This is a genomic window from Pseudotabrizicola sp. (assembly GCF_030684215.1).
Lineage (GTDB): Bacteria > Pseudomonadota > Alphaproteobacteria > Rhodobacterales > Rhodobacteraceae > Pseudotabrizicola.
The window spans coordinates 55,854-109,927 of the sequence record NZ_JAUXOV010000055.1 but is presented as its reverse complement, the minus strand read 5'-3'; the positions used below and the strand labels follow the sequence as shown (position 1 = coordinate 109,927).

The window sequence follows — 54,074 nt, the reverse complement described above, 5'->3', positions numbered from 1 at the left end:
CACCCATGTGGCGCTGACCCGTCGCGGTGCCACCCACCTGCCCGCGCCCTTCCCTTTTGGCGAAGAGGGCACAACCCTCTGGCTCTGGGCCGTGGCACAGGAGTTTGGCATCTCGCGCGCGCATTTTGACACCGTTACCGCTGCTCCCCGTGCCCGTGCGGCAAAGGCCGTCGCGGCCCACGCTGACACGTTGAACGGCAAATCGGTGTTCTTCTTCCCCGACAGCCAGCTGGAAATCCCGCTCGCGCGCTTCCTCGCCCGCGAATGTGGCATGACGCCGCTAGAGGTCGGCACCCCTTTCCTGCACGCAAGCATCACCGGCCCCGACCTTGACCTCTTGCCCGAAGGCCCGGTCATCTCTGAGGGTCAGGATGTGGAACGCCAGCTTGACCGCCAGCACGCGGCCCGCCCCGACCTCACCGTCTGCGGCCTTGGCCTTGCCAACCCGCTGGAGGCTCGCGGCCACACCACCAAATGGGCCATCGAACTCGTGTTCACCCCGGTCCATTTCTACGAACAGGCGGGCGACCTCGCAGCCCTGTTCAGCCGACCCTTGCGCCGCAAAGCCCTCCTGACCGCCCCCATTTTCTGTTCTGAAATATCCCGGGGTCCGGGGCAGAGCCCCGGAGGCCAGCCATGAAGCTTACCCTGTGGACATATGAAGGTCCGCCGCATGTCGGCGCAATGCGCGTCGCCACCGGAATGACCGGGTTACACTACGTGCTGCACGCCCCTCAGGGCGACACCTACGCCGACCTTCTGTTCACCATGATCGAGCGTCGCAATCACCGCCCGCCGGTCACCTACACCACCTTTCAGGCCCGCGATCTGGGCGGCGACACCGCCAACCTGTTCAAGGATGCCGCGCGTGAGGCCTATGCCCGCTTCAAGCCGCAGGCGATGATTGTCGGCGCGTCTTGCACGGCAGAACTTATTCAGGACGACCCCGGCGGTCTGGCCGAGGCGATCGGCCTGCCCTGCCCGGTCATCCCGCTGGATCTGCCCAGCTATCAGCGCAAGGAAAACTTCGGCGCAGATGAGACGTTCCACCAGATCTGCCGCGCCTTGGTCAAACCGATGCCGCGCACCGAACACATCACCTGCAACATCCTGGGCGCCACCGCCCTTGGCTTCCGGCACCGCGATGATGTGGCCGAGGTCACCAAACTTCTGGGTCTGATGGGGATTTCGGTCAACGTGGCCGCACCGATGGGATCATCGCCCGCCGACATCTCCCGCATGGGACAGGCGCATTTCAACGTGCTCTTGTACCCCGAAACCGGCGAGTCCGCCGCGCGCTGGCTGGAGCGGACCTGCAACCAACCCTATACACGCGTGGTCCCGCTTGGTGTCGGTGCCACCCGCGACTTCCTGCATGAAGTGGCCGCCCTTACCGGCCTGTCGCCAAAGGTAGACGAAAGCGCCCTGCGCCTGCCCTGGTGGTCAGCAAGCGTTGATTCCACCTATCTGACCGGCAAGCGCGTATTCCTGTTCGGGGATGCCACCCACGTCATCGCTGCCGCCCGCATCGCCGCCACCGAAATTGGGTTCGAGGTGGTCGGCATGGGCTGCTACAACCGCGAATTCGCCCGGCCCATGCGCGCCGCGGCCAAGGCCTACGGGTTGGAGGCGCTGATCACCGACGACTATCTGGAGGTCGAGGACGCCATCGCCGCCGCCGCCCCCGAACTGATCCTTGGCACCCAGCAGGAACGCCATATTGGCAAACGGCTGGGCATCCCCTGCGCCGTGATCTCCAGCCCCGTGCATGTGCAGGACTTCCCCGCGCGATACTCGCCCCAGATGGGGTTCGAAGGGGCCAATGTGATCTTTGACACTTGGATTCATCCGCTGGTGATGGGGCTTGAAGAACATCTGCTGACGATGTTTCGCGAAGATTTTGAGTTTCACTCCGACGCAGGCCCCAGCCACCACGGCGGCAAGGCCGACCTGCGCGACCCATCGGCACCCGAAGCGCTGGTGGATGCCGCGGATGCCTCTGGCGGAAGTATTTTGGCCAAGATGAATGCGGATGCCCAGGCACCTGTTACCGGTGCGCCGGTCTGGCAGGCGGCAGCCGAGCGCGAATTGAAGAAGATCCCGTTCTTTGTGCGCGGCAAGGCCAAGCGCAACACCGAGTCCTATGCGCGCGATGCGGGCGTGGCCGAGATTTCTGTCGAAACCCTGTATGAGGCAAAGGCCCATTATGCGCGATGATGGCTATACATCGGCGGGCCAAGCTGTTTTGGCCAGATCTGCGCCGAAAGGCGACGGGGTTTACCGTTTTGTGATCGTGACGCTGGACGCCCATGCGGCAGGCCCGGCGGCGCGGATTGCGCCACGTCTGGCGGTGGACTTTCCGGGGATAGAGGTCTCGGTTCATGCGGCGGCGGAATGGGCCGAAAACCCGGCCGCTTTGGTCGCGGCCAAGGCTGCGGTGAACAGCGCCGATTTCGTGGTGGCGAACCTGTTGTTCATCGAGGAGCACATCACCGCCATTCTGCCCGAGTTGCAGGCCGCCAGTCTGCGTGCCGATGCGTTTGTCGGCGTGATTGCCGACCCGGCCGTGGTCAAGCTGACCCGGATGGGCGATCTGGACATGAGCCTTCCGGCATCGGGGCCGATGGCACTGCTGAAGAAGCTGCGCGGCACCAAGGCCCCTTCGGGAGGGTCGGGGGAGAAGCAGATGGCGATGCTGCGGCGCCTGCCCAAGATCTTGAAGTATTTTCCCGGCAAGGCACAGGATCTGCGGGCCTGGTTCTTGTCGATGCAATATTGGCTGGGCGGATCAGATGACAATCTGGAGGCGATGGTGCGCTTTCTGGTCAGCCGCTATTCAGGCAAGCGTGACTGGGCCAAGATCAAGGCGGCAGCACCGATTGATTATCCCGATGTCGGGCTTTATCACCCCTCGCTGTCGTCCCGCATCACCACTGAAACCGCCAGCATTCCACGGCCCGAGGGCGCGGTGGCCACGGTCGGCATGCTGATGCTGCGCAGCTATATCCTTGCCGGAGACACCGCCCATTATGATGCCGTGATCGCCGCGTTCGAGGCCAAGGGCATTGCCGTTCTGCCCGCCTTTGCCGGGGGTCTTGATGGCCGTCCTGCGATGGAGGCGTATTTCAAGGGGCCTGCCGGATCACGCGTCGATGCGCTGGTCAGTCTGACCGGTTTCAGCCTTGTTGGTGGCCCGGCCTATAATGACAGCCCGGCAGCAGTGGCGGCGCTTGCGGCGCTGGACGTGCCCTATATCGCCGCGCATCCTTTGGAATTTCAGACGCTTGGCCAATGGGGTGCTTCGGGTGGTGGGCTTGGTCCAGTGGAAACCACCATGCTGATCGCCCTGCCCGAGATTGACGGCGCGACCAACCCCACCGTTTTTGCTGGGCGGCATGATCTGAACGGCTGCAATGGCTGTGCAAAGAACTGCCAGCCGCAAAGTGCCGAGTCGCTGACCACCCGCGCGATGGCGCCTTGCTTTGAGCGCATTGACACTTTGGCCGACAAGGTGGCGCGTCTGGCCCGCCTGCGTCGGTCGGACGTGGCGCAGCGCCGCGTGGCAATTGTGCTGTATGGTTTTCCGCCAAATGCGGGGGCTGCGGGCACTGCGGCGTATCTGTCGGTGTTCGAATCGCTGCACAACATGCTGCACGCCATGCGCGACGCAGGCTACCGCGTGGACCCGCCCGCGAGCGTAGAGGATCTGCGCGAGGCGGTGCTGGGCGGATCAGCCAAGATGTATGGCCAGCCCGCCAATGTCGCGGCGATTGTTCCCGCCGCCGATGTGGTGGCAAAAACCCGCTGGCTGCGCGATGTCGAGGCTGCATGGGGCCCTGCCCCCGGCCGGATCCAGACCGACGGGCGCGGCGTGTTCGTACTGGGCCGCGAGATGGGCAATGTGTTTGTGGGCCTTCAGCCGGTGTTCGGCTACGAGGGCGACCCGATGCGGTTGCTGTTTGAGAAGGGCTTTGCCCCGACCCATGCGTTCACCACGTTCTACCGCTGGATGCGCGAAGATTTCCGCGCCGATGTGCTGCTCCATTTCGGGATGCATGGCGCGCTGGAATTCATGCCAGGCAAGCAGGCGGGCATGTCGGAAACCTGCTGGCCCGACCGGTTGATCGGCAATTTGCCCAATGTCTACCTTTATGCCGCCAACAACCCGTCCGAGGCCACGCTTGCCAAGCGCCGCTCGAACGCGGTGACGGTCACGCATCTGACACCGCCCTTGGCGCAGTCGGGGCTTTACAAGGGCTTGGCCGATGTAAAGGACTCGCTGTCGCGTTTGCGCAGCCTGCCGCAGGGTGCGCCAGAGGCGGCCGAACTGGCCGATCTGGTGCGCGAACAGGCCCGCGCGGTTGATCTGGACGGCAGCGATCTGGGCTCGCTTTGGGTCAAGCTGCTGGAGACCGAGGGCGCGCTGATCACCGATGGCTTTCACGTCGTGGGCCGCAAGATGTCGGATAGCGCACGGGCGGCGATGCTGGATCTGATGCCAGACAGTGCCGACAAGGTGCTGGCGGATCAGTTGCTGCGCGACGACCCTGAAATTCCGGCGCTGCTGAGGGCGCTCTCGGGGCGGTTCATCAGCCCGGTGCCGGGGGGTGACCTGATCCGTGCGCCCGAGATTTTGCCGACGGGGCGCAATATCCATGCGTTTGACCCGTTCCGCATGCCAACCGCGTTTGCCATGCAGGACGGGGCGGCGCAGGCCGACCGTCTGCTGGCGGCGGCGGAGCGTTTGCCGCGGTCGGTGGCGCTGGTGCTGTGGGGGTCTGACAACATCAAATCCGATGGCGGGCCGATTGCGCAGGCGCTTGCGCTGATGGGCGCGCGCCCCCGCTTTGACCATTATGGCCGACTGTGCGGGGCGGATCTGATCCCACTGGCAGAGCTTGGCCGGCCACGGATTGACGTGGTGATGACGCTGTCGGGCATCTTCCGTGATCTGCTGCCGTTGCAAACCCGGATGCTGGCCGAAGCCGCGTTCAAGGCGGCCACCGCCGAAGAACCGCTGGCGCAGAACTTCATCCGCGCCCATGCGCTGGCCTATGCCGAGGAGATGGGGGTGGATATGGACACCGCTTCCTTGCGGGTGTTTTCCAATGCTGAAGGCGCTTACGGGTCCAACGTGAATGTGCTGGTGGGATCATCGGCCTTTGGTGCCGAGGACGAATTGGCCGACGCCTACGAGTCGCGCAAATCCTTTGCCTACGGGCGGTCGGGCAAGCCGGTCCAGAACGGGGCCTTGCTGCAAAAGGCGCTGAAGGACGTGGATCTGGCCTATCAGAACCTGGAATCGGTCGAACTGGGCGTCACCTCGGTGGATCACTATTTCGACACGCTGGGCGGCATTGCGCGCGCTGTGAAACGCGCGCGCGGCGGGGCCGAGACCCCGGTGTTCATCGGCGACCAGACCCGCGGCGCGGGCACTGTGCGCACCTTGCGTGACCAGATTGCGCTGGAAACCCGGTCGCGCAGTCTGAACCCCAAGTTCTATGAGGGCCTGTTGCGCCACGGCGCCGAAGGCGTGCGCCAGATCGAGGCACATGTGACCAACACCCTTGGCTGGTCGGCCACCACCGCACAGGTGGACCCATGGGTCTATCAGCGCCTGTCAGAAACCTTTGTGCTGGACGAGGCGATGCGCAAGCGCCTGACCGGGCTGAACCCCGAGGCGAGCAACCGGATGGCACAACGCCTGCTGGAAGCGTCAGACCGCAACTACTGGCAACCCGACGCCGACACGCTGGCCGCACTCCAGCGCGCGGCAGATGAGATGGAAGACCGTTTGGAAGGGATCGCGGCAGAATGACAACGCGGTTTCAAGACCCCGCCTTCGGACCGGGGCTCTGCCCCGGACCCCGGGATATTTTTGAACAGAAAATGGAGGCGCGCCCGCCTCTGGAAAGGAGCGGACAATGAGCCCGCGTGATGAGATTCCAAACCTGAGAGGCCTTGATGGCGACGGGTCGGTGCAGGTGCATCAGGACGCAACGGTAAAGATCGAGGGGGCCAAGGTGTTCTCGGTTTACGGCAAGGGGGGGATCGGGAAATCGACCACCAGTTCCAACCTGTCAGCTGCGTTTTCGATGATGGGCAAGCGGGTGTTGCAGATCGGCTGTGACCCCAAGCATGACAGCACATTCACCCTGACCGGGCGACTGCAATCGACGGTGATCGACATTCTGAAAGAGGTCGATTTCCATGCAGAGGAATTGCGGCCCGAAGACTATGTGGCGATCGGTTTCAACGGCGTGAAATGCGTGGAGGCCGGTGGGCCGCCCGCAGGCACCGGCTGTGGTGGCTATGTGGTGGGGCAGACGGTGAAGCTTTTGAAGCAGCACCACCTGCTGGAAGACACTGATGTGGTGATCTTTGACGTGCTGGGCGATGTGGTGTGTGGCGGGTTCGCCGCCCCCTTGCAGCATGCCGACCGGGCTGTGATCGTGACTGCAAACGACTTTGACAGCATCTATGCGATGAACCGGATCATCGCGGCGGTGCAGGCGAAATCCAGCAATTACAAGGTGCAGCTTGCCGGCTGCGTCGCCAACCGGTCGCGCGAGACCGATGAGGTGGACCGCTATTGCGCGCGCGTGGGCTTTAACCGGCTGGCGCATATGCCCGACATCGACGCAATCCGCCGCAGCCGTCTGAAGAAAAAGACGCTGTTCGAGATGGACGATGCCGAAGACGTGGTGATGGCGCGGGCCGAATACATGCGGCTGGCCGATGTGCTTTGGCGGTCGGTTCAGGGCAAGGGATCAACCCCCGACCCGCTGCCCGACCGTGAGATTTTCGAGCTGTTGGGGTTTGACTGATCATGACTGACTATTCGACCACCCGTGCCAGGGTCGAAGACTATTTCGACCGCAGCGCCACCAAGGTGTGGGAGCGCTTGTGCTCTGATGCGCCGGTCAGCCGGATCCGGCAGACCGTGCGCATGGGGCGCGATGCGATGCGCGCGATGATGCTGGCGCAATTGCCAGCGGATCTTTCGGGCGCGCGCATTCTGGATGCGGGCTGCGGCACCGGGTTGATGACGGCGGAACTGGCGCAGCGCGGGGCCGAGGTGGTTGCGGTGGATATTGCGCCACAACTGATTGGCATTGCGCAAGAAAAGCTTGATCCGCGCTTTCGGGGGCAGGTCACTTTCGCCTCCGGGGATATGACGGACGCCAGCTTTGGCAGCTTTGACCATGTTATCGCGATGGACAGTCTGATCTATTACAACGGCGCCGACATCACAGGCATTCTGCACCGGCTGGGCGCGCGCACCCGTGGCAGTATCGTGTTCACTGTGGCCCCGCGCACGCCGTTTCTGATGGCGTTTTTCACCGCCGGAAAGCTGTTTCCACGCGCCGACCGCTCGCCCATCATGATTCCGCATGCCTTTGATACGCTGGCGCAAACGGCTGGGCCGGGGCTTGGCCGTGTGGGGCGTGTGGCCCAAGGTTTCTACATCAGCGAATGTCTGGAGTATCGGCCATGATCCTGCGCAAGAAGGACATCGCAAAGCTGGGAACCGCTTGGATGCCCTTTGCCGATGCGGCGTCCGAGGGGCTGCCGATGGGCCAGCTTTTGCGCCTGTCGCTGTTTCAGGTCTCGGTCGGCATGGCGACGGTGCTTTTGCTTGGCACGCTAAACCGGGTGATGATTGTCGAGTTGTCGATCCCGGCCATGCTGGTCGCGCTGATGATTGCCATTCCGGTTCTGGTCGCACCCTTCCGGGCGTTTCTGGGCCATCGGTCGGATACCCACCGCAGCGCGATTGGCTGGAAGCGGGTGCCCTACCTGTGGTTTGGCAGCCTGTGGCAGATGGGCGGCCTTGCCGTGATGCCGTTCGCGCTGATCGTGTTGTCGGGCGACCAGTACATTGGCCCGGCTTGGGCGGGTGAGGTGCTGGCGGCGCTGGCGTTTCTGATGACCGGCGTGGGCATGCACATGACCCAGACTGCGGGCCTTGCCTTGGCCGCTGACCGGGCGAGTGATGAGACCCGGCCGCGCGTGGTTGCGCTGTTGTACATCATGTTTCTGGTGGGCATGGGCGTGTCGGCGGTGATCGTCGGCTACCTTTTGCGCGACTACGACCCGATTACGCTGGTGCGCGTTGTGCAGGGCTGTGGCGCGGCAACGCTGGTGTTAAACCTCATTGCGTTGTGGAAGCAGGAAAAAGTGGCCCCCATGACAAAGGCGCAGCGCGAAGAGCCGCGCCCGCAGTTTCGCGACGCATGGCGCGATCTGATGGCGGGCGGCACGGCGGGACGGTTGCTGGCCGTGGTCGTGTTGGGCACGCTGGCGTTTCAGATGCAGGATGTGCTGCTGGAACCTTACGGCGGCGAGATTCTGGGCCTGTCGGTGGGGGCGACCACGCTGTTGACCGCCGCATGGGCTGGCGGGGCGCTGGTCGGATTTTTGCTGGCGGCGCAATGGCTGCTCAAAGGGTTGGACCCTTACCGGATGGCCGCACGGGGCATTCTGGCGGGGGTGGCTGCGTTTTCATGCGTGATCTTTGCCGCGCCGCTGGACAGCACTGTTGTGTTTTATGTCGGCGCCTTCGGGATCGGCTTTGGAGGCGGGCTGTTTGGCATCTCGACCCTGACGGCCGCGATGACCATGCCTGCCCGCGGGCTGGCAGGTGCGGGTCTGGCGCTTGGCGCATGGGGGGCTGCACAGGCCACCGCGGCGGGGCTGGCGATTTTGATCGGCGGCACGCTGCGTGATGTTGTGGGCCATCTGGCCACCAGTGGCAAGCTGGGCGCGCTGACCGCCCCCAGCATCGGCTATTCTGTTGTCTATCACCTTGAAATCGGGCTGCTTTTCGCAACCCTTGTTGTCCTTGGCCCTTTGGTCAAGGTTGGCATTCTAACCCCACCGAAACCGGACGCCGACGGGGGCAAACTGGCCCTTGCCGAATTCCCAACCTGAATAAACGGAGGACCAATCCATGGTTGGCGTAAACTTCTTTGGTAACTTTGATCTGGCAAGCCTGTCGATCTGGCTGTTCTGGGGCTTTTTCGCCCTGCTGATCTATTACCTACAAACCGAAAACATGCGCGAAGGCTATCCGCTGGAAACCGAAGACGGTCTTCCTGCGCCAAACCAAGGCCCCTTCCCGGTGCCAAAGCCAAAGACATTCCTGTTACCGGGCGGCAAGGGCAGCGTCACCGTGCCATCGGCAGCGAATGAGGCGGAACACCGCCGCACCGATCTGGCCCTTGCGCGCACCGCCGTATCCGAAGGCTTTCCGCACGCCCCCACTGGCAACCCGATGCTGGATGGCGTCGGCCCCGCCTCCTGGACCCCGCGCCGCGACGAGCCGGAACTGGATGGCCACGGCCATGCCAAGATCGTGCCAATGGCGCATGCAAAGGGCTTTTCCGTCAGCGCCGGGCGTGACCCGCGCGGTCTGCCGGTGCAGGCGGCTGATCTAGAAGTTGTGGGCCGCATCAGCGACATGTGGGTTGATGCCCCCGAACAGCTGGTCCGCTATCTGGAAGTCGAGCTGAACTCGGGCGAGCGTCGCCTGATCCCGATGACCATGGCGCGGATCTGGGCTGACCGGGTGCGCGTGCGCTCGATCACCTCGGACCATTTCGCAGACATCCCGGCAACCAAATCGATGACCACTGTGACCAAGCTCGAGGAAGACAAGATCTCGGCCTATGTCGCGTCGGGCTGGATGTATGCCACGAACCGTAAATACGGGCTCTGATCAAGAAGGGGGGCGGCGCGCGCCCGCGCCGCCCCGTCTTACCATCAAGATACGGAGGGTCTGAGATGTCAGACCGGAACACGACCACCAAGACCGTCGACAGAGCCGTCGACAGGGATTTCGATTTTGAACTGATGCCCGGCGTTCCCGCTGGTCTGCCAAAGGATGAAGATATCCTTTGGCAAGGCAAACCGCAGGCCCTCGCACTGGCGCGGGAGGCGTATAAAATCAACTGGATCGCCGGGTATATGCTGGCCATTGTGGTCTGGCGTGCTGGCGGGGCCTATGCCGACGGCGGCACCGCCCTGATGATGGCAACCGGCCTGCCTTATCTGGTGCTGGCCGTTGCGGGCTATGCGGTGATTTACTTGCTGGCATGGGCGCAGGCGCGGGCCTCGATCTATACGATCACCTCGGCCCGCGTGATCATGCGGGTGGGGGCGGCGCTGCCTGTCACCTACACGATCCCCTTTGTCCGCATCGCCACCGCCCGGCTTGACCTGAAACCCAGCGGCACCGGCACCATTGCCATGGAAATCACCGAAGGCATGCGCCTGTCATTCGCCGTGTTGTGGCCGCATCTGCGCCCCGGCTTTGCCAAGCACACCCAGCCGGCATTCCGCTGCATTCCCGATGCGCAGACCGTCGCGCGCCTGCTGGCCGATGCAGCACAGGCCAAGCTGAACGAACCCGTTGTCACCATGGCCCCATCGGGTGCCGTGCTGGCCGCAGAATAGGGGGCGGACAGATGGCACAGCTTCGCACTCTCGCAGACCGCCCCTCGCCCGAGCGTGAGATGATCCCACGGGTTCTTTTGTGGGCAATGTTTGCTTTGGCCATGGTAACCTTGGCCATGGTCAGTGTTTCGGTTCTGACCAACCGCCCGCTTGTGGGCGTTCCGCCAGCCGCAACCGCCGTATCAGAGCGGTGGCTGGTTCTTGAAGGCAAGTCAGCACAGGCGGTTGTGGTCCGCGATGCTGACGGCACCCTGCTGATGGACCTGCCCCACGGCGGGTTTATCACCGTGATACAGTCGGCCATGGCGCGCGCGCGTCTGGTGGCGAAGATCGAGGGCAATCCGCCGATGCGGGTTGTGCGCTATGACAACGGCCGCCTTGTGGCCGAAGACCCGACCACAGGCTGGAGCGCAGAGCTTTATGCCTTTGGCGGCGACAACAAAGCCGCGTTCGAACGGCTGCTCGACCAAACAAAATAAGGGAACCAAACAATGGGAATTTTCAGCAAAGTAAAGGAGCAGGTGCCCTGCACCGTCGAGGTCAGTCACCGCTTTGAAGCGCTTCATGCTCACGTCAAATTCAACAATGGCGCCGTGGTCCATCCGGGTGACGAGGTGCTGGTGCATGGCGCACCGGTGCTGGCCGCCTATGGCGAGTTGATCATTGAGGACCGCATCGCCACCATCACCCGCGCCACTTGGCTGGAACGCCAATGGGTCAAGCTGACGGGTGATCTCGACTTCATGGAACTGTGCGAGTTCTCGTTTTCTGAGGAGTTGACAGTATGAAAGACGCAACCCAGGAAAAGACACACGACACCACGCATGGCGAGTTGCATGCCGAACTGGCCAGCAAGTTCGACACCACTGCGATGGCGACCGATACCACCCTTCTGAACCCGCGATTCTACACCACCGATTTCGACGAGATGGATCGCATCGACGTGACCCCGGTGCGCGCCGAATGGGACGTGCTGATCGCACAGATGAAATCAGACCCGAACAAGGGCCATTTCAAGAAAAACGCCGACTGGGATCACGTTGACTGGGCCGGGATGGAACCCCATCTGCGCGCCGAGTTCATTGATTTTCTGGTGTCATCCTGCACCGCCGAGTTTTCGGGCTGTGTGCTGTACAAGGAAATGAAACGGCGCGGCAACAACCCAGACATTTGCGAGCTGTTCAACTACATGGCCCGCGACGAAGCACGGCACGCCGGCTTCATCAACGACGCCCTGCGTGAGGCGGGCGTGGCGGTGAACCTTGGCTTTCTGACCAAGGCCAAGAAATACACCTACTTCCGGCCAAAGTTTATCTACTATGCCACCTATCTGTCGGAGAAAATCGGTTACGCTCGTTACATCACAATCTACCGTCATCTGGAGGCGCACCCCGAACAGCGGTTCCACCCGATTTTCAAATGGTTCAAGGAATGGTGCAACGACGAGTTCAGCCATGGCGAGGCGTTCGCACTGCTGATGCGCACCGACCCCAAGCTGACCACCAGCTTTACCAATAAGCTGTGGATCCGGTTTTTCCTGACCGCCGTTTATTCGACGATGTGGGTGCGCGACCATGCCCGCAAGGATTTCCACGAAGCCCTTGGCGTCGATATCGACTGGTATGACCAAGAGGTCTATCGCAAAACCTCTGCCATTGCGCGGCAGGTGTTCCCGGTAGAGCTGGACATCGACCACCCGCGCTGGATTCCGGGCCTGCGCCGCATGAACGCGGCCATGCTGGATATGGAGCGCGGCGCTAAACAGGGCGGGCTCAAGGGCCGTGCCACAAAGGCCTGGGGCACCCTGCGGGCACTGACCGCATTCGTCTCACTTTACACGATCCCCGTCATTCACACCACACCGCCCGCGAATGTGCGGCTGGAGCCAGCGTATTGACCGTGATCAACCATATCGCCGCGACAGCGGTGATTGCGGCAGCAGGATGGGCGCGTCCTGCCGCCGCGCGTGGCCCCTCTGGACACAGGGGGGCCACGAATGTCTAACCTTTTGACCATGACTAACCCATGGATCGCCGCGCTGTCAGCAATTTTCCTGTGGTGGTTTTCCACCGGCATCATCCTTTGGCGTGTGCGCCGGGCCGATAATGAAGGCCATGACGCGCATCTGTGGTCAGTGTTGCTGGGCCTGCCGCTGCTGCTGGCCGGGATCGTTGGGCTGATGGAAACCCTGAACGACACATCTGCCGTGGGCGCCTATCTTGCGTTCTTGTCGGCACTTGCGGTCTGGGGATGGGTTGAACTTGCTTTCCTGTCGGGGGTGATCACCGGGCCAAACACCTCCGTTTGCCCGGCGGGTGCAACCCTGCCCGACCGCTTTTTGCGCGCCATCGGCACGATCCTGTGGCATGAAGTGCTGCTGATAGCCCTGTTGGCCGCGCTGGTGATCCTGTCGCAAGACGCTGCGAATATCTTTGGGCTGTGGACCTTTGCCATCCTGTTCTTTGCCCGGATCTCGGCCAAGCTGAACCTGTTTTTCGGCGTCCCGCGCATCCATACCGAATTTCTGCCCCGTCCCTTGGCACATCTGGCCAGCCACTTTCGCCGGGCGCCGATGAACTGGGTGTTTCCGCTGTCTGTCACGGCGCTCAGCTATGCGTCTTACTGTTGGCTGGAGCGTGCCTACAGCGCCACCACCGATGGCGCACTGATCGGCTTTACTCTGCTGTCCGCCCTGACCTTGCTCGCCCTGCTGGAGCACTGGTTCATGGTGATCCCGCTTCCCGACCAAAAGCTCTGGCGCTGGATGCTGCCCGAGCGCAAACCGCAATCGCATGGTCAGCCCCAGCCAGCCCTGCACACGACGTTGAAAGAGACCCCCCATGGACTTTGACGCCCTTTTCACCAGCCATCTGGACACCCTGAAAGCCGAAGGTAACTACCGCGTCTTTGCTGATCTGGAACGCAGTTGCGGCAACTTTCCCCGCGCAGCGAACCACAAAGACGGGCAGTTGCGTGATGTGACGGTCTGGTGTTCCAATGACTATCTGGGCATGGGTCAGAATCCAAAAGTGGTCAACGCCATGGTCGATGCCGTGCGCGCCTGTGGCACCGGGGCGGGCGGCACCCGCAACATCGGCGGCACCAATCACCACCACATTCTGCTGGAACAGGAACTGGCTGATCTGCATGGCAAGGATGCGGCGCTGCTGTTCACCTCGGGCTATGTATCGAACTGGGCCGCCCTTGGCACGCTTGGCGCGCGGATTCCCGGCGCGGTGATCCTGTCGGACGAAAAGAACCACGCCAGCATGATCGAAGGCATCCGCCATTCCCGCGCCGACAAGGTTCTGTGGCGCCACAACGACTGGCGCGATCTGGACCGCAAGCTGCACGCGGTTGGTGACCGTCCCAAGATCGTCGCGTTTGAGAGCGTGTATTCGATGGATGGCGATATTTCCCCCATCCGCGAGATCATCGAGGTCTGCGAAGCGCATGGCGCGATGTCCTATATTGACGAGGTTCACGCCGTTGGCATGTATGGACCACGCGGCGGGGGGGTATCCGAGCGTGAGGATCTGGCCGACCGCATCGACCTGATCGAAGGCACATTGGGCAAGGCTTATGGCTGCGTCGGCGGCTATATCACCGGATCAGCCCCTTTGGTCGATTTCATCCGCAGCTTTTCCAGCGGGTTCATCTTTACCACCGCGCTGCCTCCGGCCGTCGCCGCCGCCGCAACCGCGTCGATCAAGCACCTGAAAGCCTCGTCTGCCGAGCGGCAGGCACAGGCTGACCGTGTGGCCCTGTTGCGGGCGCGTCTGACCGCCGCCGGGATTCCGCATCTGGAAAATGACAGCCATATCATCCCGGTCATGATCGGTGATCCGGTCAAATGCCGGATGATCAGCGACATTCTGATGAACGACTGGGGCATCTATGTGCAGCCCATCAACTACCCCACGGTGCCCAAGGGCACCGAGCGGCTGCGCATCACCCCCGGCCCGCTTCACACGGTCAGCGATATTGACCATCTGGTCCGGGCGCTTACCTCACTTTGGCGGCAATGCGCACTGGCCCATGCTGTTGCCTAACCCAACCACCGCCCCTGTAATAATTTCTCAATCGACACAGGGGCGTGACTTGCCTTTTCCAACGGCAGGTCCATGTTGAAATCCGTAATACACTCGGGAGGATTCCTATGAGACTCGCTTTGACTGCCCTGACTTTTGCCTCGCTCGCCTTTGCGGCCCCCGCCATGGCCCAGGATGCGACAGGCGATGCTGCTGCCGGGGAACGTGTGTTTAACAAGTGCCAGACCTGCCATGTCATCGCAGATGCCGATGGCACGGTGCTGGGCGGACGCAATGCCAAAACCGGGCCGAACCTGTATGGCCTGCCCGGCCGTGCGGCTGGCACCTATGAAGGGTTCAACGGCTATGGCGACTCGCTTGTCGCACTGGGCGCAAGCGGATTTGTCTGGGATGAGGCGTCTTTCGTGGAATATGTGGCAGATCCGGCCAAATTCCTGAAGGCAAAGCTGGATAATTCTGCCCGCTCAAAGATGAGCTTCAAGCTTGGCAATGCCAAAGAACAGGCCGACGTCTGGGCCTACATTGCCTCATTGTCGCCCGCGGTTGAGGTGGACGCCGAAGCCGAAGGTGACGAAGCCCCGGCTGCCACATACTGATCTGACACATCGTCAGCCAAAAGCCCCGGAGCAATCCGGGGCTTTTTCATTTGATCGTCACAGTGGGTGTCAGACCGAAACGGTCGCCCGCAGCACCTCTTTTGACAGCGTAGCCTTATCCCCCTCCAGCGCCACCTCGCCGCGTTTGAGGACGTAGAAGCGGTCGGCAAGACCATAGGCAAAGTCGAAATACTGCTCGACCAGAATTATCGCCATATCGCCCTTGCCCTTCAGGTATTCGATCACCCGCCCGATCTGCTGGATGATGTTGGGCTGAATACCTTCGGTTGGCTCATCCAAAAGCAGCACGCGCGGCTTCATGATCATTGCCCGCGCAATCGCCAACTGTTGCTGCTGCCCCCCCGACAGATCGCCGCCGCGACGGTGGAGGAACTCTTTGAGGATCGGGAACAGCTCAAAAATCTCATCCGGGATGCGGTGTTCGCCCTTTGGCAGCAAGGCATAGGCGGTTTCCATATTCTCGCGCACACTCAGCAGCGGAAAGATCATCCGCCCCTGCGGCACCACCGCCAACCCCCGCTTGGCCATGGCTTGCGGCGGCACCACCGGAACGGCATCGCCACCCAGCCACAGCTTGCCACCCGATCGCGGATGCGTGCCTGCAAGCGCCTTGAGCAGCGAGGTCTTGCCGACCCCGTTGGTGCCCATCACGCAGGTCACCTCTCCCGCCCGCGCCTCCATCGAGATGCCGTGCAAGATCTGGCTGCCACCATAATGCAGCGTCAGGTTTTCGCATTTTATCATCGTTCGGACCGCCCCAGATAAACGTCGATCACGTGCGGGTTGCGGGTGACATGGTCCAGACTTCCCTCGGCCAGCACAGAGCCTTCGTGCAAGACCGTGACCTTGCAGTTCAGACGGCGCACGAATTCCATGTCATGCTCTACCACCACCACCGCGCGGGTTTTTGCCAGATCGACCAGCAACCGCGTGGTGTGTTCACGCTCGGCCAGCGTCATGCCCGCAGCGGGTTCATCGACCAGCAGCAACTGCGGTTCCTGTGCCAGCAGCATCCCGATTTCCAGCCATTGCTTTTGCCCGTGGCTCAGTTCCCCGGATTTGCGGGCCAGCGAGTCGCCAAGGCCTACCTCGGTCGCCAGTTCCGCCACGCGGGCGTGATCGGCGGGCTTGGGGGACCAGAACAGCACCGCAAGCGGCCCACGCGCGGCTTTCAGTGCCATCATCAGGTTGTCTGCAACCGTCTGATCCTCAAACACCGTCGGGCGCTGAAACTTGCGGCCCACCCCGGCGCGGGCGATCTGCGCCTCAGACATCGACAGCAGCGATTGCAACTTTGTGCCCCACAGCACCCGCCCCTCATCGGGCCGGGTTTTCCCGGTCACAATATCCATGAACGTGGTCTTGCCCGCCCCGTTCGGCCCGATGATCGCGCGCAATTCTGCCGGGCCGATGGAAAATGACAGGTTGTTGATGGCGCGAAAGCCGTCAAAGGTGACCGACACGCCAGAGACTTCCAGAAGCTGGCTCATTCCTTGGCCTCCTTTTCCATCAGCGATCCGTCATCGGGGCCCAGTGCTGCACCTTTACGGTCGGGGCTGCGCAGCCCTTGGAGCAGATCGAACAACCCACCAATGCCCTTGGGCGCGAACAGCGTGACGCCGACAAAGGACAGGCCCAGCAGGATCAGCCACCAGTCCACCCAGTTGATCGTGTAAAAGCCAAGGTTGATCGACGGCGCCCGTCCGCCGGTGAACCATGAGGACAACAGCGAGACGGCAGCAGCACCAATCACCGCGCCGTAAAGCCGCCCACGCCCGCCAATGGCCACCCAGACCGCAAGGTAAATGCTGGCAATGGGCGCAAGCTCTGCCGGGTTGATGATGCCTGCCTGCGGGTAATAGAGTGCGCCCGCAATGGCGGCGATAATCGCGGTCAGGGTGAAGACAAACAGTTTATACCCCTCAACCGAGTAGCCAAGAAACCGCACCCGAGCCTCGTCATCGCGGATCGCGCGGATAACGCTGCCAAACTTGCCAGACACCACCCAGGCTACCAGCAGATAGCCAAGGCCAAGGGCAAAGGCCGAGGCCCAGAGGAACCAGACCGAAATGCGGTCTTGCGACACATCCGCCAGACCGGGGATGTTTTGCAGACCCGACAACCCGTTGTTCCCGCGCAGGCCGGAATCGTTCTGAAAGAGATAAAGCGCCAGCGCCAGCGTCATGGCTTGGGTCAGGATCGACAGATACACCCCCGTTACCCGGCTGCGAAATGCCAGCCAGCCAAAGATCAGTGCCAGAATGCCCGGCACCAGCACGACCAGCATCAGTTGCAGCGGCAGCGAATGGGCAAAAAGCCAGACCGAGGGCAGTTCTGACGCGCCAACGACGCCAAAGATCTGGCCCGCGATGCCGTTCTGGATTTCCTGCGCGGTGGCAGGCAGCGCCTCATTCGACAGGGCAGTGATGACGATGCCTTCGGTCCGGGCATACATCAACCACATGCCGATCATATAGCCGCCAAGCGCGAAAAACGCCATGTGACCAAGGCTAAGGATGCCTGCATAGCCCCAGATCAGATCCATGGCGAGGGCGGCGAGGCAGAGGCACAGCGTCTTGCCCAGCGTCTTGATGAACGAGGTGGACAGGAACGCCACGCCATACGCTTCGGACAGGACGGTGACGCCGAGTGTGAACAGCGACAAGATCAGCAGGAACCATAGGACGGACGGGTTTCGTGCGAGATAGGTGCGGGTCATTGCAGGCTCCTGCCGTGGAACCGAGGGGCCAGCCCCCATTGGCACCGGTGACTGAGCCGGTGGCGAAGCGGGACTGGCCCACGGAAGTATTTTTGCCAAGATGAATGGGGCAGCATGCTCAATCTCCTGCTGCGCGGCCCTTGAGGGCGATGATGCCGCGGGGGCGGAACTGGATGAACAGGATGATAAAGAGGATCATGTAGGTTTGGGCAGCGAGGGTGTTGGACGGGTTGAACCATTCGATGCCCTTTTGCAGCGTGCCGATCATCAGCGCGCCCGCAAGCGTGCCCCAGATGTTGCCCACGCCACCGACCACCACGGTCATAAAGCTTTGCACGATGTAATCGTTGCCCAGTTCCGAGGTGACCTTGGCGAACAGGCCAATGGCAATGCCCGCAATACCTGCGATGCCAGAGCCAAGTCCAAATGTCAGCATATTGATACGGTCAGGGTTGATGCCCATCGACGCCGCCATCGAGGGGTTTTGCGTGACCGCCCGAACCTCGAGCCCCAAACGGGTGCGCTTCATCAGCCAGAGGAAGAACATCAGGAACACCAGCGCCAGCACGAAGATCGCGACGCGGATATAGCTGATTGACACGATGTCATTGAAGGTCAGTGCACCATCCAGCCATGCGGGTGAGGTCAGCGGGCGGGCTTGGGTGCCGAAGATGTTCTTGGCCAACTGTTGCAGCGCGATCGAGATGCCAAAGGTGGCCAGTAGCGTTTCCAGCGGGCGCTTGTACAGATGGCGGATCACCAGCCGCTCCATCGCGACCCCGGCGGCAAAGGTAACAAGAAAGGCCAAGGGCAGCGCCACGATCAGCGACAGCGTGTAATTGGGGATGAACAACTGGACCACATAGCCGGTGTAGGCGCCCATCATGATGAATTCACCATGCGCCATGTTGATCACCCGCATCACGCCAAACGTAATGGCAAGGCCAATAGCGGCCAGGAAGTAGATCGAGGCCAGCGACAGCGCATCCAGCGCAAGGTCGGCCATCTGCATGGCACCCAGTTTCACCTCTATGCCGGTCAGCACGGCTTGGGCGGCGGTGGTTACGGCGGTGTCCGGTTCGGAATAGGTGAGGACAAAGCGGTGACCGGCAACGATCTGGGTCACTTCTTCATCCGTGGCCGCAACGGGGACTGTGCCCGCCACTTCCAGCGCGGTATAGGCGCGGTTGCGGGCGGCCTGAGTGTTCAGATCTGCCAGCGGGATACCTGCAACCGCACCATCGGTAATGTTGGCGGCAAGGGCGGATTTCAGCTCTGCCGGGGTCAGGCGGGCCGGGGCGAGGTTGGCGGCGACCAGCAGATCATACGCCTCCACCTCGGTCAGATCGCTGCCCGGTTTCAGATCGCGGGCGATGTTGCCGTCAATTGCGGTGCCCAACGGAGCAGCCCGGCGGGTTGTGGCCAGCAGCGGGTTCAGCGCCCCGCGCAGATCTAGCCCAAGGTCGCCGGAAAAGCTTTCCACAGCGGCGATGCGGGTGGCGCTGTCGGGGTCAAAGCGCAAGGTGAGCAGGCGGTTCAGCCGGTCTTTGCGGGCGCGCAAAACAGGGTCAGTCTCGGCGTCAATCGAGGCGCGCAAAGGGTCCAGCAATTCAGGTGCAGGATCGCGGGCAATGGTGGTCAGCGCATCGGCGCGGCGCGCCGGGTCGGGGTCGGACAGATTAAACTGCACCAGCGCGGTGGCGATCACCCCGCGCACACCCGCGTTGGGGCGAAGTTCGGTGATATCGGCGCGCGCGGCGGTGCCGGCATCGCTCCCATCAAGCGCGCGCAAGACATAGCCATCGGCGGTCTCGGAAATCAGGACAAAGGCCCCATCAGACTTGCGCACCCCCAAGCCCCGGTTGGCCCAGGCAGACAGGATCACCAGCGCCTGCGGATCACCACTGCCAGCAAGCCCCGCAATGACAGGGCCAATGGTCTGGCGCGACGGCTTTTCGATCTGGGCACGGTTGTCTTCGACAATCTGGACAGCGGAAAGCGGCGGGCTGGTCTGCGCGAGGGCCGCAAGGGGCATCAGCGACAGCAGCGCAAGGACAATGGCGGCGAGTGCGGCGCGCATGGGTGGGCCTTGTCTTTTGGGAAAGGGGTTGGGCGAAAGGGGGGGTCCCCTTTCGCCCGTGGCGATCAATAGTTGGATTTGATCTGCACGCAGGTCTTGGTTTCGGTGTTGTACATCCCACAGCCCAATTCGGCCCAGTCTGCCTCAAGCACAGCCGATTCCGGCAAGAAGTCGGTCCAGGCATCGCCAGGAACCGGATCGGTGGCCGAGATGATGTCGAACTGACCATCGGCCCGGATCTCGCCGATCAGAACCGGCTTGGTCAGGTGATGGTTCGGCAGCATCTTTGCGATACCCCCGGTCAGATTCGGGGTTTCCAGACCATACATCGCGCTGCGCACGGCATCGACATCGGTGGTGCCAGCCGCCTCTACCGCCTGAACCCACATATTGAAGCCAATCACATGGGCTTCCATCGGGTCGTTGAACACGCGGTTTTCACCGGCAAAGGCTTTCCACTTGGCGATGAATTCATCGTTCAGCTCGGATTCTGCCGTCTGGAAATAGTTCCAGGCCGCAAGGTGGCCAACGAGGTTCGACGTATCAAGGCCCGACAGTTCTTCTTCGCCAACCGAGAAGGCGACAACCGGAATGTCATCAGCAGAAATGCCCGCTGCGGCCAGTTCCTTGTAGAAGCCGATGTTGGCATCGCCGTTGATGGTCGAGATCACGCCGACCTTTTTGCCGTCAGCCCCAAGAGCGACCACATCTGCTACAATCTTGGACCAGTCAGAATGGCCGAATGGGGTGTAGTTCACAAAGATATCGCTTTCCGCGATGCCCTTGGATTTCAGATAGCTGTCGAGGATGTTGTTCGTAGTGCGCGGGTATACATAATCGGTACCAAGCAGCGCAAATTTCTCGACGCCCAATTCTTCAAGGAAATAATCGGTGGCAGGGATCGCCTGCTGGTTTGGCGCAGCCCCGGTGTAGAACACGTTTTTCGACGATTCCTCGCCCTCATACTGCACCGGATAGAACAGCAACCCGTTCAGTTCTTCGATCACCGGCAGCACGGATTTGCGCGATACGGATGTCCAGCAGCCAAACATCACATCGACATTGGATACGGTCATCAGCTCGCGTGCTTTTTCCGCGAACAGCGGCCAGTCGGAAGCCGGGTCAACCACCACCGCCTCCAGTTGTTTGCCCAGTACGCCACCCTTGGCGTTCTGTTCTTCGATCAACATCAGCATCACGTCTTTCAACGTGGTTTCCGAAATCGCCATCGATCCCGACAGCGAATGCAAAACCCCGATCTTGATCGTGTCATCCTGTGCAAAAGCCTGCCCCGCCGTCATGGCGATAGCACTGGCCAGCAGCGCTCCCTTAAAATTCGACATGGTTTTCCCTCATTGGGCCGCATGCAGAGGACGGCTTTCCCTTCACTCGTGGAAAGCCTATCCTTGCGCGGCAACAGTGTTGCACCCCGTGCGGTGGTGGCGGATGTCCAATTCGCAGCCGCCACCGCACAACCCTTGTTCTTGTGCGGCCCGAACCGGTCCGCTGTGTCACAAAAGCGTCATTGCTGCGGCGCGGCAAGCTGCGGAACTGTTTGGCTGACACCACCCGATGACCCTCGAGAAGATTGCCTCAATAATAGGCTTACCAAGTGTGCTTCGACACATTATCAGGCAAGGTTGTGCCCCCGCAGGCGACTCAGGCGGCGAATGTGATCATAAAACGGTCAGTTAAATCAAAAGCCCCGGATGTACCGGGGCTTTGCAAAATGACCAGCCAATAAAGCTGCCGTTAGGTCACTGACTCGACTTGCGGGACCGGGCGCAACCGCAGCCCGCCCTCGCGCTCCAGAAAGGCCACGACCTCGGCCACACCTTTGCCGTCCCGCAATTGCGCCATGATATAGGGCCTGCGCCCACGCGCCCGCGCTGTATCGGACTCCAGCAAAACCGGGTCCACGCCGACATAGGGCGCAAGATCGGTCTTGTTCACGATCAAAAGGTCAGACCGCGTCACCCCCGGCCCGCGCTTGCGCGGAATGTCCTGCCCGGCGGCGGTGTCGATGACGTAGATGGTGATATCGGCCAACTCGGGGCTATAGGTCGCGGCCAAATTGTCCCCACCGGATTCGATCAGGATCAGGTCAAGATCGGGGTGCAGGGCGCGCAGATCGGCAATGGCGGCCAGATTGATGCTGGCATCTTCACGGATAGCGGTATGCGGGCAACCACCGGTTTCCACCCCCCGGATCCGGTCGGCGGGCAGCACTTGGGCGCGCAACAGATACTCGGCATCTTCGCGCGTGTAGATATCATTGGTGATCACCGCCATCGAACAGCGCGGTGCCAAAGCACGGGCAAGATGTTCGGTCAGTGTGGTTTTGCCTGCCCCCACCGGGCCGCCGATCCCCACACGCAACGGGCCATTCATGCTCATGTCCTGAAAATCCTTACATCCATTGTTTCATGCGCCATTGCTGACAAATCCGCCCCAATTGCGGATGATCCCAGATCATCCAAGGTCAAAGTGACGGCCTCGGTCGCCATAGTGTCAATGACAGGATGCAAAGAAGCCAGCACGCCCTGCCCTGCCTCTTGCCCCAAGGGCATGAAGCGCATCGCGACCGAAGTCAGATTGCTGGCAAATGCGTGCAGATAAAGCGCGACAACCTGCGCCACGGGCAATCCCAGCGCCGCCGCGGCCTCGCCCACCGCTATGGGCAGGCAGCGGGCAGGCAGCGCACGGCCTGTCATCTCGCCAACCGTGCGGGCAAAGGCGGAGCCCTGATCCAGTGTTTCGGTCAGCCGTTCTGCACTGGGTTGCAGCGCGCGGGCCAGACAGTCCAGTGCGGCGTGATCATCGTTGCGCAGCGCCTGCACCAGCAAAATCGCATCCTGACGCCCGGCGCCGAATTCCAGCACATCTGTCAGCCACTGCCGCAGCGCCGCCGCATCGGGCACAAGACCATCGGAAATCGCAGTTTCCAGCCCATGCGAATAGGCAAAGCCACCAGTCGGAAACGCAGGCGACAGCCATTGAATAAGTGACAGCAGACCCTGCATCAGCCGTGCCCATGCCCGTGATCATGGCCGTGATCATGGCCCATCGGGCGGCCAAAGCCATAAGCCCCCGATTCCGGGCCAAAGGGTTCCTGCCCGGCTTCGACCTGCGCGCCCAACTGGCGCAGCATCGCCTCCAGCACATGGTCAGCGCGGATCACAAGCCGCCCGGATTCGATCTGACACGGCGTATGGCGGTTGCCGATGTGCCAAGCATACCGCGCAAGGTCAGGCCCGGTCACCAACAGCACCGGTTCTTCGGCAGCCTTGATCCGGATGGCGCGGCCATCCTCCAGTTCGAACCCCCAGACCGCATCGAGATTGGTCACCTCTGGCAGATCGACCATGAAGGATGCGCCCTGCTGCGTGACCAGCCGCTTGCGGCGCAAGATGCGCTGATCATAGGTCAGCACCACCACATCATGGCAGACCTCGGGCGCATCGGTCAGCAGACGGCGCACAGGGGGCAAAGCGCCGGCATTGGCAAGCACATTCAGCATGTCAGGGCCTTTGGGGTCAGGGTCAGGGTCGGGACAACGGACACGCGGAACAAAAAGTGAAACCACGCCGCCAGCGGAAATAAGTTGTTAACCGTTTTGCCGCAGCCTGACTTCAGTTGAACCACAGACCGGAGGGTAGAATGCTCAAGCAAAGGTTGACCGACGAATTGTCCGAACTGCGCAGCCAGATCATGCACCTGCAAAGCCGCGAATTGCAGTTGCAAGACCAGCTTCTGGTGACCGAGGCCGAGATACAGGCAAACCCCAACCACCGCCCCGGCTGGCCTATCCGGCGGATCAGCGATCAGGGCGCGGTCCATTGACCCGGCAGCCGCGTCACGGGCTGCCTCGCGGGGATCAATACAGGAAATAGCGCTGCGCAAGGGGCAACTCCTCTGCCGGTTCGCAGGTCAGCAGCACACCATCGGCGCGCACCTCATAGGTTTCCGGGTCCACTTCTATATGCGGCGTGGCAGAGTTCAGGCGCATGTCGGACTTTGTCACCCCGCGCGTGCCTTTGACGGCCAGCGTGTCCTTGGCCAGCCCCAGCTTGTGGGCGATGCCATCATCCTGAGCGGCCTGACTGACAAACACCACCGCGTTGCGTTCCACGCTGCGACCGTAAGCACCGAACATGGGCCGCGTGTGGACTGGCTGCGGCGTTGGAATGCTGGCATTGGGGTCGCCCATCTGCGCCACCACGATCACACCACCCAGCAAAACCATCTCTGGCTTGGCCCCGAAAAAGGCAGGCGACCAAAGCACCAGATCGGCGCGCTTGCCGACCTCAACGCTGCCCAGTTCCTCGGCCATGCCATGCACAATGGCGGGGTTTATGGTGTATTTCGCGATGTAGCGGCGTACGCGCAGGTTATCATTCGCGCCCTGCTCGCCGTCCAGCCGCCCGCGTTGCAGCTTCATCTTATGCGCAGTCTGCCATGTGCGGGTCACCACCTCGCCCACCCGGCCCATCGCCTGACTGTCTGATGACAGTACCGAAAACGCGCCCAGATCGTGCAGGATGTCTTCGGCAGCAATGGTTTCGCGGCGGATGCGGGATTCCGCAAAGGCCACATCTTCGGGCACCCGGCGATCAAGGTGATGGCACACCATCAACATATCAAGGTGTTCCTCGATGGTGTTGACGGTATAGGGCATCGTCGGGTTGGTCGAACTTGGCAAAATGTTCTGGCTGGCCACAACCTTGATGATGTCGGGCGCATGACCGCCACCCGCGCCTTCGGTGTGGAAAGCGTGGATCGTGCGGCCCGCGATGGCTTTGAGCGTGTTTTCCACAAATCCGGATTCGTTCAGCGTGTCGGTGTGGATCATCACCTGCACGTCCATCGCATCGGCCACCGTCAGGCAGCAATCAATCGCGGCGGGGGTGGTGCCCCAATCCTCGTGCAGCTTGAGGCATGAAGCGCCCGCCCGCACCTGTTCCTCCAACGCGGCAGGCAGCGACGCATTGCCCTTTCCGGCAAAGGCAAGGTTCATCGGGAACGCATCGGCCGCCTGCATCATCCGCGCCAGATGCCACGGCCCCGGCGTGCAGGTGGTGGCAAGCGTGCCATGCGCGGGGCCAGTGCCACCGCCCAGCATCGTGGTGATGCCGGAATGCAGCGCATCATCAATCTGTTGCGGGGCGATGAAATGGATATGCGCATCCATGCCGCCCGCGGTCAGGATGCGGCCCTCTCCCGCGATGATCTCGGTTCCCGGCCCGATGATCACATCGACGCCGGGTTGCGTGTCGGGGTTGCCCGCCTTGCCGATCACGGCAATGCGCCCATCGCGCAGGCCCACGTCGGCCTTGTAGATGCCGGTATGGTCCACGATCAGAGCATTGGTGATGACAGTATCCATCGCACCCGCCGCGCGGGTGATCTGGCTTTGGCCCATCCCGTCGCGAATGACCTTGCCGCCGCCGAACTTCACCTCTTCGCCGAACATCAGCCCATTGGCCCCAAAGGTGGCCGCCCCGCTGCGTTCGGCGATCAGGTCACGCTCAACCTCGATGATCAGGTCAGTGTCGCCCAAACGCACCCTGTCGCCCACGGTTGGCCCATACATGTCGGCATAAGCGGCGCGAGAAAGAACGAAGGGCATGGGCAGAACCTTTCTGTCAGAACGGGTTTTTTGGCCCGCTGCGCGTCAGCCTGCGGGCATTGGCAGCGGTGGTACGCTTGACCGGGGCAAGGGCTGCCTCGGCGATATCGGTCATTGACCCGCCCGACAGGGCAGAGCGTTGGGCGGCAATGCCTGATTTCATGCCCGCCCGCATCTTTTCACCGACCATGCGGTTGTTTTCCTGTGGCGATACCGTCCAGACCCCGGCCATACCCATCACGCGCATGGCAATGACGGAATTGGCCTGCATCAGCATCATGGAGGTGTTCATCGACAGGCGCATCAGATCAAACGGGGAAAAAGGCGACATTGCTAAGCTCCTACAAAGCGCCCATCACTTGGGCGTTGAAGCCATAGACATGGCGGTTCCCGGCCAACGGCACAAGGCGAACCTCGCGCATTTGGCCCGGTTCAAACCGTACAGCAGTGCCTGCGGGAATATCCAGCCGTTGCCCGCGCGCGGCGTCGCGGTCAAACGACAGGCCGGGGTTGGTTTCGGCAAAGTGGTAATGGCTGCCCACCTGTACCGGGCGGTCGCCGGTATTGGCCACCATCAGCACGGTGACAGGCGCGCCCGCGTTCAGCGTTACATCGCCGTCTACTGGAAAAATTTCTCCAGGAATCATAGCCTTGCCCCTATGCAAAGGTGAGCGCGAGGCCCGCAACCGCAGTGCCCGCGCCAAAGGCCCGCGCGGCCCCACGCACAGACAGCGCGTTCAGACCAAGACCAAGCGCCACGCCTGCCCCATGCAGCGCCATGGTGGCAAAGGCAAACCCCGCACCATAGCTCAGCAGACCTGCAGCAGGCCCTTCGGTGCCCTGGGCATGGCCGTGAAACAGGCCAAAAGCCGCCACGATCCCCACGCCAACCGCCAAAGGCGCGCGCCATGCCAACGCGGCAGCTACCCCCAACAACACGATGGAGGCCAGAATCATCGGCTCCACCCCCGGCAGAACAAGACCCATCGCCCCCAGCGCACCCCCCGCCAGCATCGCACCGACAAAGCCCAACGGCAGCGCCCAAAGTGCACGCCCCGCCGTTACCGCCGCCCAAAGACCCACCGCCACCATGGCCAACACGTGATCGGTGCCACCCAGCGGATGCATCACGCCGGACACAAAGAGCGATGCGCCATGATCCCCCACGTGGGCCAGAGCCGCCTGTGGCAACAGCGCGACAGAACCAAGGGTCAATGCCAGTTTTTTCATCGAGGTGCCTTTCTCAGCGGATCGGGTGGTGAACGGTGACAAGCTTTGTGCCATCGGGGAACGTGGCCTCTACCTGCACGGAATGGATCATCTCGGGGACGCCGGGCATGCATTGCCCAGCGGTGATCACGCTGGCCCCTGCCTCCATCAGATCGGCAACGCGGCGACCGTCACGCGCGCCCTCGACCACGAAGTCTGTAATCAGGGCTATCGCCTCGGGGTGGTTCAGCTTGACGCCGCGCGCCAGCCGTCCACGGGCGACCATGGCGGCAAGGCTGACCAGCAGTTTGTCTTTTTCGCGAGGGGTCAGGTTCATGAGTTCTCCTTCACATCTGCCAGACGCGCGGCAGGGCTGCACCCCGGCGCAACACGGCCAAAGCGCGGGCGATCTGGCGGCGCAAGGGCCAGCCATCTGCCGCCATCATCCGCAGCATCAGGCGGCCATCCGGGGCTGATGCGGCTGCGGTCACGCCGGGTTCATCCAGCACGCGCCGCACAGGGGCCAACAGGTCAGCAACCCCCTGCCCCACCATCGCCAATGAGGCAAATGCCCGGCAGCCCCGCAGCCCCGCCACGCCGGTTTGCAAGGCGCGGTCGGTCAGGGTCAGCGGCTCGACCATCACCGGGCGGCCTGACTGGCGGATTTCGCGCCAGTCGCGCAGTGCCACCCGGCCCACAGATTCGCCCATCGCAGCCCTGCCCAGCACAACGCTTTCCAACAGCAGGCAGCCCGCACCGGGGGCCAGATCAAGCGTTGTGCGGCGGTCCAGATGGCTGTCCTCAAACAAAATGGTTTCTTGCGGCAGCCAGTCCAGCCAGCCCCCCGGCCCCACATCCATTGTGACCCGCACCCGTGCGGCCCCGCCAGACGACCGATAGGCCCGTTCGGCGGTTTGCGTCGTGGCCACCGCCCGCGCACTTGGCCCCAGCGTGACTGCATAAGCCAGGGTATCGCCCCCGGTCAGCCCACCTGATGTGTTCAGAAACACCACCTCTGGCGGACCACCACGGCCAATGGGTCCGTGCGGCAGGATGCACTTGGCCGACCCTTGCTGGCGCAAGCCTGTCAGCCGCATGCCCGCCGGGCCAAGTGCTAGCGAAACCGAGGCTTCCCCCCGGCTGCGCTGCATCGGCTCTGTGATGGCTGCTGCAAACATGATCCCCCGCTTTCGCCCAAGGCTTATGCGTGGCTGGGGCAGGCTCAATGCGCGACACGCGCGGCAACCAGATCTGATTGATCAGGGCGCGACTGACGCCCAATAGTCGTGCGTGTTGCCCAAAAAAAAGTCGTTCTGAAACACCCGCCCCGGCAGTCGCCCGGTCAGTAGGCACCCCGCGCCAAAGCAACGGCCTCAAAGGTGCGAAAAATCAACATCAGGTCGTTTCGCAAGCTGGCCTCTTGCAGATAGCGCAGATCCATCGCCACCATCTCGTCAAAGCCGATATTGGCCCGACCCGAGACCTGCCAAAGCCCGGTCAGCCCCGGCAAACCCGCCAGCCGCTGCTTGGCTTCGTAAGAATACAGCGCGACCTCCTCTGGCAACGCCGGGCGGGGGCCAACCAAAGACATCTCACCGCGCAGGACGTTCCACAATTGCGGCAATTCATCCAGCGAAGATCGCCGGAGAATCCGCCCTACTTTGGTCACGCGCGGGTCGTCCTTGTGTTTGAAGCACAGCCCGGCACGGTCTGATTGCGCCAAAAGCGCCGCGCGGCGCGTTTCGGCATCGGGATACATGCTGCGGAATTTCACCATCCGAAAGCGGCGGCCATCACGTCCGACGCGGGTCTGAAAAAACAGCACCGGACCGGGTGAAGTCAGTTTGATCGCCAATGCCAAAAGCAGAACCACGGGTAGCAGCACCGGCAGCGCCAGCACAATCAAACCCACATCCAACACCCGTTTGTGGCGCGCAGGAGCAGGCACCTGCAACGCAGCAGGCCGAGAAAATAAAAGGGCAGACATTGGCAGCACCCCAAGACACAGTTCGGTTTGTCCCGAGTTCCCGCTCTTACGCCCAAACCCACCAAAATCTCAGGGGAAATTTACAAAATTAGCGCCCGCAGCAACTAGATGACGCTGCATCGCCCGCCACAGGTTGCAAGCCCCGCTTATTGTTCTCGCAGAAACCTGTCCACCTCTGCGCGGGTTGGCATCGAACTTGCCGCGCCATGGCGGGTGACCGACAATCCGGCCACGGCCGCGCCAAACCGCAGGGCCTGCTCTATCGCCGCGCCTTGCGCCAGCGCGACGGCCAGACCACCGTTGAACGCATCGCCCGCGCCGGTCGTATCCACCACCGGGCCGGGCGCGCGCGCTGGCACCTGCAGGCTGGTGCCATCCTTGCGATAGAGCACACCCTTTTCGCCCAAGGTGATAATCGCCGCCCCCACGCCACGCTCGATCAACCGATCAGCGGCGGCTTCGGCATCGGCAAAGGAGTTGACCGTTACCCCGGTCAGCCCTTCGGCTTCGGATTCGTTGGGTGTGATCAGGTCGCACAGACCCAGCATCGTATCGGTCAATGCCGCAGCAGGGGCCGGGTTCAGGATTGTGCGTACGCCTGCCCCCCGCGCAAGCCGAAGCCCGTGTTCGGCCGCATCCAGAGGTTGTTCCAACTGGGTCATGAACACTGCTGCCCCCTCAATCAGACTGCGCCGCGCCTTAACATCGGCGACCGAGATGCGCGCCGCAGCCCCTTGTGCCACGATGATGGCATTTTGTCCGGTCGCAGCCTCCAGAAAGATAAAGGCCGACCCGGTATAGCTGTCTGGGTCTTCCGTCACCTCGGGCGTGATTCCGGCAGCGCGCCACAGGTCACGCGCCATATCGGCAAAAGCGTCGCGCCCCAGTCGGGTGATGATATGCACATCCCCCCCCGCCCGCGCCGCCGCAACCGCCTGGTTCGATCCCTTGCCGCCCGGTCCCAGCATGAAATGATGGCCCAGAATTGTCTCGCCCAGCCGCGGCAACCGATCGGCGCGGTAGGCCGCATCTGCCACAAAGATCCCAAGGACCACAACTTTGTGCGCCATGGTCACGCCTCTGGCCCGATCACGCCTTTGCGCAGCATGATGCAGCCATAGAATCGCCGTTCACCCGTCTGGATCACGGCATAGGCCCCCTTGGCCAGATCGTAGAACGCAAACCGCTCAACCCCTGGCAAGGGACGCGCCGTGCCTTCGGCGCGGTCCACCTCAACCTGCACTTCGGCCTGCACCTCTGGCAGGGCTGCGGGGTCACCCACAACCTGCATCCGCCCGGCGAAATCGGGCACGAATGTATCCAGCGGCATCACCGACAAGATGGCCTGAACCGCCTGCGCCGCCGTCAGGTTTTCCATACGCAGCAGTCGTCCGACGGGGGTTTCGCGTGCAATGCTGTCGGCGGGGAAATTGGTATCAACAACCATCAGATAATCGCCGTGCCCCATGGCCCGCAGTGTCCCCAGCACATCGGCATTCAGCCGGTGGTCAATTCCCTTGAGCATGGTCGTCCCTCTTGTTGCGGCGCATCCCCGGCACCGTTTGATGCCAGACTGCCCCGACGAACAGCGCGCCGCAAGAGGTTACAGGATAGGCCGCTGTTCCGCAGGCTCGTCCGCCAGTTTGGCCAGTTCGGCCAATGCTTTGCGGTTGGGAATGTGCAAAACCCCACGCGACCAGTCCATCAGGCCCGCCGCACGAAACTTTTGCAGCCGCTTGTTGGTGTGCACAAGCGACAGGCCAAGTGCGTCAGCCATATCCTGTTGACGATAGGGCAATGACATCTTGCCATCCGACACCAGCCCAAGGCTTTCGCCGCGCCGATAGATCCGCAAAAACGCCCAAGCCAGCGCCGCAGAGGCGTCGCGCTGTCCGATCGTGGCAACCGTTTCGCCCAGAAAGTGCTCCTCGACCGCGGCAATCCATGTCAGATCGTAGGCCCGTGACGGGTTGGTCTGAAACAGCGACCACAAGGCGCTGCGGTCAAAGACGCACAAGACCATCGGGGTTGCGGCCTCTACCGAGTGCCCCATCTCGCCCATCAGGCCAGCCTGAAGCCCCAGAAAGTCGCCCGGAAAGATCAGGTTGAGCACCTGACGCCGACCATCTTCCAATGTCTTGTGACGCAGGCCAAGCCCACTGAGCACAGTGTAGAGCTGCGCACTGGACTGGCCTTCGGACAGAATGGTGGCCCCGCGTTCAACAGACAACTCGCCCTTCTTGAACCGCTCCATGAAACGAATTTCATCCTCGGTCATCGGCAGAAAGGCTTCGCATTGGCGCAACGGACAAGAACGGCAAACTGTTTTCAACTTTTCCTCCAGCTCTATGTCACAGTTAAGTGCGCACCGCGGCTTTTGGTTCCATGACTCCCCCTTCTTTTTCAAAGGGGGCGGCATGCCGAAAACAATCCTGGTTCAAGACCCCGACGGGCTTATCAGCCTTGATCTGGCGCAAACCGTGATGGAAGCTTGGCCTGATGCCAGCGTCATCTTGTGCCGCGACGTAATGCAGGCTGTCGCAACCTTGTCCGATGGACAGCGGCCAGAATTGCTGGTTTTGCGGCAGTCCTTGCGCAAGATGCAGGCGTTTGCTCTGGTTGACCTGATCTGTGACCTTGAAATCAAAGTGCTTTTGACCGCAGCCGATGATGACGAAGGGCCAGACATCGCCGAACTGGGCTGGCACGCCCTTGACATGCCGTTTTCTGCGGCGCAAGTGCGCGAAGCTTTGCATGATGCCTGCCCTGAAACGCAGCCTTGTATGGATAGTTATTGCAAAGAGATTCTCTTGGGTTAACGTCCGGTTGTCGCCGGAGAAAGGCCCGGCTTAGGATAGCGAAATGGAACAACTGCGACTTTGGGCTGTAGCTGAGCGCAGCCCTGTTTATCAGATTGTGTTTGCGTGTCTTGCAATCCTTATATCGGCGTCGGCGCGCGCCTATCTGGAGTCTGCTTTGCCGCCCGGATTCCCGTATCTGACGTTCTTTCCCGCCGTGATTCTGACTGCGTTTTTCGCGGGGACCCGCGCGGGCGTTGCGGTTGCCGTGGTCTGCGGACTTATTGCCTGGTATTGGTTTCTGGCCCCCGACAACAGCTTCGCCCTCTTGCCGTCCAGTGTTCTTGCGCTGGCGTTTTACATGTTCATCGTCATCACCCAATTGGTGTTGGTCCATGTCATGCGCTATGCCCTGAGCAAGCTGGAGGTTGAAAAACACCGGTCCGACACGCTGGCCCATGCCAACAAGACAATGTTCCACGAATTGCAGCACCGGGTGTCAAACAACCTTCAGGTGGTGTCGTCGCTGTTGAAGATGCAGCGCCGCAATGTGGCGGATGAGGCGGCACGGGCAGCGCTTGATGTGGCCTCGGCGCGCTTGCAGGTCGTGGCCAGCATCCAGCGTCAGTTGCACAACCCCAAACGCCAGACCACCGACATGGGCCACCTCATGCGCGATGTGCTGCCCGAGGTGGTCAGCAGCTCGGCGCTGTCAGATCGAATAACGCTGGATTTCGATGTAGAGCCGGTGATCGTTTCGGCAGATCAGGCCACGCCGCTGGCACTGATCATCGTTGAGTTGGTGTCAAATGCGGTCGAGCATGCAGCCCATGACACCAAGAAAACCCATCTGCACCTGACCATGCGCAGCCGTGGCCCCGAAGCGATCATTATTGTGCAGGACGACGGAAAAGGTTTGCCACCGGACTTTGCGCCCGAAAAGTCCCGCAGCCTTGGCTTGCGGGTGGCGCTTCAGTTCACCGAACAGCTTGATGGCACACTGACCTTTGAAACAGTCAATGGCACACGGGTCACACTAACCATTCCACTTGATGGGGCAGACAAGAAATAAACCACCCTACAGCAACCAAAACGCACCGCTGATGGCAAGGGCGGCAACTGCCATAGCGACCAGCGCGATCCGCACGCGCCCTGTCAACATGGCGGTCGCGAGGGCTGCAACCAGAGACGCGACAATCGACGATGAAAACGGGATCAGCTCCAACATCGGCATGCTCAGGCCCAGACACAGGCACAAAAAGGCCAGCGCAGGGGTCCACCACGAATCTGCGCCGCCACCCGGTCGGGCCGGGGCCATGCCGTCAAATCGGCGCGCAGGTTTGCGCAACCACGCCAGCGCGCGGCGGAGCGCTGGTCCCGGCAGGCTGCGGGCACGGATCAATTCCGGCAACCAGACCTTTGGTTTGCGCAACACGATCTGCCCGGCAATCAGCGCGATCACCAGCCCGCCCACAATCGACGCCCCTGGCACACCGCTGAGCGGCGAGATCAACAGCAGTGCCGGCACCAGCAGCACAGCCGCCATCGACGATGGACCCATCGCATCCACCAGATCACCCAGTTGCACCCTCTCGACCCCACGGGACGCAGCGTGCATGCGGGACACTATGGCGCTCAGATCCGACAGCGACGCATCAGAACCCGGTGCAGGCTCATCTGATCCTTCGGCCCCGTGCCCGCTTTGGTTTCGTATGGGTGACATGGTTCTAATCTATCCTCTGCTCCCGAACACACAGGCGGTTTCGGCCAGTTGGCTACGGGCACTGTCAGCAGATGGGCAATCCTTTGCCGACGCGCAAGACAACAGGGAACCAATCCCCACCCCTCTGGCGTTAAACTGCCAGTCGACGATCAATCGCGCCCGAAAAGCGCATTGACCACAGGAGCGAGATGACATGACCGCCACGGAACCGCCTCAACCGCACTGCCCCCCTGTTTCGCCAAGCCTTCAGTTGCCGTGGATGCAGGCGCTGATCCAGTCGGGCGCACGATTGACCCGACCCGATGACTTTATTGAAGTGGCAGGCAACGCAAAAGACGCGGTGCATTATGTCCGGTGTGGCATTGGTCCGGGCACCGTTGAAAATGGGACAGACTTTCTGACCGCCGTTGCCAAGGCCCGCAAACTGGTGGCCACCGGGGCGCGGCGCATTGTATTTCTGGCCTTCGGAGACACGCCCGACGGACAGTTGCACCAGTCCCTCATCAGCTTTTCACGCAACGCAGGCCGCGCCCTGACCGCCCATCCGGCAGAGTTTACCGTTGTCTCGCTAGACGGCGCGCAGCCTGAAACCGTGATCCGCTAAAACTCAAACAACGAAGCAAGTGACCAGTCGTTTGGCTGGTCTTTTCACATCCCGATCGTCATCTGCAAAAAAAGGCCGCCCCAGAAGGGGCGGCTTTTCCCGAATGCACGCTCTACCGAAGCGATGGCAAGACTGTTTGCAATCAGACCGGGGGCGTTCAGACCGGTGGTTTGCCGCGCACCGCACGCGCAACCATCGCCACAACAAACAATACGATGAATACAAAAAACAGGATCTGTGCAATCGAGGCCGAAGCGCCTGCAATCCCGCCAAAGCCCAAAGCCGCTGCAATCAATGCTACGACCAGAAACGTCAATGCCCAACCTAGCATGGTGATCTCCTTCTTTATCTGGTTCATATTTCTGCGCCTTAGCGCTCATGACAAACCAACGTGGGCAGGCAGGTCAGGTTCCGCCCAGCCCCAAAAAAATTTCGCCAATGGCGTTGAAGCAGCCGTCAGAGATATCAATAGCGATAGAATTTCCCCCACTTCTGCAGGCCACCACGCTATATCGGGCCCAGCCCGAAGCATGACCGTGGCATGGGCGGTTATGTTGCCCAAAACTATCAGAGCAGCAGCGCAGAAAGCCTGCGGATCTACCCCGCCCCGGCACCTGAACAAAGTTTAAAAGGCATCGGAACCCAAAGCCAAATGCCGGCGTTGTCTCATCACAAGATCGTGGCGTCGCCGCGACATCACCGAAACCACTGCGTAAAAGGCACGAAAGATGAGCCAACTAAGCATGTTTGAACTATCCGGCTTTGGCGGACTATTGATTTTGGCGCTGGACCTTTGGGCCATCATCTCTGTCATCGGATCGTCCGCGACCACCGGGAAAAAGGTGATTTGGACCTTGCTGATCCTTTTCCTGCCAATCATCGGCTTTATCTTGTGGTTTTTTATGGGACCACGCGCCGAAGCACGGCGCATCTGACCAAACGCAGACAGGAAGACCATAATGGCGCGCTCTGGACTTGAAGGCCTTATTGTACCGCTGATCGACCTTTTGATGCTGGGCCGTCGCGCCGTGGCATTGCGGTTCGCTTTGGCAAAGGTCGAGCTGCGCCTGCGGGCGTCTTCCGTGGTAACGGCGCTTGTTCTTGCCGGGTTGGCTTTGGTGCTGGTGGTGATTTTTCTGGTTCTGCTGGTGCAGGCCGGACTGATTGGCCTTGCAGCACTTGGGTTGACGCCCCTGCAAGCAACGCTGGCGGCAGCGGCGGCCTGCGCGCTTGTGGCTCTGATCTTCCTTTTGATTGCGCGGTCCTGCCTGCGGCGGGCCACGCTTCCACTTTCTTCTCTTGCGGGCACTGGCGAAAACGTTCCCGCCAACCGCCCCTGACACATTTCTGAATAGGAGACTGACATGGCACGTTCCCGTACCTCCGAGGCGCTGTTCAACGAAGCACGCGCCACAGAAGACGCCCTTCGCGCCGCCCTAGGCCGACTGACGGGCCGTCTGACGGGCCGCCGCGACACGTCCGACGATCTGATCGGGCTGGCGACTGGCCCGCTGGGTCAGACCGTTCTGGCAACCGCAGCAGCCCGCGCCTTGCGCACTTACCCGCTGGCAACGGTGCTTGTCGGTGCAGGCCTTGCCTGGTTGACCTTTGGTCAGCGCCGCGAGGAAACCCTTGCCGACCGCGTGTCTGACACGATCGAGGATTGGCAGGCCCGCGCCGATGATGCCCGCGAAGCTGCGCGCGACCGTCTGACGTCACTTTATGAAGACATGTCAGACAGGGGTGCCGACGCCGCAGCTTTCGCCCGCGAAAAAGCCACTGTGACTGCCGATCTGGCCGCCGATCTGGCTGCTGCCTTTGGCCATGGCCTGTCGGACCTGGGCGATGAGGCCGCCGACCGGATCATCGCCGCCCGTGAACGCGCCTATGCCGCCTTTGCCTCGGGTGCCGAAGCGGTTGAAGATCAGATTGACCATCTGCGTGATGACGCAGACGACCGCAACTTCCTGCGCCGTCACCCGGTCGCCTCGGCGGCGGTTGCGGTGGCGGTGGGTGCGGCTTTGGCCACGGCCCTGCAAGCCAATCGCCGCGATGGCGAAACGCTGGCCGAGTCCGCCGAAGCGTTGATGGCAAAGGCGCGCAAGGCGTTTGACACCGAAACGACTGCCGCTGGCCGTGCGATTGGCGAAGCGGCAACTGCGTTGCGCGCGCGTGGTTCCGAAGCCGCTTTGGCGATGGTCGCGGATCTGACCGATATTCTGGAAGGCGTGCGCGACAAGGGGCGTGATGTCGCCGACTCCGTCGAAGACGCCGCCGAAGATCTGGAGGCGAGCGTGCGCAAAAGCACCCGCCGGGCGGCGGATCAGGTAAATAGCGCGGCAAAGCGTGTCAGCGCACAGACCCGCAGCCGTCGCAAAAGTACGCAAAAGTTGGCCGATAAACTGACCCGCGGCCGCGCGAACTGACACGCAACCGACCTGTCTCTCCCTGTGCCTTCCACACGGCACCCCTACCTGACCCACAGCCCCGGCTGTGGGTCTTTTTATGGCCCCAAGTTTCGCATCGAGTCAGACCATTTCCGGCGGCAGAAACGGGACAGCTGTGCCGAATTTCTCTGCGGCGCGCAGATCATAGGGCAGCACGAAACCCTGACGCGCCTCGGGCGCACGGCCCGCATTTGACAGCGCCAGCCCCCGCCATGCAGCCACCGCTGTTTCGGGCGCAAAAAAGCTGGCATCCACCGCTTCGGGCAGCCAATGGGCCATGCAACGCCGCCGCATATCCGCGACCGTTTGCGGATCGTCAAGTTGCACTCCGGCCTCGGTATCCCAGCGCATTGACCGCCCGTTCAGGTTTGCCGATGAAATGATTGCCACGTGGTCGAAGACCGAAACCTTGGCATGAATATAGATCAGCGGGGCCTTGGCCAACAGATCGCGCCCCATCCTTTGCTGCTTGCGCGCCCGCCTTTGCTGCGCTGCGCTTCCGATGAACAACCGCTTGCCAAAGGCGCGCTTGAGGTGGCGCAAACATCGGGCCTGATAAAATTCTCCCAGTTGCGAGTCCAACCCGTCGCGCCCGTCAAACGCCAATTCCTCGGGCGCGCCCGGCAGCATCAGGATCAGCCCCAGATCGGGCTTTTCCTGGGCCACCTTGCACAGCGCGCGGGTAAGCTTTATGTCCCGAAAGTACTGCGTTTCCAGATAGATAAGCCCTTGAGCCCCCGCAATTGCGGCGCAATGGGCGTCAAAGATGCTTTGCACAATCGGTTTGGGGCCAAAGCGAACCAAAGGAACGCCCCGCTGCCGCGACAGCGTCACCAAAAGCTGCCCGGTGTCGATCGGGGGCATCTGCCCCGCTGTCACCGCCTGAAATGCCTGCAAATGGCGGGCCGCATCGGCAGCAACCGGGCCGTCCACCAGTACTTGCACATCATGCCACGTTTCTGCGGCCGGGCGGTCGTGGCCCTGATCGTCATAGCGGCGCTCGTTCAGATCAAGGCCCCCGACATACAGCCGCCGCCGGTCAAACACCGCGATTTTCTGATGGTGTGTGCCCGGAAACAACCGGGGCAAGGGCCACAGGCGCGGTCGCACCCGGCCATCTGCCTTCACCACCATCAGCGCCGCGATTCCCGGCATGTCACGCAAGGCAGCGGCGCGAACCTCTGGTGGTTGGCGGTTCAGCCAGTTTGCAGAGCGCAAGACCCGCGCCATGATCAGCGGCGATATCAGCACACGCGGCAAGGTGCCGGTTTCCGCCGGATGCCGCGCCGCCGAGGCACTCAGCCGCCCGGAACCGGGGCCTGCGACTTCGGCCGCAGCCTGCAACAGCCGCAAACTGCGCCAAGTGCCGCGATGCAATGCCGCCCGCGCAATGGGGTCAAAGTCAGACAGAGTCAGCGTAATGGAAATCCCGCGCCGCAAGCAATGAACGATCAGGTCAAACCACCGCTCCCCCACCGCCAACCCTTCAGCAGAGCGCAACCGCGTTTCAGGGTCAAATACCAGAAAACTAGCGACAATCTCGGTTTGCGCCTCCAGAAAGGCGCGCTCAAGGGCGGGATACGCCTCTGCCGCGGTGATAAAAACCTGCGGCGCCTTGGTGCTGAATGGGCCGTCATCGCGCATCATACCGCCCCGCTGCCTGTCACTTGCCCGCTGCCTGTCACTTGGGCGTATCGCACCCCGTGTCAGGTCGGATCGTCTATGTCATCCGGCACCGCAGTTTCGGGCTTGGGTGCAACCCTCTCCTCGCCTTCGGTCAAGGGGCGCAGCGGGAAATCCAGTGTCAGAACATAGCCATCGCCCGACCGGCCACGGGTAACGGTGCCGTTCAGCTGCTGCGAGAAGGCCAGCAAAAGTTGCGAGCCAAAGCCATCGTTCGCCTCAACCACCACGTCATCGGCGTCATCAACTTGCGGCATCAGACCGTTGCACAGCGAAAACCGCGCACGGCCATCTCCGGTCCGTTCCAACCGCAAGCCGACACGGGCGCGGGCTGTTCCCTCCAGCCACGAATGCTTGATCACATTGGCCATTCCTTCGGTCAGAAACAGAGCCAACGGCACTGCCTGATCCGGGGTAAGGCGTATGTCATCCACCTGCGCATCCATATCAAACCGCCGTCCGGGGACAGACCCGATGCGCAGCAGATCATTGGCAACACGCGGCAGCAACTCATCCGCGCGCACATCGGTCAGGCCACTCGTCTGATAGAGTTCGCGGTGAACAGTCGCGAGGCTGATAACGCGGTCCTGCACCGTGCGCATCGCCTCTTTTGCTTCATTGGTGCGGGCGGCCCGTAGCTGCATATTCAGAATGGATGCAATAAGTTGCAGGTTGTTCTTCACGCGGTGATGCACTTCGCGCAGAAGCACTTCCTTTTGGTGGATCGTATTTTCCAGATCCGCTTCGTTGCGCAGAACCGCCGTTGTCATACGCTCATAGGCAAGCCCGACAGACCGCAATTCCATTGCTGCGCCCTCCATCCTGAGCCCCGGCAATTGCCGCTCACCTGCCGCAAAAGCGGTGATCCGGTCGCGCAACAGCCGCACATGCCTGAGCACCTGACTTTCCGCTGCAAGCCACGCAACAAGAAGACTGGCCGCCCACATCATCATCGGGAACAAAAAGGCCGGAAACGCCCCTTCGAAAACCGTGCTGTGCAGTCGGTTCGCCGGCCAAGAGCCCAAAAGATACAAGGTGCCGGGCTCAATTGGCACCACCGAAAACGCGCGCCTCTCGCCCGACACAGTCCGCGCGACAAAGCTGACGCTCTCTCCATCCGTAAAACCGGTCAACGGACGATTGGCAGGCAAACTTTGCTGTGCCGCTTCCATCCCGACAGACGAGGTCAATAAAGACCCCTTCGCATCGAATGTCACCAGCGCAAGCGGCTTGGCCTTTTCGCCTTCCACCATAGCGGTCTGTTGATCCAGCATGCTGTGTGGCATCGACACAAAGGCAAACCCCAAAAGGTCGCCCACAACGTCAAACACCGGGTTCGATACAATCAGGACCGAGGTTTTCGACACCGGACCATAGGGGTTGACCGCAATTTTCGGGCCGGGGTCGGTCAACAGCTCTTGCATTGCCGGGGTGCCCGCCAGATCGCGCTCCTCCCCCCGTGCGCCGCACCGCATTTGACCGGCGCGGTCCACATAGCCGGCAAAGGTCACAATACCGATATTGGCTGACACCACCCGGTCCATCAGGTTTCGACAGGCTTGCAGACTGGCATCCGCATCGGTGCGCAAGACCGATGGCAAAGCCGCGGCCAACGTAGCGGCCTTGGCCTGCGCCTTGACGATCTCGGCTATCAGCGGATTGGCCGCGATCAGGGTTTCGCCCTTGATCACATTGGTCACGCGCGCTTCGGCAAGCTGGGCGGTCTTGACCCCCTGAACATAGCTGAGGATGGCAAGTGGCAACAGCGCCACCCCCATCACCGCCATGAGCCGGAACCCTAGCCCTGCAAACCGCCGCCTTACTGCGGCAACCTTTGTCATGCGGCTTGAAATCCTGACCGACCCATAACGGCAAGCGTAGCACCCGATTGCTCGGACAGAATGTTTTCGCCTTCCGCCATGCCAAGAAGTTCGCACAAGCGGGCGCGCGCACGGTTTGCCCGGCTTTTCGCCGTGCCAATCGCCACACCCATCATCTGTGCCGCTTCTTCGTATGAATACCCGTTCGCGCCAACCAGGATCAGGACTTCGCGATGCTCGGGGGTCAGTTTGTCGAAGGCGCGGCTGAAATCGTTAAAGGCCAGACGCCCGTCGTGATGCGGCTTTTCAAACATCGTCGCGGCGTGAACGCCATCGGTGTCCTGCACCTCGCGCCGGGTTTTGCGCTTGGACGAAAAGAACGTGTTGCGCAAAATGGTGAACAGCCACGCGCGAAGATCCGTACCTACAGTGAATTTCTCGATATTTGACCAGGCCTTCAGGATGGTTTCCTGCACCAGATCATCCGCTTCACTTACATTGCGGGTCAGCGAGATTGCGAAAGCTCGCAGCGATGGAATGTGATTTGCCATCTCCTCCCGCGGGTCAGCATGGGGTACGGTCTGGGAGGTCATTTTTTGGCCTCCTTAGCCTTCAGTTGCGCCAAAAGCTCTTTGAACCGGTCGGGAACCTCTTCCTTCAGCGCGTCCTCGTAAACGCGCTTCAGATTCTCGTCGATGTCTTTGCGCAAACTGGACTTCTGGTTGTCACCTGCCATATGTTCCATCATCATGCTACTCTACTGATCCCGTATTTATTCATGGAACCAAACGCAGCGCCAGTGCGTTTGGTTCCGTAGAAAACGAAACTGGGGAGAAAATAATGACTGCCTCTGCGACCTTCGATCTGACTTCGGCAATTGCGGCTGACCTGCCCTTTCTGCGTCGCTATGCGCGTGCGCTGACCGGCAGTCAGGACAGCGGTGACCGCTACGCCGCTGCAACGCTGGAAAGCATTTTGATCGAAGACACCCCGGTACGCGAAGCATCCAGCCCGCGGATTGGACTTTTTCACAGTTTCCACCGGGTTTGGGTAAGCGCGGGTGCGCCCCTTGATACCGAAGACGATATTCTGGCCAAGCGTGCGCAAGTTCATATGTCGGGCCTGACCCCAAACTCGCGTGAGGCTTTGTTGCTGCACGCGATCGAAGGGTTCGACCGCCCAGCCATCGCAGAGATCATGTCGCATGACGAAACCGAAGTGCAGGTGCTGCTGGACGCCGCGATCCGAGAGATGGAAGCATCCGTGACCGGCAAGGTCATGGTCATCGAAGATGAGGCGATCATCGCCATGGACATCGTCGATATCGTCGGCCAGATCGGCCACAAGGTCACTGGCGTTGCCCGCACACGGCGCGAGGCGGTTGAACTGGCAGCACGAGAGCGGCCGGATCTGATCTTGTCTGATATTCAGCTTGCGGACGATTCCTCGGGCATTGATGCGGTCAACGATATTCTGGCTCAGTTTGACGATATTCCGGTGATTTTCATCACCGCCTTCCCCGAGCGTTTGCTGACGGGCGACAAGCCCGAGCCAGCGTTCCTGATCACCAAGCCGTTCTCGGAAGAACAGGTGCGGTCGGCGGTCAGTCAGGCCATGTTTTTCTCGTCGACAGAGACCCTGCACGCCTGAACGTAACCCTGTGTGCCAAATAAACGCCTGCCCGTTCTGGGCGGGCGTTTTTTCTTTTTATTCCAGACATTTCCAAACAATGCCGGGAACCATTTGATCAAAGCCGCGTTGTTCATGCAAGCGCTGGACTGTTCAGCGCAACACATGCACGAAAGGATCTTCTTATGTTCCGCAACATTCTGATGACCACCACCGCTCTGTTCATTGCAAACGCTGCTTTCGCGCAGGATACCATGGTGAAAGAGGTCAGCATCTCGGCTGACATTACCGCGATTTCCAACGCCGAGGCCGCAGCCTATTGGACCCAAGTGGCCGATGATCTGGAAAATGCAATCGTTGCACGCTTGGTGGACCGGATCGGTGAAACCGGGTCTAAGATTTCGGTCGATATTGACGAGTTGTCGCTTTCCAACTCGTTCCAGAACCAGCTTGGCCTGGAAGATGCCGTGATCATTGGCATGGTCAACATCACGAATGATGACGACAACGCCAAGTTCGACAATTACGAACTGACCGTCACCGCGCAATCGGCTCAGGCATTTGCCGCTGATGGCACCGTTCTGGAAGGCGCGTTTGATGACACGCCGGAATACTATGCGGCGCTGATCGCCGCCTTTGCTGATGGCGTCGTTACCCGCCTGAAGTAATCTTCGCCCCATGAAGAAAGGCCCCGGATCGCTCCGGGGCCTTTTGCGTTTCAAATTGTAGTCTTGGCTGTCATCACTTGGCGGTAGCGCGCAGCATCCAGGCGGATTTTTCGTGAAACGCGCATCGCGCAGTCAGCAGATCGGCCGTGGCAGCGTCTTCGCCCTTTTCGGCCTGACCGATCACGTCGCGCATCCGGCGCACCACCGCTTCATGATCGCTGGCCAGATCTTCGACCATCTCTTGCGCTGATCCCAGCTTCGCCGGGTCTTTCACGCAAGACATCTTGGTGATCTCTGCCATCTGGAACGGTGCAATCCGGCCAAGGGCGCGAATACGTTCGGCCAGATCATCAGCCGCCTGAAACAGATTGGTATACTGTGCCTCGGTCAGAACGTGGATCGAGTGGAACATCGGGCCTTCGACATTCCAATGAACGGCGTGCGATTTGAAAAGCAACCGATAGGTGTCGGCAAGGGATTCGCTCAGCCCCTTGGAAATGGCGGTAACGCCGGTGATGCCGGTGTCGATCTTGTCTGATCCCGGCACGGCTTTGAGTGCTTCTGACATAGGGAATTTCCTCACATTGGGTAGCAGCCAGAGGTGGCCGCCCTACCCTGACAAAACGCCCGCGCTGACAGCGCAGTTCCCTAGACTTGCGGCATATGCGCAGAAAAGGTCACCACCCGCCCGCGCCCGGCACCTTTGGCGGCGTAAAGGGCGATGTCTGCGTCATGCAACATCACCTCTGCCTCTGGATTGGGATACAGGGTAGAGACGGTCAGCCCGACACTGGCCCCGATCTGGCAGGCACGACTTTCAAAGATGATGGGCTGTGCAAGGCCGGCGATGATGCGTTCGGCCACCCCGGTCAGGCTGGCCACATCGGTCATTCCCGGAAGAAGAATGACAAACTCATCCCCCCCGACCCGCGCCACCAGATCCCCGGTGCGGGTTTCATCAGACAGCACCTTCGCCACAACACGCAAGACATGATCGCCCGCCGCGTGCCCCAGCGTGTCGTTCACCGACTTGAACCGGTCCAGATCCAGATGCATCAGCGCAAATGGCGCACGCGCCGCCGCTGCCTGCATCAGCGCGACATCCAGCGCACGGCGGTTGCGCAACCCTGTCAGCGTATCGGTCAGCGCCAGTTCTTCGGCATGGGATTTTGCGCCCTGCAAGCGCAGGTTCAACCGCTGCAATTCGCCCAGAACCGCACGCTTTGCCTCAACCAGATACAGCAATTCCACCGTCAGATCGGTGGCGGCAAAATCTGCATCAGTCAGCGCATGGGCGCGGACAGCATCCACCACGCCAATACCAAAAGACAGGTTCAGCATGATACCGCCCGACAGATCCGGCATCGCCAGCCCGCGAAATTCCGCCCCGCCAGCGCGCAGGCCAAGGTGCAGACGCGCGCCTTGATGGGCGATCAGATCCGCCATTGCCGCAACTCCGGCGGGGCGTCGCACAGCGAACAGATCAAAAAAATTGTTTCCGATCAACGGAGTGCCACTGGCAATCTTGGTCAATGTGGGCCCATGCGCGGTGATATGGCCATTGCGCGACAGATGCAGGTGCATTGGCATCAGCCGCGCAATGGCATCGGTGGAAAGCCCCAGCCGCCCCATACAGTGCCCCGCAACTGACAAGCACCCATCAGCCACCGCGCTGCACCCGGTCATGGCGCACCCGCCGACAGTGCAAAGCGGCGGCCTTCGGCATGGCTTTCATCCAGCAGGTAGATCGAGATCACATCCACGTCTGACACGGTTGGCGTGATATCCAGCAGCACCAGCGCGCCATAGTCGTCAGCCATCGCCCGCAACAGACCCATCAGGATGAACCCCGCCCCCTCAAACGGTGGGGCCGCCATCAGGGCAAACTGCCCCGCGGCGCGTTCTTCCAACCGCAGTTCGGGCAGGTAAAGATCAGGCAGCGCCAGCCGGGCGCGATCGGGCAACTCTTCCAGCGAGTGCAGAAAGTCACGAAAGCTGATCCCGCCAAAGCGCAACAACCTGCGCAGGCCATCGCGGTCACGATGCGACACCAGCGCCGTTCCCATATCCTCCAACAGGGTTTCGTGGCTTTGGTTCAGCTCATCACAAGCAACAGCGATCACGCGATCGGTAAACGCTGGATCATAGGTCAGCAGCGGTTCAAAACTGTCGAACGGCAACTGCGCCCGTTCAACGACACGCTTCCACAGCACCAGACCATGCCGCTGTTTCAGGAAGTTTTCCAGCGCCCGATTGATCAGCCCGTGCATTGCCCCTTCCCCTGTGATGCGGGCCTCGATTCCACAAAGGCTAGGGCAAAGCCATTAAGGAAAGGTTGCCGCCAAAGCGAGAAAGCTCAGGGCGCCAGAATAAGCCCGCCGCCTTCGGGCAGGTTCAGTTGGTTCACCGCAAGCGGCATTGTCGGCGGGGGGGCGGCCTGCCATTTGCGGATCAGGGCCTCGCCCGCCTCGTATTGCGGCAGAACGCCATTGGCGGGCAGAACCTCGCGGATCACCGGGCCAAGGGCTGCATCGTTGCGAAATCCGGTGAACTGCACAAATCCGCCAAGGCTGTAATCCAGCAGCAGCGCCTCCTCTCCCGGCAGGCCGGGCACCAGATCGGCCACCACCATCACACAGCCTGCCCCGCCCCCCGGCATCTGCCGACCGCAACTTTCCAGCAGCGCATTCAGCCGATAGCTGTCCAGCGCGTTCAGATACATGTCGCGCGTGGCGGTCGCCCCTTCGGGCTGCAAGGGCAGTATTGCGGCCACCGCAGCCAAAATGTCACCGCGATCCCCGCTCTCGCGGGGCAAGTCCGCCAGCACCAGACGCCGGGCCAGCGCCTCTTGGCCCGGTTCTGACGCCCGCTCTTCCAGCAGTGCCCGCGCATCAGCCCCCGGCTTGCCCCAGCGGTCCAGCAGCCCGGCCTCCAGCTCGGCAACCGGCAACCGTCCGTCATCCAGCCGGGCCATCATGCTGCGGGCGGACAAACGCTCGGCACTCAAGACCGGGGTCATCGACACTGCGGCCATAGCCATCAGCACAAGCGCCATGGCGATGTTGGCCTGCCGCACGCGCGCCATCCAGCCTGCGCCACGCGCCACAGCCAACGCATAAAGCACCCCATATCCCACAGCCAGCGCCGCCACCTGCGCGGCGAACACCCGCTCTGGCGTCCAGCCATATTGCGCAACCCGCACCCAGACCGCCCAAGCCCCCAACCCGGCCATAAGCGGCAACATCAACGCCATGACTTGCGCTGTCCGCGCCAGCAGCAGACTTTGTGTTGCCTGCGTATCATCCTGATCCACCGCCGTTGTCACCAGCGTGGCCACCACCCCCGCCATGGTCAGCAGGGTCAGCGCAAAGGACCACACCCCAAACAACCCCGACACCCCGCGCAACGGCAACGCGAGCAAAAACACCGCCGACACCAAAAAAACCACCGGCAACAACAGCCGCAAAAGGCGCAGGATCAGATAGGGGCTGACGTAATCTGACAGCTCTTGCACCACTGCCAGCCCCAGACCCAGCACGCCCCCGGTGATCAGCCACGGCATCACTTCCAGATCAATCATCCGGTCGATCAGGTCGATCCCGACCCCTTTGAGCAGCGCATCCGACAACAGGACCACCGCCCATACCAGCCCGACAAAGGCCCATGCGGCCACCACACGCACCACAATTGCCCAGGCTTCGGCAAACAACGCCGGGTAATCGCGCCAGCCCGCGCCATGCCGGGCGATCCAGAACGGCAAGGGTATCAATGTCAGGATCACCGCCCCCAGCACCGCTTGCGGGCTGTCCAGAACATCCTCGACCCGGACAAAGCCAAGGGCCGCAATGCTAAGCAGCACAGTCACCCCAAGCGCCACAAACAGCGCGCCAAGGGCTGCGCGCACTACAGAAAGCGGACCAGCCATCGCCAGAAGGGTTGCGAAAAAACAAGCCGCAAAGGTGGCCGCGCCCAAAAGCGGGTGCCCCGCCAGCACCCCGGCATCCGCCAGTTGTGACAAGGCAAACAACCCAAGTCCCGCCGCCATGCCCGTGCCGGTCAGCACTGCCCGCGCTGTCATCTGCCTGTCCATGCCCTGCCCCTTGGCTTCATTGTTTTGACTAAGGCTATCCGGCATGTGGTGAAAGAGCCAGAGCCTGCACAGCGGATGACACCCGCCCACCGGCCATGTCATCATATTGTTACAAAACCGATGCACGACCGTCACGCGCCTGCGTTAAAGCAGATGAAACTGAGTCGCCCAAGCTTTGCGTGGCGCATGGACGAAGGAAAGACGTTTAGACCATGAAAGACATTCAGCTTGAGGAGAGGGTCGTGTCCGACCAGAAGAACAAGATCACAGCGCGCGGCGTTCAGGTCCATTACGGCACCACACATGCGCTGAAGGATGTCGATGTTGATATTCTAGACCACACCGTCACCGCGTTCATCGGTCCGTCGGGCTGCGGAAAATCGACCTTTCTGCGCTGCCTGAACCGGATGAATGATACCGTGGCATCCGCGCGTATTGAGGGTGAGATCCTTCTGGATGGCGAAAACATCTATGATCGCAGCGTCGATCCGGTCCAGTTGCGCGCCAAGGTCGGCATGGTGTTTCAAAAGCCGAACCCGTTTCCAAAGTCGATTTATGAGAACGTCTCCTACGGCCCCAAGATCCACGGCCTCAGCTCCAGCAAGGCCGAACTGGATGAGATAGTCGAAAGCTGCCTGCGCAAAGCCGCTTTGTGGAACGAGGTCAAAGATCGTCTCGACTCGCCCGGCACCGGGTTGTCGGGGGGCCAGCAGCAACGCTTGTGCATTGCGCGCGCCATCGCCACCTCGCCCGAAGTTCTTTTGATGGACGAACCTTGCTCGGCGCTTGACCCGATTGCGACGGCGCAGGTCGAAGAACTGATCGACGAATTGCGCAACCAGTTTTCGGTGGTGATCGTCACCCACTCCATGCAACAGGCCGCCCGCGTCAGCCAGCGCACCGCCTTTTTCCACCTGGGCAGTCTGGTCGAATACGGCGAAACCGGGCAGATTTTCACCTCGCCCAAAGACCCGCGCACCGAAAGCTATATCAGTGGCCGGATCGGCTAAGGAACAATGATTATGGAACCACATATCCGTTCAGCCTTTGACCGCGACCTGGAAGGCGTGCAGGCTTTGGTCATGAAAATGGGGGGCTTGGTTGAACATGCCCTTTTGCAGGCCGCCCAAGCGCTGGAAACCCGCGATGAAGCGCTTGCCGCCGAAGTCCGCGCCGGGGACCGTGCGATTGACGAACTGGAAGACCTGATCCACACCGAATGCGCCCGCATCATCGCGCTGCGGTCCCCGACCGCGACCGATCTGCGCACCGTGCTGACGGTCATGCGCATCGTGGGGTCTCTGGAACGGTCAGGCGATTATGCCAAAAACCTTGCCAAACGCTCGCTGGTCCTTAGCCAGATGCGCCCGGTGAATGGCTCTGCCGGGTCGATCTCGCGCATGGCGCGTTCGGTCGTTGGCCTGCTGAAAGACGCGCTGGATGCCTATGTGACGCGCGACGCGAAACTGGCCGATGACGTGCGCCGGCGTGATGCTGAAGTGGACCAGATGTATAACTCGGTCTTTCGTGAATTCCTGACCCATATGATGGAAGACCCGCGAAATATCACGCCCTGCATGCATCTGCATTTCATCGCCAAGAACATCGAACGTGTGGGCGACCATGCGACGGGCATTGCGGAACAGGTGATCTACCTGGTGACAGGCATCTACCCCGACGATGACCGGCCAAAAGGCGATGTAACTTCGTTGACCGACTCCGCCACGTCGACGATCTGACACCATGGCACACACGTCGCAACCCGTCGTTCTGCTGGTGGAAGATGAACCCGCACAACGCGAAGTTCTGGCCTATAATCTGGAGGCCGAGGGCTTTCGTGTGGTGCAGGCCGGCAATGGCGAAGATGCGCTGCTGCTGGTGGATGAAGACACCCCCGATATCATCATTCTGGATTGGATGATGCCGGAGCTGTCGGGCATCGAGGTCTGTCGCCGCCTGAAGATGCGCCCGGACACCCGCAGCATTCCGATCATCATGCTGTCAGCCCGCGCCGAGGAGGTGGACCGTATCCGGGGTCTGGAAACCGGGGCCGATGATTATGTGATCAAGCCCTATTCGGTGCTGGAACTGATGGCGCGCGCCCGAGTGCAGTTGCGCCGCGTGCGGCCATCGACCATCGGCGTCGTGCTCGAATGGGATGACATCCGGCTTGATCCCGAAACCCACCGGGTTTACCGCGGAAACTCTGTGCTGAAACTCGGGCCTACCGAATTTCGCCTGCTGTCCACATTCATGGAAAAGCCGGGGCGGGTCTGGTCGCGCGAACAGTTGCTCGACCGGGTCTGGGGCCGCGATATCTATGTCGACAGCCGCACCGTTGACGTTCACATCGGGCGGTTGCGCAAATCGCTGATGCAGAACGGCGGTGAAGATCCGCTGCGCACCGTGCGGGGTGCGGGCTATGCCTTGGGTTAGCGCGTCTTTGCACAGTCAGCGCGCGCATTCCTGTCTTGCCCTGTCGACACAAAAACCGTAGCAATCCGGTGTTCTCAGGGCGGGGCGCAATTCCCCACCGGCGGTATAGCCCGCGAGCGCCTTGCGTCGTTTCGCGTCGCTTGGGTCAGCAGATCCGGTGAAACTCCGGGGCCGACGGTATAGTCCGGATGAAAGAGAATGGTTTGTATCCGCCCTTTGCCGGGCGGGTCAGGCCGTTTGATGCTCTGGGACCTGACGCAGCAACGCAAAGGTTCCAAAATGACCAACCCATCCCCCTACACCTCTGCGGCCCGCGTGGCCGTTATCCGCGCCCGCTGGCACAGCGATATCGTGGACCGTGCCCATGACAGCTTTCTTGCTGAGGCCGCAACCCTTCTGCCAAACACCCATGTCGACACCTTTGACGTGCCCGGCGCGTTCGAGATGCCACTTTTGGCGAAAAAAATAGCCGAAACCGGGCGCTATGACGCCGTTGTTGCCATCGCCTTTGTGGTGGATGGCGGGATTTACCGGCATGATTTTGTCGCAAGCGCGGTGATCGACGGCTTGATGCAAGCACAGATGGCCACCGGGATTCCGGTGTTCTCGGTCTCGCTGACGCCGCATAACTATCAGCCAACAGATGTGCTGACCGCGTTTTTTGCTGACCACTTCGTGAAAAAGGGCGCCGAGGCAGTCGATGCGGTGTGTCAGGTGCTGACGCTCAATGCACAACTGACGCGGGTGCAATCCGCGCTTAAAAGCGCCTGAAAACCACAAAGAGGTGCTGCCGTCGCGGCACCTCTCGCCCCGCCAGTCCAAGGCGATCTGGTCTGGCAAAGGGTGGACCAGATCCGCGTGATACCTGATAAGACCTGACCAACCCGCCAGGCAGAGGTTGCAGCTTGGCTGCGCGCATTGCCACAACCGGATCACCCTAGCGACAAGCCGCCGGACCTCTGCACGCAAGGCTTCATGCAGCGCCACCCCGGTTGCGCCACGCTTCAAGAAAGGCCCGTACGCAGGTTACGACATGGGAAAAACGGTCGCCCCCCAGATGCACCCCGCCATACCAGCGCGTAACCACAACCACGCAGTCAGACAGGCCTTCGCGGTCCAGCATTTTCAGAATGACCGCGCCTGCCCCTGACTCGCCGTCGTCATTCTTTACAGGGCCATCGTCCGACAGGATGACGGCCCAGGAATTATGCGTGGCTTTTGCGTATTTCTTTTCGCGCTTCAGGTCGCGCAAGAACGCATCAACCCCAGCGCGACCGGCAACGATACCGCCCGTCACCGCATAGCGCGACCCCCGGTCGTTGACGACATTTTCCAGCCGGATCATCCATGCCCCCCTGCCCATGCCGGAAACTGGCGGGCAGCGGGCGAAAGGTCAATGGCGCAAAGACAGCACCTCTAGCGCGGCCTTGTTCGGGCAAAAGACCGGAGGACAAGGGCTGCCCACCGCAACGGCCATCCAGGTAGTGCAGGCGGCTTTCTGCGTGCAGGCTTCGCAGCGATCCACCAACTCTCCCAACTCCTTGCGACTCAGCCAGCCCTCAACAACCGCCGAAGACAGACTGACCCCCAAAAGCCGCGCCATGCCGCGCGTCAGCCCCCAAGCCAACGGGGTTTCCGAATATCCGATCATCGCTGCGTCCTTTGATCCTTGTGCCAGATCAGCGTGCAGGACAATGGCACGACTGACTTTGACCCAGATCAAGCAGCGCGCAGGGCAATCGCGCGCAAGTCTTCATTTGCCTGCTCAATCCGGCGCTGATCTTCGGGGTAAAGCCGCGCCGACGCAGACTCGGCCACGGCTCTGTCCGACAATTGAAGCGCCGCCGCTGCAAATCGCTCTGGGGCACTTTGCACCAGCGCGATCAGCACTTTTTGCAACCGCAACTGAACCGAAACGACGCCCGCCCCATCGCGCGCAATTCCGGCAAAGGCATCCTCCAGCAGATCTTGCATGGAAAGCCCAGGCACCGCGACAAGTGGGAAATCCGGCGCCACGTCAGAGTCGCGATCCGCCCAGTCGTCCAGCACCCGGAACTGTCGGCCCAGAACATCCAGCGCCGTTCCGGGGTCATTCACCGCAGGCGACAGCGCGCGCTCTGCGATTTCGGACAGGACCGAAAGACCAAAGCGCGGATCCTGGTCAAAGCTGCGCGCCTCCCCGACGGTAAAAGCCTTTTGCGCACGGACATGGCAGTCTTTGTTTGCCTCGCCTTCGGTGATCCGCGCAGACAACCATGCCAGCACACGGTTGCGATGCACAAAGGCACCGGGCAAAACATCCAGCTGAATCAAGGGGGTGCCATCTGCGCGGCCAACCGCCTTGGCCAAGGATTGAAGCGCGGGCATATCGATATGGCACAGATACCCCGAGGTTTCAGGATAAACTGCGATCCAGCTTTCGGGGGTGCCCTCCGCTGGCACACCGCCAAGATAGGGCTGTTTGACCCGGTCGCTCATCGCCTTGATGGCGGCGGTTTCGACCCGCGCGACGGTATCCGACAGCCGTCCGAAATCTGTCAGATGCGTGATCCAGCGCACCAGCGCCACCACAACGGCAAGCGTGACCCACATGGTTGCAAAGAACAAAACCACCCGCCCCGCCGCATCAAAGACCCCGCTGCGAATGCCGATCAGCGCAAACAAAGAAAACAGGAACGCGCCCAGAAAAGTGGCCAGCACCATCTGCGATGTGACATCTTCTTTCAACAGCGTGACCGCGCGCGGGGTGCCTGCTTGCGACGCCGCGCCATAAGCCGTCAGCATGATCGACACTGAAAAGGTGGTGACCGCCAGCATGGATGTCGCAATGATGGCCAGAATGCTTTCAACGGCATTTTCCGCCTCAATCTCGGCAAGCCATTCCGGCAGAAACGGGGACACCATCGGGGTCACGACAACCACTGCAACGCCTGCGACGGCAAAGACAGATGTTCTGACCCACAATTTACGCAAAAGCCTGCGCAACTCGAACATAGACCGCGTCGCAGCCATACCACACCACCCCTTAAACATATTGGGCCCTTTAGGTGCCCATGAAAGCCGGACTCACACCACGGCCTCATAAAAATGTAGATCAGCGCAGCCCCGCGACAACCCGGCGCACGGCTTCGACCCGTTGCGCGTTTGGTGGGTGGCTACCAAGAAACTGGTCCCCCGGATCGGGCAGGCGGTCAAAGAACCCGGCCCCACGCACCGGATCAAAGCCCGCCCGAAATGCAATCTCGGCCCCCAGCGCATCGGCTTCCAGCTCGAAATTGCGGGCATAGGTGCGCGCGCCCATGGTCGCACCCATCTGTTGTGCTGCGCGCACGGCCTCGGGCGGTGCGCCCGAGGCTTGCGCAAGTACCCCCGCCAGCACGGCCCCGGTCGTCGCGGTGCGCTGCACCTGCGGGATGTGGCCTGCGATGTGATGCGCAGCTTCATGGCCCACAACAAAGGCGATTTCGTCCACGTTGCGCGCATCCGCGATCAAGGCCAGCGTAAAGCCGATGATGGGCCGCCCTGAACGGTCCAGCGTCTGAAAGGCATTCGGCGGCTGGTTGGGGCGATCATCCACCACAATCTCGAAGTCGCAATTGCTGCGCGGGCGACGTTCGCGGCACATCGCCTCGGCCACAGGTTCCACGCGCGCCACCACGGCCACAAAATTGCGCGCCGCCTGTTCGGGCGACAACCGGCCATCAGGCAGCGGTGCGTTGATGGCTTGCACAGAAGGCGGCGGCGGTGTGGAGGGTGCCGGATAGGCCATAGGTTGACACGCCGCCAGCAGCGCCGCCAAGAGTCCCATGCCCAATGCACGCCGAATGCCCATATCTCGCCCCTTTGGAACTTCGTTATTTTTGCGCCAAAGATAGCAGGTGAACCGGCAGACGAAAGAGCCTGTGCGGCACTTCACGCCAAGTTGCGCAGCCACGGCAACGAGCCGGGCTGCCCACCAATATCCCCATTGCGCTTTCGCCCGCCACAGGTCTAATCTTAACTCATGTTTACCATTGAACACGACTTTGACGCGACCGTGATCACCCTGATTGATGAGGGGTCGGACGGGCTGGAAGAAGACGTGACGATCCTCGCCTTCGAAGAATGCGTGGTTCTGGAACAAGAAGACCCGCTGTCAGGCGATGTCGTCCGCATCAGCCTGTCGATGGGGCAACTGGCCGATCTGGCGGCAGCGCTGGACCTTCCCGAAGGCAGCTACCGGTTGGAGCGGCCCGGAAAGCCTTAAGACTACGGAATCCCTAAAGCCGCGACAACACCACCCCTGCGGCCACCAGAACCACGGCCAGAACACGGGTCAGGCTTATGGGCTGCACTGGCACGCCAAAGGCCCCGACGGCATCCAACAGCAAAGCCCCGGCCATCTGACCCAGAACAAGGGCCGCCATGGCTGTGACCACCCCAAGCATCGGCACGCCCCAAGCCACCGACCAGACGTAGTAAGCCCCCAGAAACCCGCCTGCCCATTGCCACAATGGCACCGCACCCAGCCGGGCAAAGGGATTGCCCACACTGGCAAAACTCAGCACCAGCAGCGCAATGAAGCCGACCGCAAACGACACCGCAGCCGCAGGCAGGGCCGAGCCAAGCGTGCGCCCCAAAGCGCCGTTCAGTGGTGCCTGAACGGCAAGGGCAACCCCCCCCAAAAGGATGACCAATATAGCCGGAAGCTGCGACATCAGATGGCCCTTTCGCCTTTGGTTCAATCAAGCCGGAAGGTCTTGTCGCGCGATATGACCCCGCGCACAAGGGTCAGGCGCGTCTTGGCCACTCCAAGCGCATGGGCGAGCGTCTCGGTCACGGCGGCATTGGCGCGGCCGTCATCCGCCGGAGCGGTCACGCCGATCTGGAACTTGCCGCCCGTAAACGACAAGCCCGGCTGACGGGCACGCGGCGTTGCCCGCACATGAAACTCCGCCCCCGGCGCGGCAAGATGCGCCCACAAACCCTTGGTCATGCTGCTCCTTTGTGCTGGCGCAAGTCTGCCGCAGAGCGTGCCACTGCGCAAGCGACAGCCCGGCTCTGGAATTTCCCCTGCCAAGCGCATAGCCTGCACCCTACACAGACCGGAGAGACAGATGCCCGACCCAAATCCCGCCGTCCTTGACTATCTGGCCCTGCGCCAATCACCGGGGGCAAAGACCTTTACCGCCCCGGTGCCGGACCGCGATCAGATCCTGAAAATCCTGAGCCTTGCTTTGCGTGTGCCCGATCATGGCAAGCTGGAACCGTGGCGGATGATCGTGCTGGACCGCGCCGCCATGGCGCGGCTGGCCGATCTGGCCGAGGCGCGCGCGCAGGCGATGGGCGGCGACGCCGAAAAGATCGAAAAAGGCCGGGGCCAGTTTGATCGCGGGCAATTGGCGGTGGTGGTGATCTCATCACCCAAAGCCGCCGAAAAGGTGCC

Annotated in this window: 63 protein-coding genes and 1 riboswitch (2 of these 64 cut by a window edge); of the genes, 29 read left to right on the top strand and 34 right to left on the bottom strand. The window is 61.5% G+C overall.

The window, feature by feature from the left end; genetic code table 11:
- The 14 genes from Q8K08_RS11330 to Q8K08_RS11265 all read left to right on the top strand — a co-directional run.
- On the top strand, positions 1-640 hold the 3' end of the coding sequence (locus tag Q8K08_RS11330) for a ferredoxin:protochlorophyllide reductase (ATP-dependent) subunit N (RefSeq protein WP_305250122.1). 683 nt of this gene lie to the left of the window's left edge; the window shows 640 of its 1,323 coding nt (coding positions 684-1,323); the start codon falls outside the window, past its left edge; it ends in the stop codon at positions 638-640.
- Entirely contained in the window at positions 637-2,217 is a 1,581-nt protein-coding gene (gene bchB / locus Q8K08_RS11325) for a ferredoxin:protochlorophyllide reductase (ATP-dependent) subunit B (RefSeq protein WP_304797193.1), read from the top strand. Before Q8K08_RS11330 ends, bchB begins: the two co-directional genes overlap by 4 nt.
- The gene (locus tag Q8K08_RS11320) at positions 2,207-5,818 is read left to right on the top strand and encodes a magnesium chelatase subunit H (protein ID WP_305250121.1); all 3,612 of its coding nucleotides are present in this window, start codon (positions 2,207-2,209) and stop codon (positions 5,816-5,818) included. Before bchB ends, Q8K08_RS11320 begins: the two co-directional genes overlap by 11 nt.
- Positions 5,819-5,924: 106 nt before the next feature.
- Positions 5,925-6,827 carry a ferredoxin:protochlorophyllide reductase (ATP-dependent) iron-sulfur ATP-binding protein gene (bchL, locus tag Q8K08_RS11315; RefSeq protein WP_305250120.1) on the top strand — a complete coding sequence of 301 codons (903 nt, stop codon included), beginning with the start codon at positions 5,925-5,927 and terminating at the stop codon, positions 6,825-6,827.
- Positions 6,828-6,829: 2 nt separating this feature from the next.
- Positions 6,830-7,498 carry a magnesium protoporphyrin IX methyltransferase gene (bchM, locus tag Q8K08_RS11310; RefSeq protein ID WP_304798589.1) on the top strand — a complete coding sequence of 223 codons (669 nt, stop codon included), beginning with the start codon at positions 6,830-6,832 and terminating at the stop codon, positions 7,496-7,498.
- Entirely contained in the window at positions 7,495-8,934 is a 1,440-nt protein-coding gene (locus Q8K08_RS11305) for a PucC family protein (RefSeq protein ID WP_305250119.1), read from the top strand. Before bchM ends, Q8K08_RS11305 begins: the two co-directional genes overlap by 4 nt.
- Positions 8,935-8,953: 19 nt before the next feature.
- On the top strand, positions 8,954-9,721 hold the full coding sequence (gene puhA, locus Q8K08_RS11300; protein WP_305250118.1) for a photosynthetic reaction center subunit H: 768 nt from the start codon (positions 8,954-8,956) through the stop codon (positions 9,719-9,721).
- A 65-nt stretch (positions 9,722-9,786) separates the two neighbouring features.
- Positions 9,787-10,458 (top strand): photosynthetic complex putative assembly protein PuhB, encoded by a 672-nt coding sequence (gene puhB, locus Q8K08_RS11295; RefSeq protein ID WP_305250116.1) that lies wholly within the window; start codon positions 9,787-9,789, stop codon positions 10,456-10,458.
- 11 nt (positions 10,459-10,469) lie between these two features.
- Positions 10,470-10,937, top strand: coding sequence for a photosynthetic complex assembly protein PuhC (gene puhC, locus Q8K08_RS11290; RefSeq protein ID WP_304797398.1), 468 nt, complete (start codon positions 10,470-10,472; stop codon positions 10,935-10,937).
- 12 nt (positions 10,938-10,949) lie between these two features.
- A complete protein-coding gene (locus Q8K08_RS11285) occupies positions 10,950-11,246 on the top strand; it encodes a hypothetical protein (protein WP_305250115.1) in 297 nt (98 codons plus the stop codon).
- Positions 11,243-12,355 carry a magnesium-protoporphyrin IX monomethyl ester (oxidative) cyclase gene (acsF, locus tag Q8K08_RS11280; protein WP_305250114.1) on the top strand — a complete coding sequence of 371 codons (1,113 nt, stop codon included), beginning with the start codon at positions 11,243-11,245 and terminating at the stop codon, positions 12,353-12,355. The genes Q8K08_RS11285 and acsF overlap by 4 nt, the downstream gene beginning before the upstream one ends.
- 99 nt (positions 12,356-12,454) lie before the next feature.
- Positions 12,455-13,309: a putative photosynthetic complex assembly protein PuhE gene (gene puhE, locus Q8K08_RS11275; protein WP_370870544.1), complete on the top strand. Its 855-nt coding sequence runs from the start codon at positions 12,455-12,457 to the stop codon at positions 13,307-13,309.
- Complete coding sequence (hemA, locus tag Q8K08_RS11270) at positions 13,299-14,510, top strand: 5-aminolevulinate synthase (RefSeq protein ID WP_304803064.1); 1,212 nt, start codon at positions 13,299-13,301, stop codon at positions 14,508-14,510. The genes puhE and hemA overlap by 11 nt, the downstream gene beginning before the upstream one ends.
- A gap of 107 nt (positions 14,511-14,617) precedes the next feature.
- Positions 14,618-15,106, top strand: coding sequence for a cytochrome c family protein (locus Q8K08_RS11265; RefSeq protein ID WP_304803062.1), 489 nt, complete (start codon positions 14,618-14,620; stop codon positions 15,104-15,106).
- Between the two features lie 69 nt (positions 15,107-15,175).
- On the opposite strand, the gene urtE is transcribed toward Q8K08_RS11265, so the two are convergent.
- The 8 genes from urtE to Q8K08_RS11225 all read right to left on the bottom strand — a co-directional run bounded on the left by urtE (position 15,176) and on the right by Q8K08_RS11225 (position 23,446).
- Complete coding sequence (urtE, locus tag Q8K08_RS11260; RefSeq protein ID WP_304803060.1) at positions 15,176-15,871, bottom strand: urea ABC transporter ATP-binding subunit UrtE; 696 nt, start codon at positions 15,869-15,871, stop codon at positions 15,176-15,178.
- On the bottom strand, positions 15,868-16,617 hold the full coding sequence (gene urtD, locus Q8K08_RS11255) for an urea ABC transporter ATP-binding protein UrtD (RefSeq protein ID WP_304803058.1): 750 nt from the start codon (positions 16,615-16,617) through the stop codon (positions 15,868-15,870). The genes urtE and urtD overlap by 4 nt, the downstream gene beginning before the upstream one ends.
- Positions 16,614-17,846, bottom strand: coding sequence for an urea ABC transporter permease subunit UrtC (gene urtC / locus Q8K08_RS11250; RefSeq protein WP_305250112.1), 1,233 nt, complete (start codon positions 17,844-17,846; stop codon positions 16,614-16,616). Before urtC ends, urtD begins: the two co-directional genes overlap by 4 nt.
- 118 nt (positions 17,847-17,964) lie before the next feature.
- Positions 17,965-19,926 carry an urea ABC transporter permease subunit UrtB gene (urtB, locus tag Q8K08_RS11245; protein WP_304803054.1) on the bottom strand — a complete coding sequence of 654 codons (1,962 nt, stop codon included), beginning with the start codon at positions 19,924-19,926 and terminating at the stop codon, positions 17,965-17,967.
- A gap of 65 nt (positions 19,927-19,991) precedes the next feature.
- Positions 19,992-21,269, bottom strand: a complete 1,278-nt coding sequence (gene urtA / locus Q8K08_RS11240; protein ID WP_304803052.1) for an urea ABC transporter substrate-binding protein — start codon at positions 21,267-21,269, stop codon at positions 19,992-19,994.
- A 409-nt stretch (positions 21,270-21,678) separates the two neighbouring features.
- Positions 21,679-22,323 carry an urease accessory protein UreG gene (gene ureG, locus Q8K08_RS11235; RefSeq protein WP_304803049.1) on the bottom strand — a complete coding sequence of 215 codons (645 nt, stop codon included), beginning with the start codon at positions 22,321-22,323 and terminating at the stop codon, positions 21,679-21,681.
- Entirely contained in the window at positions 22,320-22,952 is a 633-nt protein-coding gene (locus Q8K08_RS11230; protein ID WP_305250124.1) for an urease accessory protein UreF, read from the bottom strand. Before Q8K08_RS11230 ends, ureG begins: the two co-directional genes overlap by 4 nt.
- Positions 22,949-23,446: an urease accessory protein UreE gene (locus tag Q8K08_RS11225; protein ID WP_304803047.1), complete on the bottom strand. Its 498-nt coding sequence runs from the start codon at positions 23,444-23,446 to the stop codon at positions 22,949-22,951. The genes Q8K08_RS11230 and Q8K08_RS11225 overlap by 4 nt, the downstream gene beginning before the upstream one ends.
- 140 nt (positions 23,447-23,586) lie before the next feature.
- On the opposite strand from Q8K08_RS11225, the gene Q8K08_RS11220 reads away from it, so the two are divergent.
- Positions 23,587-23,769 carry a hypothetical protein gene (locus Q8K08_RS11220; protein WP_304803045.1) on the top strand — a complete coding sequence of 61 codons (183 nt, stop codon included), beginning with the start codon at positions 23,587-23,589 and terminating at the stop codon, positions 23,767-23,769.
- Positions 23,770-23,803: 34 nt separating this feature from the next.
- On the opposite strand, the gene ureC is transcribed toward Q8K08_RS11220, so the two are convergent.
- The 10 genes from ureC to Q8K08_RS11170 all read right to left on the bottom strand — a co-directional run bounded on the left by ureC (position 23,804) and on the right by Q8K08_RS11170 (position 31,029).
- On the bottom strand, positions 23,804-25,555 hold the full coding sequence (ureC, locus tag Q8K08_RS11215; RefSeq protein ID WP_305250111.1) for an urease subunit alpha: 1,752 nt from the start codon (positions 25,553-25,555) through the stop codon (positions 23,804-23,806).
- Positions 25,556-25,571: 16 nt separating this feature from the next.
- Positions 25,572-25,886 (bottom strand): antifreeze protein, encoded by a 315-nt coding sequence (locus tag Q8K08_RS11210; protein WP_304803040.1) that lies wholly within the window; start codon positions 25,884-25,886, stop codon positions 25,572-25,574.
- Positions 25,887-25,896: 10 nt separating this feature from the next.
- Positions 25,897-26,202, bottom strand: a complete 306-nt coding sequence (locus tag Q8K08_RS11205; protein WP_304803038.1) for an urease subunit beta — start codon at positions 26,200-26,202, stop codon at positions 25,897-25,899.
- 10 nt (positions 26,203-26,212) lie between these two features.
- Positions 26,213-26,785: a HupE/UreJ family protein gene (locus Q8K08_RS11200; protein ID WP_305250110.1), complete on the bottom strand. Its 573-nt coding sequence runs from the start codon at positions 26,783-26,785 to the stop codon at positions 26,213-26,215.
- 13 nt (positions 26,786-26,798) lie between these two features.
- On the bottom strand, positions 26,799-27,101 hold the full coding sequence (locus tag Q8K08_RS11195) for an urease subunit gamma (protein WP_304803034.1): 303 nt from the start codon (positions 27,099-27,101) through the stop codon (positions 26,799-26,801).
- A 10-nt stretch (positions 27,102-27,111) separates the two neighbouring features.
- A complete protein-coding gene (locus tag Q8K08_RS11190; RefSeq protein ID WP_304803032.1) occupies positions 27,112-27,942 on the bottom strand; it encodes an urease accessory protein UreD in 831 nt (276 codons plus the stop codon).
- Between the two features lie 164 nt (positions 27,943-28,106).
- Positions 28,107-28,751: a sugar transferase gene (locus Q8K08_RS11185; RefSeq protein WP_304803030.1), complete on the bottom strand. Its 645-nt coding sequence runs from the start codon at positions 28,749-28,751 to the stop codon at positions 28,107-28,109.
- Between the two features lie 146 nt (positions 28,752-28,897).
- A complete protein-coding gene (gene rbsK, locus Q8K08_RS11180; protein ID WP_305250109.1) occupies positions 28,898-29,821 on the bottom strand; it encodes a ribokinase in 924 nt (307 codons plus the stop codon).
- Positions 29,822-29,823: 2 nt separating this feature from the next.
- Complete coding sequence (locus Q8K08_RS11175) at positions 29,824-30,276, bottom strand: RbsD/FucU family protein (RefSeq protein WP_304803088.1); 453 nt, start codon at positions 30,274-30,276, stop codon at positions 29,824-29,826.
- 78 nt (positions 30,277-30,354) lie between these two features.
- Positions 30,355-31,029 (bottom strand): Crp/Fnr family transcriptional regulator, encoded by a 675-nt coding sequence (locus Q8K08_RS11170; RefSeq protein ID WP_305250108.1) that lies wholly within the window; start codon positions 31,027-31,029, stop codon positions 30,355-30,357.
- A 139-nt stretch (positions 31,030-31,168) separates the two neighbouring features.
- On the opposite strand from Q8K08_RS11170, the gene Q8K08_RS11165 reads away from it, so the two are divergent.
- Both Q8K08_RS11165 and Q8K08_RS11160 read left to right on the top strand, forming a co-directional pair.
- On the top strand, positions 31,169-31,570 hold the full coding sequence (locus tag Q8K08_RS11165; RefSeq protein WP_304803092.1) for a hypothetical protein: 402 nt from the start codon (positions 31,169-31,171) through the stop codon (positions 31,568-31,570).
- Between the two features lie 43 nt (positions 31,571-31,613).
- Entirely contained in the window at positions 31,614-32,621 is a 1,008-nt protein-coding gene (locus Q8K08_RS11160; protein ID WP_304803094.1) for a sensor histidine kinase, read from the top strand.
- A gap of 6 nt (positions 32,622-32,627) precedes the next feature.
- Here Q8K08_RS11160 and Q8K08_RS11155 read toward each other — a convergent pair whose 3' ends face one another.
- Positions 32,628-33,272, bottom strand: a complete 645-nt coding sequence (locus Q8K08_RS11155; RefSeq protein ID WP_304803096.1) for an exopolysaccharide biosynthesis protein — start codon at positions 33,270-33,272, stop codon at positions 32,628-32,630.
- 193 nt (positions 33,273-33,465) lie between these two features.
- On the opposite strand from Q8K08_RS11155, the gene Q8K08_RS11150 reads away from it, so the two are divergent.
- Positions 33,466-33,876: a hypothetical protein gene (locus Q8K08_RS11150; RefSeq protein WP_304803098.1), complete on the top strand. Its 411-nt coding sequence runs from the start codon at positions 33,466-33,468 to the stop codon at positions 33,874-33,876.
- A 157-nt stretch (positions 33,877-34,033) separates the two neighbouring features.
- On the opposite strand, the gene Q8K08_RS11145 is transcribed toward Q8K08_RS11150, so the two are convergent.
- Positions 34,034-34,207, bottom strand: coding sequence for a DUF1328 domain-containing protein (locus Q8K08_RS11145; RefSeq protein ID WP_304803104.1), 174 nt, complete (start codon positions 34,205-34,207; stop codon positions 34,034-34,036).
- A gap of 412 nt (positions 34,208-34,619) precedes the next feature.
- On the opposite strand from Q8K08_RS11145, the gene Q8K08_RS11140 reads away from it, so the two are divergent.
- From Q8K08_RS11140 to Q8K08_RS11130, 3 genes are read left to right on the top strand one after another with little or no spacing between them, the layout of a single operon-like run.
- Positions 34,620-34,811 carry a PLD nuclease N-terminal domain-containing protein gene (locus Q8K08_RS11140; RefSeq protein WP_304803106.1) on the top strand — a complete coding sequence of 64 codons (192 nt, stop codon included), beginning with the start codon at positions 34,620-34,622 and terminating at the stop codon, positions 34,809-34,811.
- A 24-nt stretch (positions 34,812-34,835) separates the two neighbouring features.
- Positions 34,836-35,216 carry a phage holin family protein gene (locus Q8K08_RS11135; protein ID WP_304803100.1) on the top strand — a complete coding sequence of 127 codons (381 nt, stop codon included), beginning with the start codon at positions 34,836-34,838 and terminating at the stop codon, positions 35,214-35,216.
- Positions 35,217-35,240: 24 nt separating this feature from the next.
- Positions 35,241-36,302 (top strand): hypothetical protein, encoded by a 1,062-nt coding sequence (locus Q8K08_RS11130; RefSeq protein WP_305250107.1) that lies wholly within the window; start codon positions 35,241-35,243, stop codon positions 36,300-36,302.
- A gap of 102 nt (positions 36,303-36,404) precedes the next feature.
- On the opposite strand, the gene Q8K08_RS11125 is transcribed toward Q8K08_RS11130, so the two are convergent.
- The 4 genes from Q8K08_RS11125 to Q8K08_RS11110 form a co-directional block, all read right to left on the bottom strand.
- Positions 36,405-37,967 carry a phospholipase D-like domain-containing protein gene (locus tag Q8K08_RS11125; RefSeq protein WP_305250106.1) on the bottom strand — a complete coding sequence of 521 codons (1,563 nt, stop codon included), beginning with the start codon at positions 37,965-37,967 and terminating at the stop codon, positions 36,405-36,407.
- Between the two features lie 62 nt (positions 37,968-38,029).
- Entirely contained in the window at positions 38,030-39,847 is a 1,818-nt protein-coding gene (locus tag Q8K08_RS11120) for a sensor histidine kinase (protein WP_304799524.1), read from the bottom strand.
- Positions 39,844-40,419: an RNA polymerase sigma factor gene (locus tag Q8K08_RS11115; protein ID WP_304799522.1), complete on the bottom strand. Its 576-nt coding sequence runs from the start codon at positions 40,417-40,419 to the stop codon at positions 39,844-39,846. The genes Q8K08_RS11120 and Q8K08_RS11115 overlap by 4 nt, the downstream gene beginning before the upstream one ends.
- A complete protein-coding gene (locus tag Q8K08_RS11110) occupies positions 40,416-40,577 on the bottom strand; it encodes a NepR family anti-sigma factor (RefSeq protein ID WP_305250105.1) in 162 nt (53 codons plus the stop codon). The genes Q8K08_RS11115 and Q8K08_RS11110 overlap by 4 nt, the downstream gene beginning before the upstream one ends.
- An 89-nt stretch (positions 40,578-40,666) precedes the next feature.
- Between Q8K08_RS11110 and Q8K08_RS11105 the strand changes: the two genes are divergently transcribed.
- Positions 40,667-41,476, top strand: coding sequence for a response regulator (locus Q8K08_RS11105; protein ID WP_305250103.1), 810 nt, complete (start codon positions 40,667-40,669; stop codon positions 41,474-41,476).
- 164 nt (positions 41,477-41,640) lie between these two features.
- A complete protein-coding gene (locus tag Q8K08_RS11100) occupies positions 41,641-42,123 on the top strand; it encodes a hypothetical protein (protein ID WP_304799935.1) in 483 nt (160 codons plus the stop codon).
- A 73-nt stretch (positions 42,124-42,196) separates the two neighbouring features.
- On the opposite strand, the gene Q8K08_RS11095 is transcribed toward Q8K08_RS11100, so the two are convergent.
- The 4 genes from Q8K08_RS11095 to Q8K08_RS11080 form a co-directional block, all read right to left on the bottom strand.
- Positions 42,197-42,691 carry a Dps family protein gene (locus Q8K08_RS11095; RefSeq protein ID WP_304799933.1) on the bottom strand — a complete coding sequence of 165 codons (495 nt, stop codon included), beginning with the start codon at positions 42,689-42,691 and terminating at the stop codon, positions 42,197-42,199.
- A gap of 80 nt (positions 42,692-42,771) precedes the next feature.
- Positions 42,772-43,755: a GGDEF domain-containing protein gene (locus tag Q8K08_RS11090; protein WP_304799942.1), complete on the bottom strand. Its 984-nt coding sequence runs from the start codon at positions 43,753-43,755 to the stop codon at positions 42,772-42,774.
- A 50-nt stretch (positions 43,756-43,805) separates the two neighbouring features.
- Complete coding sequence (locus tag Q8K08_RS11085) at positions 43,806-44,393, bottom strand: heme NO-binding domain-containing protein (protein WP_304799931.1); 588 nt, start codon at positions 44,391-44,393, stop codon at positions 43,806-43,808.
- An 86-nt stretch (positions 44,394-44,479) separates the two neighbouring features.
- Positions 44,480-46,213, bottom strand: coding sequence for a DUF4153 domain-containing protein (locus Q8K08_RS11080; RefSeq protein WP_304799928.1), 1,734 nt, complete (start codon positions 46,211-46,213; stop codon positions 44,480-44,482).
- 212 nt (positions 46,214-46,425) lie between these two features.
- On the opposite strand from Q8K08_RS11080, the gene pstB reads away from it, so the two are divergent.
- The 4 genes from pstB to Q8K08_RS11060 all read left to right on the top strand — a co-directional run bounded on the left by pstB (position 46,426) and on the right by Q8K08_RS11060 (position 49,420).
- On the top strand, positions 46,426-47,223 hold the full coding sequence (gene pstB / locus Q8K08_RS11075; RefSeq protein WP_305250101.1) for a phosphate ABC transporter ATP-binding protein PstB: 798 nt from the start codon (positions 46,426-46,428) through the stop codon (positions 47,221-47,223).
- A 6-nt stretch (positions 47,224-47,229) separates the two neighbouring features.
- A complete protein-coding gene (phoU, locus tag Q8K08_RS11070) occupies positions 47,230-47,952 on the top strand; it encodes a phosphate signaling complex protein PhoU (RefSeq protein ID WP_304799924.1) in 723 nt (240 codons plus the stop codon).
- Positions 47,953-47,956: 4 nt separating this feature from the next.
- Entirely contained in the window at positions 47,957-48,649 is a 693-nt protein-coding gene (gene phoB, locus Q8K08_RS11065; protein WP_304799922.1) for a phosphate regulon transcriptional regulator PhoB, read from the top strand.
- 66 nt (positions 48,650-48,715) lie between these two features.
- Positions 48,716-48,853, top strand: a riboswitch (FMN riboswitch).
- 75 nt (positions 48,854-48,928) lie between these two features.
- On the top strand, positions 48,929-49,420 hold the full coding sequence (locus tag Q8K08_RS11060; protein WP_304799920.1) for a 6,7-dimethyl-8-ribityllumazine synthase: 492 nt from the start codon (positions 48,929-48,931) through the stop codon (positions 49,418-49,420).
- A 202-nt stretch (positions 49,421-49,622) separates the two neighbouring features.
- Here the strand turns inward: Q8K08_RS11060 and Q8K08_RS11055 are convergent, their stop codons facing one another.
- The 4 genes from Q8K08_RS11055 to Q8K08_RS11040 form a co-directional block, all read right to left on the bottom strand.
- A complete protein-coding gene (locus tag Q8K08_RS11055) occupies positions 49,623-49,994 on the bottom strand; it encodes a YigZ family protein (RefSeq protein WP_305250100.1) in 372 nt (123 codons plus the stop codon).
- A 48-nt stretch (positions 49,995-50,042) separates the two neighbouring features.
- Positions 50,043-50,372: a DUF6455 family protein gene (locus Q8K08_RS11050; RefSeq protein ID WP_305250099.1), complete on the bottom strand. Its 330-nt coding sequence runs from the start codon at positions 50,370-50,372 to the stop codon at positions 50,043-50,045.
- A complete protein-coding gene (locus Q8K08_RS11045) occupies positions 50,369-51,661 on the bottom strand; it encodes a DUF2254 domain-containing protein (protein ID WP_304799914.1) in 1,293 nt (430 codons plus the stop codon). The genes Q8K08_RS11050 and Q8K08_RS11045 overlap by 4 nt, the downstream gene beginning before the upstream one ends.
- A gap of 82 nt (positions 51,662-51,743) precedes the next feature.
- On the bottom strand, positions 51,744-52,481 hold the full coding sequence (locus Q8K08_RS11040) for a M48 family metallopeptidase (RefSeq protein ID WP_304799912.1): 738 nt from the start codon (positions 52,479-52,481) through the stop codon (positions 51,744-51,746).
- A 171-nt stretch (positions 52,482-52,652) separates the two neighbouring features.
- Here Q8K08_RS11040 and Q8K08_RS11035 point away from each other — a divergent pair, with 171 nt between their 5' ends.
- Positions 52,653-52,895, top strand: coding sequence for a hypothetical protein (locus Q8K08_RS11035; RefSeq protein ID WP_304799910.1), 243 nt, complete (start codon positions 52,653-52,655; stop codon positions 52,893-52,895).
- Positions 52,896-52,908: 13 nt separating this feature from the next.
- On the opposite strand, the gene Q8K08_RS11030 is transcribed toward Q8K08_RS11035, so the two are convergent.
- Positions 52,909-53,346: a DMT family transporter gene (locus tag Q8K08_RS11030; RefSeq protein WP_305250097.1), complete on the bottom strand. Its 438-nt coding sequence runs from the start codon at positions 53,344-53,346 to the stop codon at positions 52,909-52,911.
- 23 nt (positions 53,347-53,369) lie between these two features.
- A complete protein-coding gene (locus tag Q8K08_RS11025; RefSeq protein ID WP_305250095.1) occupies positions 53,370-53,624 on the bottom strand; it encodes a DUF167 domain-containing protein in 255 nt (84 codons plus the stop codon).
- A gap of 121 nt (positions 53,625-53,745) precedes the next feature.
- On the opposite strand from Q8K08_RS11025, the gene Q8K08_RS11020 reads away from it, so the two are divergent.
- Positions 53,746-54,074 carry the 5' portion of a nitroreductase gene (locus Q8K08_RS11020; RefSeq protein ID WP_304799904.1) on the top strand. It continues 244 nt past the right edge of the window, so the window shows 329 of its 573 coding nt (coding positions 1-329); the start codon lies at positions 53,746-53,748; its stop codon lies beyond the right edge, outside the window.

Bases quoted from the DNA above. Each gene is read 5' to 3' on its own strand.
- bchL (WP_305250120.1), top strand. From the start codon at position 5,925: ATGAGCCCGCGTGATGAGATTCCAAACCTGAGAGGCCTTGATGGCGAC.
- Q8K08_RS11165 (WP_304803092.1), top strand. From the start codon at position 31,169: ATGCCGAAAACAATCCTGGTTCAAGACCCCGACGGGCTTATCAGCCTT.
- Q8K08_RS11195 (WP_304803034.1), bottom strand. From the start codon at position 27,101: ATGAACCTGACCCCTCGCGAAAAAGACAAACTGCTGGTCAGCCTTGCC.
- puhA (WP_305250118.1), top strand. From the start codon at position 8,954: ATGGTTGGCGTAAACTTCTTTGGTAACTTTGATCTGGCAAGCCTGTCG.
- Q8K08_RS11190 (WP_304803032.1), bottom strand. From the start codon at position 27,942: ATGTTTGCAGCAGCCATCACAGAGCCGATGCAGCGCAGCCGGGGGGAA.
- pstB (WP_305250101.1), top strand. From the start codon at position 46,426: ATGAAAGACATTCAGCTTGAGGAGAGGGTCGTGTCCGACCAGAAGAAC.
- Q8K08_RS11140 (WP_304803106.1), top strand. From the start codon at position 34,620: ATGTTTGAACTATCCGGCTTTGGCGGACTATTGATTTTGGCGCTGGAC.
- urtC (WP_305250112.1), bottom strand. From the start codon at position 17,846: ATGACCCGCACCTATCTCGCACGAAACCCGTCCGTCCTATGGTTCCTG.
- Q8K08_RS11120 (WP_304799524.1), bottom strand. From the start codon at position 39,847: ATGACAAAGGTTGCCGCAGTAAGGCGGCGGTTTGCAGGGCTAGGGTTC.
- phoU (WP_304799924.1), top strand. From the start codon at position 47,230: ATGATTATGGAACCACATATCCGTTCAGCCTTTGACCGCGACCTGGAA.
- Q8K08_RS11225 (WP_304803047.1), bottom strand. From the start codon at position 23,446: ATGCTGAATGTGCTTGCCAATGCCGGCGCTTTGCCCCCTGTGCGCCGT.
- Q8K08_RS11175 (WP_304803088.1), bottom strand. From the start codon at position 30,276: ATGCTCAAGGGAATTGACCACCGGCTGAATGCCGATGTGCTGGGGACA.
- Q8K08_RS11025 (WP_305250095.1), bottom strand. From the start codon at position 53,624: ATGACCAAGGGTTTGTGGGCGCATCTTGCCGCGCCGGGGGCGGAGTTT.
- Q8K08_RS11220 (WP_304803045.1), top strand. From the start codon at position 23,587: ATGCTCAAGCAAAGGTTGACCGACGAATTGTCCGAACTGCGCAGCCAG.
- puhE (WP_370870544.1), top strand. From the start codon at position 12,455: ATGTCTAACCTTTTGACCATGACTAACCCATGGATCGCCGCGCTGTCA.
- Q8K08_RS11160 (WP_304803094.1), top strand. From the start codon at position 31,614: ATGGAACAACTGCGACTTTGGGCTGTAGCTGAGCGCAGCCCTGTTTAT.
- puhC (WP_304797398.1), top strand. From the start codon at position 10,470: ATGGCACAGCTTCGCACTCTCGCAGACCGCCCCTCGCCCGAGCGTGAG.
- Q8K08_RS11285 (WP_305250115.1), top strand. From the start codon at position 10,950: ATGGGAATTTTCAGCAAAGTAAAGGAGCAGGTGCCCTGCACCGTCGAG.
- Q8K08_RS11085 (WP_304799931.1), bottom strand. From the start codon at position 44,393: ATGCACGGGCTGATCAATCGGGCGCTGGAAAACTTCCTGAAACAGCGG.
- Q8K08_RS11135 (WP_304803100.1), top strand. From the start codon at position 34,836: ATGGCGCGCTCTGGACTTGAAGGCCTTATTGTACCGCTGATCGACCTT.
- phoB (WP_304799922.1), top strand. From the start codon at position 47,957: ATGGCACACACGTCGCAACCCGTCGTTCTGCTGGTGGAAGATGAACCC.
- bchM (WP_304798589.1), top strand. From the start codon at position 6,830: ATGACTGACTATTCGACCACCCGTGCCAGGGTCGAAGACTATTTCGAC.
- Q8K08_RS11035 (WP_304799910.1), top strand. From the start codon at position 52,653: ATGTTTACCATTGAACACGACTTTGACGCGACCGTGATCACCCTGATT.
- puhB (WP_305250116.1), top strand. From the start codon at position 9,787: ATGTCAGACCGGAACACGACCACCAAGACCGTCGACAGAGCCGTCGAC.
- Q8K08_RS11200 (WP_305250110.1), bottom strand. From the start codon at position 26,785: ATGAAAAAACTGGCATTGACCCTTGGTTCTGTCGCGCTGTTGCCACAG.
- Q8K08_RS11080 (WP_304799928.1), bottom strand. From the start codon at position 46,213: ATGGACAGGCAGATGACAGCGCGGGCAGTGCTGACCGGCACGGGCATG.
- Q8K08_RS11115 (WP_304799522.1), bottom strand. From the start codon at position 40,419: ATGACCTCCCAGACCGTACCCCATGCTGACCCGCGGGAGGAGATGGCA.
- acsF (WP_305250114.1), top strand. From the start codon at position 11,243: ATGAAAGACGCAACCCAGGAAAAGACACACGACACCACGCATGGCGAG.
- urtE (WP_304803060.1), bottom strand. From the start codon at position 15,871: ATGATAAAATGCGAAAACCTGACGCTGCATTATGGTGGCAGCCAGATC.
- Q8K08_RS11185 (WP_304803030.1), bottom strand. From the start codon at position 28,751: ATGTCTGCCCTTTTATTTTCTCGGCCTGCTGCGTTGCAGGTGCCTGCT.
- bchB (WP_304797193.1), top strand. From the start codon at position 637: ATGAAGCTTACCCTGTGGACATATGAAGGTCCGCCGCATGTCGGCGCA.
- Q8K08_RS11130 (WP_305250107.1), top strand. From the start codon at position 35,241: ATGGCACGTTCCCGTACCTCCGAGGCGCTGTTCAACGAAGCACGCGCC.
- Q8K08_RS11210 (WP_304803040.1), bottom strand. From the start codon at position 25,886: ATGTCGCCTTTTTCCCCGTTTGATCTGATGCGCCTGTCGATGAACACC.
- Q8K08_RS11110 (WP_305250105.1), bottom strand. From the start codon at position 40,577: ATGATGATGGAACATATGGCAGGTGACAACCAGAAGTCCAGTTTGCGC.
- Q8K08_RS11055 (WP_305250100.1), bottom strand. From the start codon at position 49,994: ATGATCCGGCTGGAAAATGTCGTCAACGACCGGGGGTCGCGCTATGCG.
- urtB (WP_304803054.1), bottom strand. From the start codon at position 19,926: ATGCGCGCCGCACTCGCCGCCATTGTCCTTGCGCTGCTGTCGCTGATG.
- Q8K08_RS11060 (WP_304799920.1), top strand. From the start codon at position 48,929: ATGACCAACCCATCCCCCTACACCTCTGCGGCCCGCGTGGCCGTTATC.
- Q8K08_RS11095 (WP_304799933.1), bottom strand. From the start codon at position 42,691: ATGTCAGAAGCACTCAAAGCCGTGCCGGGATCAGACAAGATCGACACC.
- Q8K08_RS11265 (WP_304803062.1), top strand. From the start codon at position 14,618: ATGAGACTCGCTTTGACTGCCCTGACTTTTGCCTCGCTCGCCTTTGCG.
- Q8K08_RS11205 (WP_304803038.1), bottom strand. From the start codon at position 26,202: ATGATTCCTGGAGAAATTTTTCCAGTAGACGGCGATGTAACGCTGAAC.
- Q8K08_RS11100 (WP_304799935.1), top strand. From the start codon at position 41,641: ATGTTCCGCAACATTCTGATGACCACCACCGCTCTGTTCATTGCAAAC.
- Q8K08_RS11040 (WP_304799912.1), bottom strand. From the start codon at position 52,481: ATGGGCATTCGGCGTGCATTGGGCATGGGACTCTTGGCGGCGCTGCTG.
- Q8K08_RS11320 (WP_305250121.1), top strand. From the start codon at position 2,207: ATGCGCGATGATGGCTATACATCGGCGGGCCAAGCTGTTTTGGCCAGA.
- Q8K08_RS11150 (WP_304803098.1), top strand. From the start codon at position 33,466: ATGACCGCCACGGAACCGCCTCAACCGCACTGCCCCCCTGTTTCGCCA.
- Q8K08_RS11305 (WP_305250119.1), top strand. From the start codon at position 7,495: ATGATCCTGCGCAAGAAGGACATCGCAAAGCTGGGAACCGCTTGGATG.
- Q8K08_RS11145 (WP_304803104.1), bottom strand. From the start codon at position 34,207: ATGCTAGGTTGGGCATTGACGTTTCTGGTCGTAGCATTGATTGCAGCG.
- Q8K08_RS11045 (WP_304799914.1), bottom strand. From the start codon at position 51,661: ATGGCTGCGACGCGGTCTATGTTCGAGTTGCGCAGGCTTTTGCGTAAA.
- Q8K08_RS11105 (WP_305250103.1), top strand. From the start codon at position 40,667: ATGACTGCCTCTGCGACCTTCGATCTGACTTCGGCAATTGCGGCTGAC.
- ureC (WP_305250111.1), bottom strand. From the start codon at position 25,555: ATGCCCTTCGTTCTTTCTCGCGCCGCTTATGCCGACATGTATGGGCCA.
- urtA (WP_304803052.1), bottom strand. From the start codon at position 21,269: ATGTCGAATTTTAAGGGAGCGCTGCTGGCCAGTGCTATCGCCATGACG.
- Q8K08_RS11125 (WP_305250106.1), bottom strand. From the start codon at position 37,967: ATGCGCGATGACGGCCCATTCAGCACCAAGGCGCCGCAGGTTTTTATC.
- Q8K08_RS11170 (WP_305250108.1), bottom strand. From the start codon at position 31,029: ATGACCGAGGATGAAATTCGTTTCATGGAGCGGTTCAAGAAGGGCGAG.
- Q8K08_RS11030 (WP_305250097.1), bottom strand. From the start codon at position 53,346: ATGTCGCAGCTTCCGGCTATATTGGTCATCCTTTTGGGGGGGGTTGCC.
- rbsK (WP_305250109.1), bottom strand. From the start codon at position 29,821: ATGGCGCACAAAGTTGTGGTCCTTGGGATCTTTGTGGCAGATGCGGCC.
- hemA (WP_304803064.1), top strand. From the start codon at position 13,299: ATGGACTTTGACGCCCTTTTCACCAGCCATCTGGACACCCTGAAAGCC.
- Q8K08_RS11155 (WP_304803096.1), bottom strand. From the start codon at position 33,272: ATGTCACCCATACGAAACCAAAGCGGGCACGGGGCCGAAGGATCAGAT.
- ureG (WP_304803049.1), bottom strand. From the start codon at position 22,323: ATGAGCATGAATGGCCCGTTGCGTGTGGGGATCGGCGGCCCGGTGGGG.
- Q8K08_RS11090 (WP_304799942.1), bottom strand. From the start codon at position 43,755: ATGGGGCGGCTGGGGCTTTCCACCGATGCCATTGCGCGGCTGATGCCA.
- urtD (WP_304803058.1), bottom strand. From the start codon at position 16,617: ATGAGCCAGCTTCTGGAAGTCTCTGGCGTGTCGGTCACCTTTGACGGC.